Consider the following 55,978-nt stretch of genomic DNA (forward strand, 5'->3'; position numbering starts at 1 on the left):
TTTCCATCGGTATTTCAGGCCCGATATAGGCAAGGACGCGGCACATAATTTTCCTAACTCTGGATGTCGTTACAGATGAAGACCGTCGATATGATAACGGTGTGCACCCGTAACGCTTAATGGACGTCAACGCCCGTCCGGCAAACGGGTTCCATCGGTTGCATGCTGGTCAGAGCACAAGGCAAAATCATGCGCAGCCGCGGCGCGACACGGAACCAATGCCGCCATTGCAGGTTAGTTCGCCAGAGATATCGAATTGACAGATACGATCATGGCACAGAACCACCCCATCGTTAAACCGGCAGAGCGTGAAGACGTCTCTGACCACGCAGATGCCGCTATTCCGGTCATTCATCTGATTGAAGACGACCCGGCCATACGCGAAGACGAACGGCTTCTGTTTGAAAACGCCGGCTGGATTGTCTGCGAACATTATTCGGCAGAGGCGTTTCTGGAATCCCCACGCCCCGCAGGCCCGGCCTGCCTCGTGGTTGACATCATGTTGCCGGGGATCACCGGTCTTGCCATGGTTGAACATCTTGCGCGCGAAAACTCACCAATCCCTGTGGTCATGCTGACCGGCCAGGACGATTCCGCCACTGCGGTCATGGCGATGAAAGCAGGGGCGATCGACTATATCGAAAAGCCGCCGGAGCGGTCAAAACTATTGGCAGCTGTCGAAAACGCGCTGCAACGGCACAGTGAAACACGCGCACAGCAGCAAAGCTTGAACGCAGCTAAAGCCGTGCTGGGAACTCTGACGCCGCGAGAGCATGAGGTGATGATGCTGATCATCGAAGGCTTGCCGAACAAGCAGATCGCCTATGAACTCGCGATTAATCAGCGCACAGTCGAATATCACCGCGCCAGCGTAATGCGCAAAACAGGGTCATCATCTTTGCCCGCATTGGTAAAATTGTTCCTTGATGCCAGCCAAAAAACAGATGTTCGCCCGAACACCGCCGCAGACCTGATGCTTATTCCGCATCTTGCGGAAAGCCGTTCAAACGCTCAGAAGTGCCTTATCCATGCGCAGCGTGACGATTAACCCGTCTTCGGTCCAATCGCGGCTGATCGACCCATTTACCTGTCTGATCACACGGTCCATCATTTCGCTGCCAAACCCTTGCTGTTTTGTAACATCGGCAGGCGGCGGGGCGCCGGTTTCATGCCACTCAACCTGAACCTCATCCGCCTCGTCGCGGCTGGTCAGGGTGAGCTGTCCGCTATTCTGTGACAACGCGCCGTATTTAACCGAATTTGTGGCCAATTCGTGAATCAGCATCGCAATCGATTTGATCGAGCTTTCACCCACGGTCACATCGTCGCCCGTGATATGGACAGTCTGGCCGTCGGCTGTGTCGAGCATATAGGCCTTCAACAGCGTGGTCAGAAGATCCCGGATCGTCACCGAATGTTTCTTGTCGTTGAAGGTCGGCAGGATAAGTTCATGCGCAGCGGCAAGGCCACGCAGGCGTAGGGTCAGGTCCTGCAGCATTGATTCTTTTGAATCAGAGCTTCTAGCGGCAATCGAGGCCAGCGACGATGACACGCTGAACAGGTTCTTGATGCGATGATTCATCTCTTTTGTAATCAACTCACGCTCTTCTTCAGCCAGCTTGCGATAAGTCACATCCAGAAATACGCCATGCATGATCCGCTGCCTGATGCCTTCATCATCGCCACGGCCCCGGGCCGATACCCATCGCACGTCTTCCCCATGCAGAATACGGAAATCAATTTCATAGGGACCGGTGACTTCGCGTGTCGCGTTGAATGAATCACGCACTTTATCCACATCAGCGGGGAAAACGCGGGTTGATAATTCTTCGAATGTAATCGTGCTTTTGGGTGGAATACCCCAGATTTCAAAGGCCCGCGCATCCATCCGCAATTCGTCTGTGTCGACATGCCAGGACCATAGCGCTACGCCAGCCGCCTCTGACGCGATGCGCAAGCGTTGTTCGTCCCAAATATCGTCGCTGGCTGCGGCATTAGATTTACTTGGCACGGCTAAATCTCCATTCATTTCTCAATGATCATACTCAAAAACGGCGTTACTCAAATACACGTCGGGGTGGAGCATAGTATGGCGGTTCCTCGCCATCAAGTATCTGGCATCGGATCACGCCCGGGCGGGTGTGACGCCTTGCGCCGCTACGCGCCACTGGCTTTGGCAGGGTGGTCCATTCCGCGCAGCAAACAACGCAAAACATCGGACCCGGTGATCACGCGTTTCTCTTCCGCGGTCCAGACCAGCAGAACGGTTTCATCATGCGCGGGGTCGTCTTTGCGCTGTTTGGCCAGCAATTGCAGCGCGAAATCAAGCGTGGCACCGGTGTCGGTCAGCACGACAGGGGCATGGCAGAAATCCACGGCTGCGACCGCAGTTTCAGATCCCGCGCGCGCCCGCAGAAGGTTGAGCGTATTCAGCAGCAGCCGTGGCTGATCATGCAGATCAGTCAGCACGATCCATTTTTGGCCCGAGGCCAGCAATCTGTCGCAAAACGCATCGGGCATCGATCCATCCTGTGCCGGAAAAACCGGCTGATCTGCATCAAACTCGATCTTGATGATACTGGCGGGGTCGATCCGGCTGCCTTGATCACTGACCACAAGATCATCCAGCGCGAGAAAGTTGATCGCCCCGATAGCCTCAATCGGCCCAACTTCGCTCGCGTCGTTTTCAGCATGAAAACGCAAGATACTGCGCAATTCACGCTCGCGAAACCACGGGATCGTCTCGGCCCCGACCCAAAGATCCAGCAAATGCGCCGTCGGCTTGGCGATCGGCCAGAACAGGATGCGATAGAATTTCAGCACAGGCGCAAAGATCGACACCGCCTGCAAGGCATTGCGCGAGAAATAGGCCTGCGGGACAATTTCACCGATGGCGGTGATCACCACCGTCGAGAAAAGAAAGGCAAAGACGCCCACCATCACGGAATCCGCCAGCATCGTCAGCAGGACATTGATGGCCACATTTCCCATCAGAATGGTGACAAGCGTGAAATTCGCATCACGCCGCAATTCCAGCGCGCTGGCAGCACTTTTGTCACCCGCCGCTGCAGCAGCTTCCAACCGCAGGCGGCTCAGGCTGAAAACCGCGATATTCGACCCCGAAAAAAGCGCGGATTGCGAGATACAAAAGATGATCCCGACCCAGATCAATGTGTCATTCATAATGGGGCCTGCCTGTTCAAGTTCAAATTCTGGCGCATTATGGCGCGCCCTGCGCAGCCTGACCTTCGCGGTCAAGATAGCGGCGCAGATAAGTCTCCTTCACCAGCGTCAGACCGACAGCGGCCAGGGGCGTGGCAAGGGCAAGCCCCAATATGCCGAACAACGTGCCCATCAACAGCTGTGCCGCGATGATCAGCGCCGGCGGCAGCGAGACCTGATCCTGCTGGATGAGCGGGGTGATGATATAGCTTTCCAGCGCCTGCACCGCGACATAGACGCCGATGACCAACAGGGCGGTGGTCTGTCCTTCGGAAAACCCCAGCAGAACGGCTGGCACAGCAGCAATGATCGGGCCGATATTGGGAATGAAGGCCAGAAGTGCTGCGATCAACCCCAGAACCGGCGCCAGCGGCACGCCGATCATCCACAGACCCAGCCATGTCAGAACACCAACAATCGACATGGCGAAAAGCTGTGCCACCAGCCAGCGTTTCAAGGTGTTGACGGATTTGGTCAGCACCTCTTTGCCATCGGACCGCAGCGACGGGGCAAGCATGTAGATCAGCCCCTCGCGATAGGTCGCGGGGGCCAGGGCGACATAAAGCCCGATGAAAAGCATGATGACGAAATTGCCCAAAGCCCCGAAGGTTGACGTCACCGCACCTGCGGCAGAGGCACCGCCACCTTCTGACATGAAGGCACTGGGTGTTGCGCGCTGCAACAATTGCTCACCCCAGGAATATTGCGAGACGCGTTCGTGCAGATCGTCAATCGCTTCGGGAACGCGCTCGGATAATTGTTCAAACTGATCAATCGCGACGGGTGCAAAAGCGATCCCGAAGATCGCAAGGGCCAAAATGATCCCGACAATGATGACCACAATCCCCCATATCCTGTGGAACCCCAGATGCCGTGCCAACCAATCGCCGCCGCCGCCAAAGAACACGCCGAAAAGCAGCCCGGTGAAGACCACGAGCAAGACATCGGGCACGAGGATCAGGATCAGGATCAAAAGCCCCGCCAGAACCAAAAGTGACACAGGCCGGGGCCGCAAATGCAGTGATCTGCTTTCTTGGCGATTGGGAACGACGGTCAAAGTGACACCTCATCTGATATGATTGTGGCATAGCCACGATTTTGCGGCGCGCACCCGGCGCGTGGTGGCCGGGACGCGAAACATTCTGCGCCGGTCTGAAAGATTGCAAACATGATGCATTCCTGTCGGGTTGATCTTGCCCTACGGCACCTCACATGATCATGACACGCGCTAGCGCACTGCGCCTGCATGATGTCGCAGCGCAGCGTCCTTCGCGTAAATGCATCATTGTCCATCTTGGCGATGTCGTTTCACTTGTCCCACGGCGATCAACGCCCATGCTGACAAAACGTTCCCACGTCTTTGCGCTTTGGCGGGGTTTCGCAGGGAAGTGGAGGGGAGGTTGGTAGGCCCGGCAGGACTTGAACCCGCAACCAAAGCGTTATGAGCGCTCTGCTCTGACCAATTGAGCTACAGGCCCCCCTGCGGAATTGCGTAATTGGCGCGGTGGGAATGGTCAAGGGTCTGCCATGGCGGCAGGTTACAAAACAGCGTTTCCGTCTCTGGACGATATTAGCAACCTCAAAAAGCGCGCGGTTGGCGCTGTTTTGCGGATCACTGGATCGTCAGGAACGATACAGTGACGGTTTAGTCCTGCGACAAGAAGAGGAGGCCACCTTTCGGTAGCCCCCAATTTCGAACAGATCGATACGAAGACGCTCAGTTATTGGTTGGTGCGTCGCCAGTATCATCCGGTGCCGGTTCCATCGGATCCATTGCAGGATCATCTGTTGCCGGTGCGTCCATCGCAGGATCGTCAATTCCGGGCGCGTCCGTCGCTGCCGGAGCATCTGTCGCGGCTGGCATATCTGTGCCCGCAGGCTCCATCACCATCGTCGACAATGGCGTCTCTGATGGCAGCGTTTCGACCTCTGCATCAACAAATTCCGGCAGTGCTTCCAGTTCTTCGCGTGTCAGCGTGACCGAAATGCTGCGGTCTTCCGGGTTGTAGTCCAGATCGCTAAGCGGCAGCGTGACGTCATAGCGCCCAATCCCAAGGAAACCACCGATACCGATCACGGCTTCGGCCTCACCGGCACCTTGCACCACGTCGCGGATGCTACCGATGGAATCACCATTGGAGTCTGTGACGTCAGTCCCGGTCAGATCGCCGACGGTCATTTCCTCCAGCGTCTGTGGTTCCATCACCTCGGCGTCGGTCATCCCGTCACCTGTCATGGGGGCTGTGCCGTCCATTGGCGCTGTATCTTCCGCAGGTGGCGGTGGTGCATTGGTCTGCGCGACAGTAGTGGTTGCCAGCAGCAGGCCCAGAGCGGTTGTCGTCAGAAAATTCTTCGTCATCATTTTGATCACCTCTTGTTGTGAGTTGTGGTCTACCAACGGTCCACAACGGGTCAGGTTCCGGTTGCGGTTGTGGGGACAGGGTTGTTCGTCCTTCCGGAAAATGCAGAAGACGGGCGGTATGATCTGCCTATGCAAATTTAGTTAATATATTGATAAATATAGGTAATGTAAATTTCATTGCTGCTGCTCACCCCAAGAATACCGGTTCGCTGTCGCCATCCGGAACCTCAGTAAAAGCTCTGGACCCACGCAAAAGCGGCAGCAAACTGCCGATGGCTTTGCGCTGTTTGGGCTGGTTTGTGCGCATCCCAAGGGAGGGCATCACCCTTCTCGCATGGTCGGCGCGGGTTTGTGGCCCGACAACGGCACTGCCGCGCGGCGGGATATTTAGGCACGCATCGTGCGAAAGACCGCTGTGAACGTTGCGCGGCGCGGGTTCATCGGGTAACGGCAGACGCAACCAGACAAACAAGGTGCCCCAGATGATCAAGAATGGCCTGACTTATGCCGATGCCGGTGTGGATATCGATGCTGGCAATACGCTGGTGGAACGGATCAAGCCTGCGGCCAAACGCACCGCGCGCCCCGGCGTGATGGCGGGGCTGGGTGGCTTTGGCGCTTTGTTCGATATGAAAGCGGCGGGTTATGTCGATCCGATTTTGGTCGCCGCAACGGATGGCGTCGGCACCAAGCTGCGGATCGCGATTGATACCGGCCATGTTGACACGATCGGAATCGATCTGGTCGCAATGTGCGTCAATGATCTGGTCTGTCAGGGCGCGGAGCCTTTGTTCTTTCTGGATTATTTCGCCACCGGCAAGCTGGAACTGGATCAGGCGACACGGATCATCAACGGCATCGCCGCGGGCTGTGAAGCCTCTGGCTGTGCCCTGATCGGCGGCGAGACGGCGGAAATGCCGGGCATGTATCACGACGGCGATTTCGATCTGGCGGGTTTTGCCGTGGGCGCGATGGAACGCGGTGCCGATCTGCCTGCCGGTGTCATGGCGGGCGATGTGCTGCTGGGGCTGGCGTCCGATGGTGTGCATTCCAACGGCTATTCGCTGGTGCGCCGGATTGTGGAACTGTCGGGCTTGGGCTGGGCCGATGCGGCACCTTTTGCGGATGGCACTTTGGGCGAGGCGCTTTTGACGCCAACCCGGCTTTATGTGCAGCCCGCCTTGGCGGCGGTGCGGGCAGGCGGCGTGCATGCTTTGGCGCATATCACCGGCGGCGGGCTGACCGAAAACCTGCCGCGTGTGCTGCCGGATGATCTGGGCGCGGATATTGATCTGGGGTCATGGGTCTTGCCACCGGTCTTTGGCTGGCTGGTGCAGACCGGCGGCATGGCGCAGGCGGAATTGCTGAAAACCTTCAATGCCGGGATCGGGATGGTTCTGGTGGTTGATGCCGGGCAGGCCGAGGCGCTGACAGCGTTGCTGAGCGAGGCGGGCGAAACAATACATCAGATCGGCACGGTCACGGCAGGCGCGGGCATCCGTTACACAGGCACGCTTGTGTGACCAAGCGCGTTGCGATCCTGATTTCTGGGGGCGGGTCCAATATGGTGGCCCTCGCCCAGTCGATGACTGGCGATCATCCTGCGCGCCCGGTGCTGGTTTTGTCCAATGATCCGCAGGCAGGCGGTTTAGCCAAAGCGCGCGACATGGGCATCTCGGTGCAGGCGATTGACCACAAGGCATTCGGCAAGGACCGCGCCGCGTTTGAGGCCGCTTTGCATGACGCGCTGGTCGCCGCCGAACCCGATATCATCTGCCTTGCGGGCTTCATGCGCATTCTGGGCGCGGATTTCATCCGCCCTTGGGAAGGGCGCATTCTGAACATCCACCCGTCGCTTTTGCCTAAATATCGCGGGCTGCACACCCATGCCCGTGCGTTGGAGGCAGGCGACAGCCACCATGGCTGCACCGTGCATCAGGTGACCGCCGCCTTGGACGATGGGCCCGTGCTGGGGCAGGCGCGGATGGCAGTCCTGCCGGGGGATACGCCGGAAAGTCTCGCGCAGCGTCTGTTGCCTTTGGAACATGCGCTTTACCCTGCGGTCTTGCGTCGCTTTGCGGCGGGGGACCTGCGGCCTGTCATGCTGGATAGGTGATCTTTTCATCCTGCGGGCGATGCCCTATCAAGCGGGGATACAAATGTTGGAATTGGCATGAAGATCATCACGACGACAGACGACCTTGCTGCATTTTGCGCACAAGCGGCACAGCGTCCCTATGTGACCGTTGACACTGAATTTCTGCGCGAACGCACCTATTATTCCAAGCTTTGCCTTGTGCAGATGGCCTACCGCGACGGCGCGGGCGAGGATGCCGTGCTGGTCGATCCTTTGGCCGATGGCCTGTCACTCGAACCGATGTATGAATTGTTCCGCGATCCCGGCGTCGTCAAAGTCTTTCATGCCGCGCGGCAAGATCTTGAGATTTTTCAGGTCAATGCCAGCGTGATCCCCGCGCCCTTGTTCGACACGCAGGTCGCCGCGATGGTCTGCGGCTTTGGCGAACAGGCGGGCTATGAAACTTTGGTGCGCAAGATCGCCAAGGCGGAGGTCGATAAATCCTCCCGCTTCACCGATTGGTCGCGCCGCCCCTTGACCGATGCGCAGGCGGAATATGCTTTGGCAGATGTCACCCATCTGCGCGATGTCTATGAATATCTGTCAGACCGGCTGAAGAAATCCGGCCGCGCGAAATGGGTGGATGAGGAAATGGCCGTCCTCAAAGACCCCGCCACCTATCATTCTGACCCTGATGAGGCCTGGATGCGGGTGAAGACACGCACATCATCGGGCCGGTTTCTGGCCATCGTGCGGGAGCTGGCAAAGTTCCGTGAGGCCTACGCGCAAGTGCGCGATATCCCCCGCAGCCGGGTCTACAAAGATGATGCTTTGGTTGAACTTGCCTCTACCAAGCCCTTGAATGAACAGGATTTAGGCCGGTCGCGTCTGTTGCTGCGCGAAGCCCGCAAGGGCGATATCGCCGATGGCATTCTGGCCAGTATTAAGGCCGGTCTGGCCGCCAAACCCGGCGATCTGCCGCAGCCCGACCTCAGCCGCGCGAAACTGCAGGTCAATCCCGCTATCGCCGATATGCTGCGGGTCCTGCTGAAATCGGTCACCGATGATGCCGGTGTCGCGTCGAAACTGATCGCATCATCCGCTGATCTGGATGCTTTGGCCGCCGGTGAACGCGACGTGCCCGCGCTGAAAGGCTGGCGGCGCGAGGTGTTCGGCGATGCGGCCCTGCAATTGTGCGAAGGCAAGGTCGGCCTTGCGGTCAAGGGGCAAAGGGTGGTCACTGTCCCGCTTTAGGCTAGATCACGCAGCACCAATGGAAAGCAGATCATGACCAATCCCGCCTTTGAAGAACTCGTCGAAACCTTTGAATTCCTTGACGATTGGGAAGATCGCTATCGCCATGTCATCGACATGGGCAAGGCGATGGACCCGCTGGAAGAGGAGCTGCGCGTCCCCGCCACCAAGGTCGATGGCTGCGCCAGTCAGGTCTGGCTGGTCCCACAGATCAATGACGGTGTCTTTACCTTTCGCGGCGCAAGCGATGCGATGATCGTACAGGGCCTGATCGCGGTGCTGCGCGCGCTTTATGACGAACAGCCGGTGGATGAGGTCGTCAAGATCGATGCGCCTGCCGCTTTGGGCCGTTTGGGGCTGAATGACCATCTGTCGGCCCAACGCTCCAACGGGTTGCGCGCCATGGTGGAACGGATCAGATCGACGGCTGCGGCGGCGGTTTGACCGCAGCCAGACTTGCCACCAGATCGCCATAGCCGGTGAAACGACGCTCAAACGCCAGACCCAGACGCGTGGCGCAATCCTGCGCCTTGGCGGTCAGGGCAGGGTCATCGGTCTGCGCCTGATAGACCAGTTTGGTGTAATTCCCGAAATACATATCCCGCAGGGCAGGATGTTTGTGCAGGCCAAGCGGTTCCCAGACAAAGGCATCAAACTGCCGGACCAGAAAATCGGTCAGGTAGAAGGCGCTGATTTCCCCATGCGCGGCAAAGGCATCCACCCCTTCAAAAAACGCATAGCAATGCGGGCCGGGGACCATGCGCAGGCCCATCTCATCGCAGGCCGCATGCAACAGACCGCCTGTGCCACAATCGGCATAGACGACGAAGATATCATGATAATCCGCGCGATGTTGCGCAACAGCCGCGCGCAGGGCGGGAATGATCCGGTCGGGGTGGTTATGCAGGATCGCGGGCAGACAATGCAGGTCCAGGTGGTGCCAGCCATTCGCGGCCTTCAGCACAAGGATTTCCCGCGCCAGCGCACCGCAGGCGATCAGCAGGATCTGGCCCTGACCGCTGGGCGGGACGCCGTTCTGCGTCAGCGCAGTATCCGCAATCACGACAGGCGGCGCACCAGCACTGCGGCAAGCAGGGCCGCGATGCTCAGTAGCGACAGGCCGACAAAGGGCGACAAGGATGTGCCGCTGACCAGCGACAGCGCAATCCACACAGTCACTCCGGCTGCAGCGATCACAACCAACAGGATCACGGTAAGTTTTTCAAATGGCATAAGGGCCTCCTCTGTATCAAAGATAGGCCTGCTGCCCGCCTGAAAAAAGGGGTCAGGCGAGGGTCTGCCCCTGATTATGCTTGCGCGCGATCAATGTCTTGGCAGTTTCCACCGCGACAGCGGCATCGCGGCAATAGGCATCGGCCCCGATGGCGCGGCTGAATTCCTCGTTCAACGGCGCGCCGCCGACCAGCACGATGTAATCGTCGCGCATGCCTTTTTCGACCAAAGTATCAATCACCACCTTCATATAAGGCATCGTCGTGGTCAGTAGGGCCGACATGCCGAGGATATCGGGCTTTTCCGATTCCAGCGCCGCCAGATAGCCCTCGACCGCGTTGTTGATGCCCAGATCGACCACCTCGAAACCCGCACCTTCCATCATCATGCCGACAAGGTTCTTGCCGATGTCGTGGATGTCACCTTTGACGGTGCCGATCACCATCTTGCCGACACGCGGCGCGCCGGTGGCGATCAGCAGCGGCTTCAGGATCGTCATCCCGCCTTTCATCGCATTGGCAGCCAGCAGCACCTCTGGCACAAACAAAATGCCATCGCGGAAATCATGGCCGACGATGGTCATGCCGCCGACCAAAGCCTCGGTCAGCACGCGGTAGGGGGTCCAGCCGCGGGCGATCAGGATGTTCACACCTTCCTCGATCTCTTCCTTCATGCCGTCGTAAAGGTCATCATACATCTGCGCGACAAGGTCTTCGTCGCTGAGTTCGGAAAGGATGATCTCGTCGTCGTCGGACATGGGATGCCTCATCGGATGCGGTTGGTTCTGTGTGCGCCTATTTCCGCGCGCCCATTGGCAGAATTGCGACATTCATCGCGGTAGGACCGACGCGGGCTTGCGTGTGTTCTGCATTTGTTCCAGTGTGAGCCATGGATCACGATCTGACTCGCACCTACCACCGCACACCGGGCCGCGCTGCAGCGGGCAATCCGGCAGTGCGGTTTGATAGGCTGGCGTCCGAGGCGGTGGATGATGGCTGGTATCACGATGATGATCTGCCGGTCTTGCGCACGCAGGTCAGCGACGAACAGATCGGCAAGGTGATCAGCCGCAACACATCGCCCGATCTGTCGTTCGACCGGTCGATCAACCCCTATCGCGGTTGCGAACATGGCTGCATCTATTGCTATGCGCGGCCCAGCCATGCGTTTCTGGGCCTGTCACCGGGGCTGGATTTTGAAACCCAGCTGATCGCCCGGCCCAATGCGGCGGAACAATTGCGCAAGGAATTGTCCAACCCGCGCTACAAACCCGCGACGATTGCCATTGGCACCAATACAGATGCCTATCAGCCGATTGAAAAAGATCGCAGGATCATGCGCGCGGTGTTGGAGGTGTTGCGCGATTTCAACCATCCTGTCGCCATCGTGACCAAAGGCACGCTGATCACCCGCGACGTGGATATCTTGGGCGAGATGGCGGCCAAGGGGTTGGTCCGCGTGGGCATTTCGATCACGACGCTCGACCCAAAGACGTCGCGCGCAATGGAACCCCGGGTGCCTTTGCCTGCGGCGCGGTTGCGGGTGATCAGGGCGTTGAGCGATGCCGGCGTGCCGGTCCGGGTGATGGTATCGCCCGTGGTGCCCGCGCTGACCGATCATGAGCTTGAGGCGATACTGGAAGCCGCCCATGCCGCAGGTGCAGTCGCCGCATCCTGCATCATGCTGCGCCTGCCGCTGGAGGTGGCGGGACTGTTCAAGGACTGGCTGGAGGCGCAATATCCTGACCGCGCGGCAAGGATCATGGGGCGGGTGCGGGCGCTGCATGGCGGGCGCGATTACGATCCTGAATTCGGCAAACGGATGCAGGGGCAGGGTGTCTGGGCCAAGATCACGCAGCAAAGGTTCAAACTGGCGGCCACGCGGTTGGGGCTGGATCGGTCGTTGGCGCCGTTGCGGACGGATCTGTTCGCCAGACCGCCGCAGAAAGGTGATCAGCTGTCGCTGTTCTGAGGGCGGGATTTCACTTTTATGCGCTCCGCGCGGGAGTACTTGGAACAAAGCGAGGGAATCTTCCCCGCGGGGAAGGTTTTGCGACCCGGCTGACCGCCTCGGATGGGGTCGGCTGATATCTTCCCCGCGGGGAAGGTTTTGGTGATTGCCTGCCGCAAAAACCTATGGCGCGGGCCTTGCGCGGCGGCCACGGCGGGGTGATGCCTCTGGCCCGGCACCATCTGTGCCGTCGGAGGCAGAGGAGAAGCCGCCCATCGCGGCGGTGATCGCATCCAGCGTCGGGGCGGGGCCTTTCGGCCTTGTTTCCAGCGCGTGCCGCATCGCGCGCAGATGGTCGGGCGTGGTGCCGCAGCAGCCGCCGATGATCGTGGCACCGGCATCGCGGGCCAGCACGGCGTAATCGGCCATCAATTCGGGCGTGCCATCGTAATGGATATGGCCGTCGTGATATTTCGGGATACCGGCATTGCCTTTGGCGATCACCGGCAGGGTCGGGCCTGCGGCGGCGAAGCCCAGCATTGTGCGCAGCAGGTCTGACGCACCAACACCGCAATTGGCCCCGAAAGCCAAAGGTTGATGCGCCAGCTTGCCGACCTTCTTGACCATATCGGCAGAGGTCAGGCCCATCATCGTGCGCCCGGCGGTGTCAAAGCTCATCGTGCCGCACCAGGGCATATCGGCGCGCGCAAAAGCCTCGGCGGCGGCGGCGAATTCTTCGGCGGCAGAGATTGTTTCGACCCAAAGGACATCTGCGCCACCGGCTTTGAGCCCTTCGGCCTGTTCATGAAACATTTCTACGGCAATCTCATGGGTCAGGCTGCCCATAGGCGCCATGATTTCACCCGTGGGTCCCACGGAACCGGCCACGACGATCACGCGGCCGGATGCATCGGCGATTTCGCGGCCCAAAGCAGCGGCGACTTTGTTCAGTTCATGCACCTGACTTTCTGCGCCATGCAGTTTCAGCCGGGACGCATTGCCACCGAAAGAATTGGTCAGGAAGATATCGCTGCCCGCATCGGCAGCGCCTTTGTAAAGGCTGCGGATCTTGTCTGGCTGGTCAAGGTTCCACATTTCGGGAGCGTCGCCCGACATCAGCCCCATGTTGAACAAAGTTGTACCCGTCGCCCCGTCGGCCATCAGCCAGTCGCGGGTTTCCAGCAATTTGGACAGGGCGTTGGTCATATCAGCGCTTTCAGAGTTCGGTCATGACCTGGGCTTTCGCCTCGACCAGAAGAGTGGCCATCTTGCTGCGGATCGTCGCCTCATCCGCGCGACCGGCCAGGTCCTTGGCGAGTTTGCGGAACACGTCTTCGTCGCCGGCTTCTTCGAAATCGGATTTGATGACCTCGGTCACATAGGCGGCGGCTTCGTCGTCAGATTTGCCAAGCAGTCCTGCGGCCCAGAGGCCCAACAGCTTGTTGCGGCGGGCTTCGGCCTTGAACTGCATTTCGGCGTCATGGGCGAATTTGTTTTCAAAAGACTTGGCGCGGTCATCGAAACTGGACATATGTGATCCCCGTTGATTGGTGTCGCACCAGATATGGCCTTGCAGGTGCTTGCCCGCAAGGGGGGCATGCACTAAGACGCGGGGATGACGCTGCCCGCAAGGGCATCACAAAGGTAAGGGGTGAAGATGGCGCGCCGCAAAAAGATTTACGAAGGCAAAGCAAAAATCCTGTATGAAGGCCCCGAGCCAGGCACTTTGGTGCAATATTTCAAGGATGATGCGACAGCCTTCAACGCGGAAAAGCGTGCGGTCATCGAAGGCAAAGGCGTGCTGAACAACCGGTTGAGTGAATTTTTCATGACCGGCCTTGGCACGATTGGCATTCCGACACATTTCATCCGCCGTCTGAACATGCGCGAACAATTGATCCGTCAGGTGGAAATCATCCCGCTGGAAATCATCGTGCGCAATGTTGCCGCCGGATCGATGGCGAAACGCATGGGGATCGAGGAAGGCACGCAATTGCCACGGCCGATCGTGGAATTTTCCTATAAGGACGACGCCCTGGGCGATCCTTTGGTGCCTGAGGAATATATCATCGCCTTTGGTTGGGCCAGTCAGCAGGATATGGATGATATCGTCAGTCTGGCCCTGCGGGTCAATGACTGGATGTCGGGTGTCATGTATGGCGTCGGCATCAAGCTGGTGGATTTCAAGATCGAGGTCGGTCGGGTCTGGGACAATGAATTCCCACGACTGTTGCTGGCCGATGAGATCAGCCCCGATAGTTGCCGGTTGTGGGATATCGAGACGGGTCAGAAGCTGGACAAGGATGTGTTCCGCCGCGATCTGGGCAATCTGACTGACGCCTATACCGAGGTCGCCCGCCGTCTGGGCGTGATGCCATCCAATGTCACGCATCGGCCCAAGCCGACGCTGATCAACTGAGAATCCAAAGCGAGGCAAGGCCATGAAGGCACGTGTATATGTGATGTTGAAAACCGGCGTGCTGGATCCGCAGGGCGAGGCGGTGCGCCATGCGCTTGGCAATCTGGGCTTTGACGGGGTGCAGGGCGTGCGGCAGGGCAAGGTGATCGAACTGGATCTGGCGGATGGCACCTCAGAAGAGGTGATTGTGCAGATGTGTGACAAGCTGCTCGCCAATACTGTCATCGAGAGCTACCGGATCGAGGTGCTTTAAGATGCGCGCCGCTGTCGTCGTTTTCCCCGGTTCGAATTGTGACCGTGACATGGCCGTCGCTTTGCGTGCCGCCGGTGCCAATGTGACCATGGTCTGGCATAAGGATGCCAGCCTGCCTGACGCCGTCGATCTGGTCGCGATCCCCGGTGGGTTTTCGTTTGGCGACTACCTGCGCTGTGGCGCGATTGCCGCGCAATCGCCGATCTGTCGCGCGGTTGTTGCCCATGCGGAGCGCGGTGGCTATGTGCTGGGTGTCTGCAACGGGTTTCAGGTGCTGACCGAAACCGGTCTGCTGCCGGGTGCTTTGATGCGCAATGCGGAGTTGAAGTTTATCTGCAAAACCGTTGATTTGACTGTAGAAACCGCTGATTCTGCATTCACTGCCGGATATCAGGCGGGGCAGGCTCTGCGCCTGCCGGTCGCGCATCATGATGGCAATTACACGGTTGATCCCGCTATTCTGGCACAGATGCAGGGCGACGACCGGATCGCCTTCCGCTATGCCAGCCCGCTGAACGGGTCGGTCGCGGATATCGCCGGTGTGTTGTCGGAAAACCGCCGTGTGCTGGGGATGATGCCGCATCCAGAACGTGCGGTTGATCAGGGGCATGGCGGCACCGATGGTCAGGCGCTGTTCCGGGAATTGGTCGGGCAGGTGGTGCAGGCGTGAGCTTGGTCATTGCTGAACCTCTGCGGGCGATCTAAACTGCTCCGATGGGTGAATTAGTCGCGCAAAACTCCAGACGTTCCGCAGGCCGCTGGTATCTGCGGGTATCGCTTGCGCTGTTCACGATCTTTGCGGCGACGGTGATCTATTTCACCAATCAGCTGATGACCCAGCGCTATACCGAAACCATCAGCAACCGCGCGGAATTGCGGCTGGCGCTCTATAGCGCCAATCTGATGAGCGAGTTGCAGCGCAATTCGGTGGTGCCGCAGCTTTTGGCGCGTGATCCGGAACTGATCGCGGCGCTGACCAGCCGGGATTATTCCTTATCCACCGCGCGGCTTTTGACCTTTGTCGAGGAAATCGGCGCTGCGTCTTTGACCCTGCTGGACAGTAACGGGCGCGCGGTGGCGGCGACCAACCGCGAAGAGCTGGGTATTGATCACAGCGAGAATGCATATTTTATCAATGCATTGCGGAGCAATCGCACGGTTTATTCCACGCATCACCGGCCGGATGGCGGCTATGCTTTCATCTATTCGCGCAAGATCGAGACCACGGGTGAGCCTTTGGGCACGATCATGGTTGAGGTCGATGTGGGCCGGATGGAACGCGGTTGGGCCGGGGTGACCGATGCGGTTTTCGTCACCGATGCCGATGGCACGATCATCATGTCTACTGAGCCTTTGTGGCGTGGTTTTTCGGAACAGGCGGCCCTTGCACGCCAGCCCGCGTCATCGGCGATTGAGCGGGCTTTGCGCGCGACGCAATCCTGGGCGAGCAGCCCGGCAGAGGCCTATCTGCGGGGCGAGGCCGTGCTGCGCCGCGAATCCCGTGTGCCGCATCAGGGCTGGCGGATCGTCAATTTCACCACCTATGATTCGGTGCGTGAAAAGGTGAATGGCATCCTGGCGCTGCAAGTCATGGGTTTTGCGATCATTCTGGCGATCGCTTTCTGGTTCATGTCGCGCCAGACCGCGTCGCGCATGGTGTTGTTCCAGCGCGAGTCAGCCGAATTGCGCGCATTGAACCGCCGTTTGCAGCGGGAAATCGCCGAAAGAGAGAAGGTCGAAAAAACCCTTCAAGTGGCCGAACAGACCATCGCGCAATCGTCGAAACTGGCGGCATTGGGTGAGATGTCGGCGGCGGTCAGCCATGAGCTGAACCAGCCTTTGGCGGCGATGAAAACCTATCTGGCGGGTGCGCGGTTGTTGCTGCAACGCCAGCGCCCGGAAGAGGCGTTGTCTTCGTTCCAGCGCATCGATGATCTGCTGGAACGGATGGGCGCGATCACCCGGCAGCTCAAATCCTATGCGCGCAAGGGATCGGATGCCTTTGAACCTGTGGATACACGGGCCGCAGTGTCATCGGCGCTGGCGATGATGGAGCCGCAACTGAAGACGCGGACGGTCAATATCATCCGCACCTTGCCCAATGAGCCGGTGATGATTCTGGGGGATCGGCTGCGGCTGGAACAGGTGATCATCAACCTGCTGCGCAATGCGTTGGACGCGACCAAGACGTCGCATGATCCGACGATCGAGATTTTGCTGGCGGCGGGGGATACCGTCAGTCTGCAGATCCACGACAACGGCGAAGGCATCGCCGATCTGGATGAGCTGTTCACGCCATTTTACACAACCAAACAACCCGGTGATGGGATGGGGCTGGGGCTTGCCATCTCTTCCGGGATCGTCAACGACTTGGGCGGACGCCTGACCGCGCGCAATGCTGCGCGTGGCGGTGCGATATTTGAAGTCCAGCTTCCCGCGCTGAAACAAAGCCGGGCGGCGGCAGAATAGGATTGAGACCATGAGCAAAGCCATGAAGATCGCGATTGTCGATGACGAAAAAGACATGCGCCAGTCGATCAGCCAATGGCTGGCCCTGTCGGGATTTGACACCGAAACCTTTGCCAGTGCCGAGGATGCCTTGAAAGGATTGGGCAGCGATTACCCTGGGATCGTTGTCAGTGACATCAAGATGCCCGGCATGGACGGGATGCAGTTTCTGAAAAAACTCAAAGGTGTCGACAGCACCTTGCCGGTGATCATGATCACCGGCCACGGCGATGTGCCGATGGCGGTCGAGGCGATGCGGATCGGCGCTTTTGATTTTCTGGAAAAGCCGTTCAACCCCGACCGGATGACCGAACTTGCCAAGAAAGCCACCCATGCCCGCCGTCTGACGCTGGATAACCGGGCTTTGCGCCGGGAACTCTCGGACGGATCGTCGCTCATGAAGAAACTGATCGGCGGATCGCCTGCGATGGAACGGTTGAAGGAAGATATTCTTGATCTGGGTCAGGCCGATGGTCATGTGCTGATCGAGGGTGAGACGGGGACCGGCAAGACGCTGGTCGCCCATGCGCTGCATGCCGTGGGCGCGCGGGCCAACCGCAAATTCGTGCTGATCAGCTGTTCTGCCTATGACGAAGACACGCTGACGCGGATGATCTTTGGCCCGACCAACCATGACGAGCCGATCCCCGCCGTGGAAGAGGCGCGCGGTGGCACCTTGGTGCTGGAAGATATCGAGGCGCTGAGCCACGCGCTGCAAGCGCGCCTTTTGACCGCGATTAATGACCAAGGCACGCCTGCCGAAACCCGCATTGTCGCGATCTGCAATCTGCAGGAACAGGACAAGACCTGCGAAAGCGTGCTGCGCCCTGATCTGTTCTATCGACTTGCCGCTTTGCGGATCACGGTGCCGCCGTTGCGCCAGCGCGGCGAGGATATTCTGACGCTCTTCACCCGTCTGAGCGAGGAATTCGCCGATGAATATGGCTGCGAAGCGCCACAGGTCAGCGCGCAGGAAGCCGCGCAATTGTTGCAGGCCCCTTGGCCGGGCAATGTCCGGCAATTGATCAATGTGGCTGAACGCGCGGTGCTGCAAAACCGGCGCGGCAGCGGATCGATTGCATCGCTTTTGATGAATGAGACCGAAGATACCCAATCGGCGATGACCACCGAAGGCAAGCCGCTGAAGGAATTCGTCGAAGCGTTTGAACGCATGCTGATCGACAACACCATGCGCCGGCATCGCGGGTCGATTGTTGCCGTGATGGATGAACTTTGCCTGCCGCGCCGCACGCTGAACGAAAAGATGGCGAAATATTCGCTGCAACGGTCAGATTATATCTGATCTACGGCCATTTCAGGCCCTTTGCACAGACCCACTTGTGCAGGGGGCCAAATGTCCCTTATGTATTGTTTACGGGTGCTCGTGCTTTGGTTGCGCGGTGATGCCTGATCGGAATTCTCTGCTACAGTTTGATCGATGATCACCGCTGTGGTGGCTGATTTGATCCTTCGGGGTCAGAAAAACGCCCTTGGTCGCGCGCCATTTGACGCAGACCGGGCCTTGAACGGGCACAGGACCAGATCCGGTGTCGGAGAAGAAACGCGATGCAACGCGCGCAACATTCAGGCAAGACATTGGCAGCCCCGAGGGGCGCCATTTCTGCCCGCGCCACGCACGCCTTAATCAGACATATCGTGCGGATTGCTGCACCCCCCGGGGGGCCGGACGCGCCATATGCGAATGGACAAAATGCCAAAGAAAATGTTGATAGACGCCACACATGCGGAAGAAACCCGCGTTGTGGTGGTAGACGGAAACAAAGTCGAAGAATTTGATTTTGAAAGCCAATTCAAACGCCAGCTGGCGGGCAACATCTACCTTGCCAAGGTAACCCGGGTCGAACCATCGCTGCAGGCCGCCTTTGTGGATTATGGCGGCAATCGCCATGGTTTCCTGGCCTTTGCGGAAATCCACCCGGATTATTACCAGATCCCCGTCGCCGACCGCGAGGCGCTGATGGCGGAAGAACGCGCCTATGCCGAAAGCCTGCGGGTCGAGGAAGAGGCAGAGGATGCCCCCAAACCACGCCGCCGCACACGCACCAATAAGGCGCGCGCCGCCTCTGTCGATGGTACTGATCCGGTTGCCACATCGGATGATCCTGCCGGGCTGGAAACCATTGATCTGGATGATGATCTGGAAGGCAGCTCGCCCATGGAACTGGTCGGCGAAACGCCGGTCGAAACGCCCGCGGCGGATGATGATATCGAGGATGACCAATCCGAAGATGGTATCGAAAGCGTGGCCGAGGCTGACGATATCGAAGAAATGCGCCCCGCGCGCAAACCGCGCCCGCGCCGGTATAAAATTCAGGAAGTCATCAAGGTCCGCCAGATCCTGCTGATCCAGGTCGTGAAAGAAGAACGCGGCAACAAGGGCGCGGCGCTGACCACCTATCTGTCGCTGGCCGGTCGCTATTGCGTGCTGATGCCCAATACCGCGCGTGGTGGTGGCATTTCCCGCAAGATCACCAATGCCGTGGACCGCAAAAAGCTGAAGGAAATCGCCGGTGAAATGACCGTGCCCGATGGCGCCGGTCTGATCATCCGCACCGCCGGGTCGCAACGCACCAAGGCGGAAATCAAGCGCGATTACGAATATCTGCAACGGATGTGGGAACAGATTCGCGAACTCACGCTGAAATCCATCGCACCGGCGAAAATCTATGAAGAAGGCGATCTGATCAAACGTTCGATCCGCGATCTTTATTCCAAGGATATCGACGAGGTCATCGTCGCGGGCGAGGCGGGCTATCGCTCGGCCAAGGATTTCATGCGGATGATCATGCCGTCGCATGCCAAGAATGTGAAATTCTACGCCGAACAGATGCCGCTTTACGCGCGCTATCAGGTCGAAACCTATCTTGGCGGCATGTTCAACCCGACCGTACAACTGCCTTCGGGCGGCTATATCGTGATCGGCATCACAGAGGCTTTGGTCGCGATTGACGTCAACTCTGGTCGTGCCACCAAGGAAGGGTCGATCGAACAGACTGCGCTGAAAACCAATCTTGAAGCTGCGGACGAAGTCGCGCGCCAATTGCGTCTGCGCGACCTTGCGGGCCTGATCGTGATCGATTTCATTGATATGGACGAACGCAAGAACAATGCATCTGTCGAAAAACGCTTCAAAGAGGCGCTGAAAACCGACCGGGCGCGGATTCAGGTGGGCCGGATTTCCGGTTTCGGCCTGATGGAAATGTCGCGCCAGCGCCTGCGCCCCGGCATGCTGGAAGCCACGACACAGATGTGCCCGCATTGCCATGGCACGGGTCTGTTGCGGTCCGACGATAACGTCGCCCTGTCGATCCTGCGTCAGCTGGAAGAAGAAGGCGTGCGCGCCCGCAGCAAAGAGGTGTTGGTCCGCGCGCCCATCGCCATCGCCAATTTCCTGATGAACGGCAAACGCGAAAACATCGCCGACGTCGAGGCACGCTATGGCATGTCGGTGCGGATCGAATGTGATCCGACGCTGATCTCGCCCGATTTTGTGGTCGAAAAGTTCAAAACCGCCACCCGCGTCGTGCCCGAAGCCGCACCGATCATCGCGAGCACCGTGATGATGGAGGAAGAAGAGGCCGATGATCTGATCATCGAAACCCCCGATGAGGATGAAGAACCCGTCACCCCGGCAGAAGTCGTCGAAGCGGCTGTGGCGCATGCCAACGACACCGGCAATGGCGAAACCCGGCCCAAGCGCAAGCGCAGCCGTCGTCGGCGGCGCCGGTCCGGTGGTCCGCGTCAGGATGAGGGCAATGGCGAGGCTAACCACCAGACCGAAAACGGTGATCAGGTCGCAGCACCCGTGACGGAAGGGTCCGAGCCAGAGACTGCACCGGCTGAAAAGCCCAAGCGCAGCCGCACCTATACCCGCAAGACGCCAAAGCCAGAAGTTGAAGCACAGCCAGAGGCAGCGCAAGCTGAGGCCGCGCCAGACCCCGTGGCAGAGGCGGAACCCGCCGCAGAGGTGAAAACCCGCGCCCCGCGCAAGCGCACGCCGCGCAAAACTGCAGCGCAAAAGGCGGCAGAAGCGGCTGAGGCTGCTGGTGAGACGCCCGCGCCAGAGGCGGAAAAGCCAAAGCCGCGCAGCCGCGCCAAGCCCAAAGCCAAGGTCGTGGCGGAAAAGGCAGAAGCGACCGAAGCTGACACGGTCACAGCAGAACCTGTTGTGACACCGCCAGTCGCGGAACCTGCGCCACAAGCAGAGCCCGCGCCACAAGCAGCCCAAGAGCAGACACCCGCCGCAGAGCCGGAGGCCGAAGACTCCGCGTCAGACAAACCCCGCCGTAAAGGCTGGTGGTCACTGACCCGCTGAACCACCAACGCCGCCCCTGTCACCGGGGGCGGCGTTTTGCGTTGCCATTGCGGCATTCGTGTCTTCTTTTTTCCAAAAATACTTCGGGGTGAGGCGCGGCACGCGCCGAGGGGCAGCGCCCCTGACAACGCCCGCAATCAGCCTTTACGGATCAGATAGATCTGCCCATCCTCACCATCGCGGCAGTCCAGCAAGACATGCCCGGCTTCCGCGCAGAAATGCGGCACATCGACAATCGCCGCCGGATCATCGGCCAGCATGCGCAGCACCTGACCCGCGGCCAGCGGCACAAGCCGTTTGCGGGCCTTCAGCACCGGCAAAGGGCAGAGCAATCCACGGGCATCAAGATCGGCATCATGTATCATGACCCGGAATTAGGATGCATGTTTCACTTTGTCCACCAAGATGTGACGCATCCCCCCGTGACGATGCCGGATCACTGCGATAGGAACCACAGGATGTTGGATACAAGCCTGATCTTCGATGCCGGACTGATCCCGGCACTTCTGGTCGCTTTGGCGGCGGGCGTGCTGTCGTTTCTCAGCCCCTGCGTGCTGCCGGTGGTGCCGCCCTATCTGGCCTATATGGGCGGCGTCTCAGTCAGCGAGATGGAAACCACGCGCAACGCCCGGCGGCGGGTCTTTGTCGCGGCGCTGTTCTTTGTGCTGGGCCTGTCGACGGTGTTCCTGCTGCTCGGCATCGCCTTTTCCACCATGGGGCGGATGCTGCTTGGCGTGCAGGAATATTTCGTCCTTGTCGCGGGTCTGGTTGTGATGATCCTCGGCGCGCATTTCGTGGGCGTCTACCGGATCGGTTTTCTGGACCGCGAGGCGCGGATCGATGCGGGCGACAAGGGCGGATCGGCCTTTGGTGCCTATCTGCTGGGCCTCGCCTTTGCCTTTGGCTGGACGCCCTGTCTGGGGCCAGTGCTGGGCGCGATCCTCAGCCTTGCCGCGTCAGAGGCCGATGTCAGCCGGGGCACATTTCTGCTCGGCGCCTATGCGATTGGCCTTGGCATTCCCTTCCTGTTGGTTGCAGCATTCTTCCCAAGGCTGAAGGGTGTCATGGGCTGGATGAAACGCCACATGCGCCAGATCGAGGCGACATCCGGTCTGCTACTCTGGACTGTTGGGCTGATGATGATCACCGGGCAATTTGCGGCATTCAGCTATTGGTTGTTGGAACGCTTTCCATTACTCGCCACCGTGGGTTAAACTCGGTGTCGTGGTAAACGGGAACAGGTGGCGATGACCAAGGACAAGACGCGCGTCAGCCGCCGCCGGGTGTTCCATATTCCGGGCTATGACCCGATCCATCCGCGCCGTTACCGCGAACTTTATCGCAGTGAAGGCGCCGCACAGGCGCAGATCAGCGGTTATGGTATCGCGGTGCAGGCCGGATCTGTGGGCGACGGGTTTCATTGGATAGTGCAAAGCGACACCGCAGGCCAGAAGGTCGAAGCCCGGATCGATGTGCTGGTCTGGTCCGACATCGTGCGCGACAGCATGGCGCAATCCATATGGGCAACCTATCGCCAGCTTTTCCTGACCGCATGGATCTATATCAGCACCGGCACATTGCGGCGCTTGATGTGGATGCGCAAAGGGCCGGTGATTGCGGCACTTTATCCGGTTGGCGTGCTTTTGGCGCAATTGGTGATGGCTGTGCTGATAGGCTGGCTGCTGGGGCGGCTTGCAGAGGCGGGGTTGAACGGCGCTGTCACTGCTCTGGGCCTCGGCGGCGGTATCGTCGCTGCGGGTATCGGCTGGCTGGCCTTTGCCGTCAAACTGGGCATTCTTGGTGGCGCCGCCGTGGTCCTGTTGCGTTGGTTCAAGGCGCAGGACAATCGGATTTTCGCGCATTATCTGATGCATGATTATGCATTCAGTTCACAATATTGGGGCGCGACCCCGCCCGCGCTGAAAGCCCGTCTTGCGGTATTCACCGATCAGATCGCCACGGCCTTGCAAGGTGACAGCGATGAAGTCCTGATCGTCGGCCATTCCTCGGGCGCACATTTGGCGGTGCATGTGATTGCCGATCTGATCCGCGCGGGCCATGTCCCTGCGGATGGGCCGAAACTGGGGTTCCTGTCGCTGGGGCAGGTGGTGCCGATGGTGTCTTTCCTGCCCAAAGCGCGGCAGTTGCGCGCCGATCTGGCCTATCTGGCCACCCAGGACGCCCTGACCTGGGTCGATGTCACAGCTCCCGGCGATGGCTGCTGTTTCGCGCTATGTGATCCGGTGGCGGTCAGTGGCGTCACACCGCCGGGCAAACAATGGCCGCTGGTGATCTCGGCGGCCTTTACCCAGACGCTATCCGCCGCGCGTTGGAAAACCTTGCGCTGGCGGTTTTTCCGGCTGCATTTTCAATATCTTTGCGCCTTTGATCAGCCGAAGGATTATGATTATTTCCAGATCACTGCCGGGCCAGTGACCCTATCGGATCGTTTCCGGGATCGTGCGCCATCGAAATCGCGTATCGATGTGCCGGTGTCGAAATATACCTCGCTTGCGCCATGAATGATCTGCCGCCAAAACCGGTGCCGCGCGCAGATAAAGTGTCGCTCTGGCGGTATCTGCGTTTGTTCCGGCAGGATATTCTGTCGGCGCAGCCGGCGCGGCTCTATCGGGCATGGATGGCGGAGTTCCGCACGCCGTTCTTTCGCAGTTTCATGATCAACGATCCCAAATTGCTGCGCGAGGTGTTGAAGGACAACCCCGATGACTATCCCAAATCTGACCGGATCGGTGCGGGGTTGCGGCCTTTGCTGGGGGACAGCGTGTTCCTGACCAATGGCGCGCAATGGAAAGCGCAACGCCGGATCATTGACCCCGCATTTGAGGGCGGGCGGCTGCGTGATACTTTTCCCGGCATCGTCGCGGCGGGGCAGGCGGGCTGCGCACGTCTGAACGCGCTGGCAGATGGCAGGCCGCAGCTGATCGATGCAGAGGCAAGCCATATCGCGGCTGATGTGATTTTCCGCACATTATTCTCGATCCCGATCGAGGATGCCACTGCGCAAGAGGTTTACCAAAGGTTTCAGGCCTATCAACAGGCGCAGCCGATCCTGAACCTGGCCGCCTTTCTGCCCGGTCCGCGCTGGATGCCCCGGTTTTTCCGGCGCGGTGTGCGGCGGCAGGCAAGCGCGATCCGCCGGTTGATCGCCGATCTGACACAGGCCCGGCTGGACCTGATTGCCGCTGGCACAGCACCCGATGATCTGGCAACCAAGATCATGACAACGCCGGACCCGCAGACGGGCAAGGTTTTCAGCAAAGGCGAAATGGTCGATCAGGTCGCGATTTTCTTTCTGGCGGGGCATGAAACCAGCGCCTCGGCTTTGGCATGGGCGCTCTATCTGCTGGCGACGCATCCTGACTGGCAAGACAGGGTCGCGGCAGAGGCTGCGGGTTTCACCGGCCAATTCAGCGATCTGTCGAAACTGGCGGTGACGCGCGATGTCTTTCGTGAGGCATTGCGCCTTTATCCGCCCGTGCCGATGATGGTGCGCGAAGCGAGCACCGCCGCGCGGTTTCGTGACCGTGCTGTGCCAAAAGGCGCGCAGATCGTGTTGTCGCCTTGGCATCTGCACCGGCATGAGCGGATCTGGGACAATCCTGATGGGTTTGACCCCGCGCGCTGGCAGGACCCGACCAGCAAAACGGCGCAGCGCGATGGTTATATGCCGTTTTCTGCCGGGCCGCGCGTCTGCACCGGGGCAGGCTTTGCTATGATCGAAGGTGTTGTCTTGCTGGCGCAATTGGTGGAGCAATTCCGGTTTGATCCGGTGGCAGGGCAGGTGCCGGTGCCAGCGGCACATCTGACGGTGCGGGCCAAACACGGGATCAGCCTGTCGATCCGCCAGCGTGCCAAAGTGTGACGAAAAAAACGCGGCGGGCGGCCTGAAATCAGTCAGAAATGTGGCGTTGACTGCGCGGCGCGGTGCCGCCAAACAAGCGGTTGTTGGCCTGCGCAACCCGGCCCTATTGTTGACAGGTAAAAGCTAGTCATACATATAGAAGGAAATCGTTTACGGAGGATACGATGACTATTGCAGTGCCAGGATCTTCTTTACAGGCTTGGCGGCGTCTGTTTGGGCGTAAACCGCAAAAAGATCATATTTCTAACGTGAAAAAGACGTTATCTGCGCGGGATGTCGCCAGATTATTCGACAAATCAGTGCCGAAAGCAGCGAATAAGTCTGCCGAACCGGCCAAGCTGAATGATGCGGAAAAGCGTGAACGCGCGACATTGTCGTCTTTGCGCGGTGCGCTTTATTCGAAAGACTGAATGCGGGCCAGACAGCGTTCCAACACATGAATGCGGATCGCAGAGGCGAGGCCGATATCCCCGCGGTTTGCATCAATTTCTGCCGCCAAGCCATTGATTGTCTTGTGATCTTCTGCGGCGATATTGCAGAACGTTTTCCAGAATATATCTTCCAGCGTGACGCTGGTGCGATGGCCCCGCAGGGTCAGTGACCTTTTTGCGGGGCGTTGATGGGTCAATTACTCATCCTCGAATTTAAGCTGCGACAATCTGTCGCTGGCTTGCTGGACGCGGGCCGCATCCAGCACCCGCTCGGCCTTGGTCCGGCCAAAGCGGATGGCATTTTCATCTGCCTTGGCCTTGTCCGCCGCGCGATCACGGGTCTTGCGCGCTTTGTTCAGATTGATCAGCTTCACTTCGGTCCGATCATGTCTTCGGGGCGCACGACCTTGTCGAATGTCGCTTCATCCACAAAGCCCAGCTTGATCGCTTCTTCCTTCAGCGTCGTGCCGTTCTTATGCGCCGTCTTTGCTACCGTGGTCGCGTTATCATAGCCGATGGTGGGGGCAAGTGCTGTGACCAGCATCAGGGATTCCCGCATCAGTTTTTCGATCCGTGTGCGGTCTGCCTGAATACCCGCGACGCAATTATCGGTGAAAGCCCCGGCAGAATCGCCCAGCAATTGCATGGATTGCAGCACGTTATAGGCCATCATCGGTTTCATCACGTTCAGCTCAAAATGCCCTTGGCTCCCGGCGAACCCGACTGCCGCGTCATTGCCCATGACATGGGCGCAGACCTGGGTGATCGCCTCCACCTGGGTCGGGTTGACCTTGCCGGGCATGATGGATGATCCGGGTTCGTTTTCCGGCAGCATCAATTCGCCAAGGCCGCAGCGCGGGCCAGAGCCGAGCATGCGGATATCGCAGGCGATCTTGTAAAGGCTGGCAGCGACGGTTTTCAAAGCACCCGACATTTCGACAAGTGCGTCATGCGCGGCCAATGCCTCAAATTTATTGGGTGCGGTGACAAAGGGCAGGCCGGTGATCTCGGCCATATGGGCGGCCACAGTCTCACCCCAGCCGACAGGGCTGTTCAGCCCGGTGCCGACCGCCGTGCCGCCTTGGGCGAGTTCATAGATCGCGGGCAGGGCGGATTTGATCCGGCGGATGCCCATGGCGACCTGATGGGTATAGCCGGAAAATTCCTGCCCCAAGGTCAGCGGTGTCGCATCCATCGTATGGGTGCGGCCGATCTTGATGATGTCGCTGAATTCATCCTGCTTGGCGGCCAAGGCGGCATGCAGTTTTTCCAACCCCGGCAGCAGCACATCGCGCGCGGTCATCGCGATGGCGATATGCATGGCGGTGGGGAAAGTGTCGTTGGAGGATTGCCCCATATTCACATGGTCATTAGGGTGAATCGGGTCCTTCGATCCGATCACGCCGCCCAGCATTTCAATGGCGCGGTTGCTGATCACCTCATTGGCGTTCATATTCGATTGCGTGCCAGAGCCTGTCTGCCAGACCACCAGCGGGAAATGATCGTCGAGCTTGCCTGCCACGACCTCTGCAGCCGCCGCAATGATCGCATCGGCCAGTTTTGCATCCAGCTTGCCACGGTCCTTGTTGGCAATTGCGCAGGCCTGTTTGATCACGCCCAAACCGCGCACGATGGCGACAGGCTGCTTTTCCCAGCCGATCGGGAAATTCAGAATCGAGCGTTGTGTCTGCGCGCCCCAATAGCGGTCCGCCTGGACCTCCAACGGGCCAAAGCTGTCGGTTTCTGTGCGGGTGGCGGTCATGACATGATCCTTCGGTTTTCGGGTTCCAAAGGGTTTTAGCAGCCGGTCAGGGGATCGCAAGCCGTGCTATTTGCGGAATTTGTCGAGGCTGACAACCTCTGCCTCTTTCCTTTCACCCGGTTTGGCGTCTTCGGGTTCGGCCATTTCATGCATCGGCGCTTCTGGTGCGGGCTTTTCATCCTGCGTCTCGAACCGCAGGCCGAATTCGACGGAAGGGTCCACGAAAGTCTTGATCGCGTCGTAAGGGATATAGAGCGTTTCGGGATTATCGCCGAAATTCAGCGTGATGGTGAAACCTTCATCCGTGACGTCCAGATTGGCAAACCAATGCTGGATCACGACGGTCATTTCCCCCGGATAACGGTCTGACAGCCAATCGGCGATTTCAACGTCAGGATGCATCGTATCGAAGGTGACAAAGAAATGGTGGCTGCCGGGCAAGCCATTCTGCGCAACGCCAGTCAGAACCTGCTGGATCAATCCGCGCATGGCGCGATGCATCAGGTTTCCATAATCGATGGTATCAGGCACGGCGCTACTCCTTCGGAACTGCGCTTAGCATAGGGGATTCGGGCGGCATGAAAAGAGGTGACCTTAACTGCCGCCGATCACCGTGATCAGACCGAGCCCGAGCAGGGCGACCAGCGGCAAAACCCGCAGCAGCGACCATTTCAGCAGCAGCAAAAGCACCCCGGCGACAGCGATCAACAGCAGCGCCACAGGTTGCAGGCTGGCAGGGTCGGGGATGACCATGTTGATCACGCCCGCTTGCGTCCGCGTGACGCTGTCAAAGATTACATGCAGCGCGAACCACAGCGACAGATTGGCGATGACACCGACAACCGCCGCCGTGATCCCGGCCAAGGCCGCGCGCAACCGGGGCCTGCCGTCAAGCCAGTCGATCAAGGGCGCACCGGCGAAAATCCAGATGAAACAAGGCACGAAAGTGACCCAGAGCGTCAGCGCGCCTGCGGCGATGGAAAGCCCGACGCCGCCCTGCGCCAGACCTGCGATCATGGCCACGAATTGCGTGACAAGGATCAGCGGGCCGGGCGTGGTTTCTGCCAGCCCCAGCGCATCCATCATTTGGGGCGTCGTCAACCAGCCGTAGGAAAACACGACCTCTTGCGTCATATAGGCCAAAACCGCATAGGCCCCGCCAAAGGTGACGACGGCGAGCAGCGAAAAGAACGCCGCGACATCCAGCAAGAATGCGCTGCCGGTCAGCGCGACGATGATCACCGGTGCTGCCCAGATGGCCCCACCGATCACCACGACGCGGGCGGCAGAGCGCAGGCTGCCGGATGGCAATGCCTGCGCCGCGGTCGCGGGGCCGGGCATCAGCGCACCGGCAATCCCAGCGACCAGCACGACGATGGGGAAGGGTACGGCGAAGAAGAACAGGGCGATAAAGGCCAGTATCGCGATGGCGAGATAAGCCTGCCCGACCAGCGCGCGTTTGGCGATTTTGATCAGCGCGGCGATCACGATGATAATCACCGTCGCCTGCACGCCGACGAACAAAGCCTGCACGGCAGACAGGTTGCCGTAAGCCCCGTACAGCAACGCAAGTGCTGAGATCACGATGGCCCCCGGCAGCACGAAAAGCCCGCCGCCGATCAGCCCGCCCAGGATGCCGGCGCGTTTCCAGCCGGCATAGGTGGCAAGCTGCATCGCCTCTGGCCCCGGTAGCAGCATGCAGAACGACAGGGCGCGCAGAAACTGATCCTCGCTCAGCCAGTCGCGTTTATCGACCAGTTCCTGATGCATCAGTGCGATCTGTGCGGCAGGGCCGCCAAAGGACAACAGCCCGATCCGGCCAAAGACCGTGAATAATTCTTTCATTGCAATAGCCCTAGCTGATCACTCTGGTAATTTCGCGCAGGATCTTGGCCCTGATCGCTGCGGGATAATCGCGGTGCATCCGCGCTGTCATCACGAACCCGTCGCGGGTGATGACAGAACTGCGTAAATAATTCGTGATGGTCAAGCCCATGGATTCAATCCCGATTCCGTTGATCGTGACGCCCGCACGCTCGGCCCTTGTGCGGATCATACGCACGTCATCGCCCGCATTGGCCGTGCCGTCGGTCGATATGTCGATCACCTTGCGTTTGCAATCGGGCACCTGATCGAACAGGGGCAGGGCGGCGCTGATCACATCGCCAGTGGCGGTGCCGGAGAGGATGAAAGCACGTTCCATGCTGCGTGCCTGCGCGGATACTTGCGCCGCCAGTCCGGGGCCGGTGATCCTTGTCCAGGGAATCGACAAGGCCTGCTGATCCACGCCGGACCATTGCACGACGGCGACAGCGACCTGATCGCGGACCATGGTTTCGACGATCTGGGAATCCTGCAAGGCATCGGCCAGACCGTCGGCCTGCAGCCGGTATTCCGCGCCATCCACAGAATTGGAGACATCAATCGCCAACAACAATGCTGTTTCGCAGGCCATTGCCATAGCCGGTACCATGGCCAACCAGCCAGCAATGATCGTTTTACGCAACATCATGACAGTCTGCGCAGCGGGCGATTACGATGCAAGCCTGCCGTTTGACACACACGATAATGTAGGGGATTAGGTGCAGGTTTCTGTTGCCAGGTACCTGCGGACCCCGCCTATGGTCGCAAAACCATAGGGCTTAAGGTTTCAATAGTTCCGACTGCTTACGCAGCCATCGCCATTGGTGCTTTGTTGTCATTTGCAACTAGCTTTTTTGTACCGATAACGGTGGTAACTCACCGAGATAAAGCAAACCCCTTTAGACGTTCGTCGATCCTGTTTCGTCCCCATGGCTGCCAAATGAGCAGTGTTTGGTGGAGACGCCGGGTACCGCCCCCGGGTCCGATCCGCGTATTACGAGCGCGTTTATATCCATAGTCCTTGCGGACACTTTTGATTTAGGCGCTCGCCCGTCACATTGCAAGGGGCAGGTTCAGCGCCAGCGCCCCCAGACCCACCACAGCCTCGACCCCGAAAAACGTCCATTTCTTGCGCGATTGCCCGTCTAGCACCAAAGATGTCGCCCGGCCCACCGATGCGCCCAACCAGCAAAAGCCCAGCATCGCATAGGCCGCAGGGCTGCCAAGGATCAGCGCGCCCAGCCCCATGCCGATAAACAAGGCCCCGGCCGAGGCGCGGATTTCGGATGGCCCCATATTTGTCGGCCCCGCCTGCAAATCCAGCGTTTCCAGCGTATAGCGCGGTGCCAGCCAGCCGAAAACGCCCAGCCCGATGCTGGCCAGCACGAAAATGTAGTTGATGATATCCATGACCTGATCCCCTGTTCACCGCCATAAGCTGGCGCATCAGGGGCGAAGATCAAGAGGCTTGCGAATACCGTGCCGCCATCGCGTTAAATCCGTCATAGGCATTGGCGATGATCCGGGTCAAAACCTTCCCCGCGGGGAAGATTCTGATTTTCTCGCCATCGCGTTCCACGAAACCGGCAAAGTTATCCAGAATGGCCTGATGCACGGGGGTCAGGATATCTGCATGAGGATGTCGCGATAAGAGATTGAGATCAATTTCAAAATCACACATCAGCATATTGATCGCCTGTGCGCGTAAGCGGTCTTCTGGCGTCATGGTATAGCCGCGATGCCCCGCGAGATCCCCCGCCTCGATCCTGGCGATATAGGCGGCGGTGGCAGAGGCGTTCTGTACATAGCCCGCGTCGTATTGGGAGATGGACGATGCGCCGATGCCGATCAGCGTGGGGCAGGTGTCATCGGTATAGCCTTGGAAATTGCGCCGGAGCCGACCGCTGTTGGCGGCAATGGTCAGGCTGTCATCGGGCTTGCCGAAATGGTCGATCCCGATAGGCTGATAGCCCGCAGCGACAAAGGCATGGGCGGCCTGTTGGGCGAGGTGATAGCGATCCTCCTCACTCGGCAGGGCTGTTTCATTAATCAGCTTTTGCCGTTTGGAAAAATTCGGCACATGCGCATAGCCGAACAGCGCGATCCTGTCAGGGTCCAGCGCGCGGACTTTTGCCAGCGTGTCGGCCAGTTTGGCAGGTGTCTGATGCGGCAAGCCATAAACAAGATCGGCGTTCAGCGATTTGATACCCGCCGCGCGCAGGCTGTCGACGCAGGCTTTGGTCGTGGCGAAGCTCTGGTCGCGGCCAATCGCGGCTTGCACATCGGGGGCGAAATCCTGAATGCCGATACTTGCGCGGGTCATCCCCATATCGGCCAGCATGGCGATCTTGGCATCATCGACAAGGGTCGGGTCAATTTCGACCGAGAAATGGAAATCCGGGGCAGGCGGGATTACATCCATCACCGCCTGTGCCAGATCGCGGATCATGTCGGGCGGCAAGATCGTCGGCGTGCCGCCGCCCCAATGCATCTGGCCCATGCTCACGCCAGCAGGCAGGGTGCGGGCCAGCATGGCCAGTTCCATTTTGACCACGCGCAGATAATTCTCGACGGGTTTCAGCGTGGTCGTGCCTTGCGTCGCGCAAGCGCAGAACCAGCACAGCCTTTCGCAAAACGGGATGTGGATATAGACCGAGATTGGCACGGCGGGGTCTAGCTTGGTCAGGCAATCGCGTTGAAAATCCGCGCCCACCTCCGGGTTGAACGCAGTGGCGGGCGGATAGCTGGTGTAGCGGGGCACGCGCGCATCGAACAGGCCCATGCGGCGCAGATTTGCAATATGATCCATGAGGCCATGTTGCAGATGATCCGGCGCAGTTTATTGCGCCAGATCAAATTGTATTGAAAATCAGGCCAGTTGATCCACGAAACAGGCGGTGATTTCCGCCACCTGTTCCGAAGGCGTGTCGCGCCGGAAGAAGGTGGCAAAGCCGGTCTCGGGGAACATCAGATAGGTCTGGGTCGAATGATCGACGAGATAATAGTCCGGGTCACCTTCGACCGCGCGGTAATAGGTCTTATAGGCTTGGCTGGCCGCGCGAATCTGTTCAGGGCTGCCGGTCAGGCCGATCATCTCTGGGTGGAAATTATCGGTGTAGTCGCGCACCACATCGACCGTGTCGCGCTGCGGATCGACCGAGATGAAGATGGTGCCGATATCGACCCCTTCATCGGCCAGAATCTCTGCGGCAATCGCATTGCGCATCGAATCGATGGGGCAGACATCGGGGCAGAAGGTGTAGCCGAAATAGACCAGCGTCGGTTTGGTGATGACGTCGGTGTCAGTGACTGTCTCGCCGGTTTCAGAGACCAGTTCGAACGGGCCTCCAATCGATGCCCCGGCGACGCTTGTATTGCCACAAGGGTCGGGGGTCTGCGTGGTTTGCCAGGTGTAGACACCGATGGCGGCGGCGGCGGCCAGCGTGGCGCTGCCAAAAATCACAGCTTTCATAATGTTTCCTTTCGGGTCGGAGCCTCACCCGGATCGTCGGGGTGAGGCCGTGACAGGATCAATGGTTTTCGTGGCCAGTCGGCGCGGGCATGTCGCGGGCGACCACATCGAAAGTGACCGGCACTTCGCCCGCTTGTTCAAAGACCAGTGTCGCGCTGATCTCATCGCCTGCGGTCAGCGGCTTGCCTTGCAGGCCCATGAACATGACATGCATGCCGCCGGGTGCCAGCGTGACGGTGTCACCGGCGGGCACTGGAATCGCATCCAGATGCACCATCCGGGCGACGTCATTTTCAAATTCGGTCGTGTGCAATTGCACGCGGGGGAAGTCGGCGGTGACGGCGACCAGCTTGTCATCTTCGGTGCCGGTATTCGTGATGGTCAGGTAACCGCCGCCGGACATGGCACCGGGCGCGGTTTCAAAAGCGCGGGTTTCGGTGATGGTCAAGGCGCTGTCAGCAAGGGCCGCAGTGGCGCCACAAGCGATAATCATGGCCAGAGCGGCCAGTTTTGGGAATGTCATAGAAGGGTCTTTCTGGATGCGCGGGTCAGGACCCGCGTGACGGGGAAAAGTTCAGACGTGGTATGAACGATCCCGCGCAGGCGGTGCGCGCGCCGGATGGGGAGGTATGGCCTGCGCACGGGTGAACGCATGCGCAGACATGGACCAATCGGCAAGGGTGACGCTGATCAGCGTTGCGGCGTCACTTGCCGGGCAGGGCAGGTCGGCCCCGGCCGCGATCAGACAGGCCATGCAGATATCGACGCCGTGCAACGGCCGCCCGGTATCCGCACAGATCGCCGCCCAATCGCCGCCCGAGAGCAGATAGGCCTGCGCGCGGGCATCATCCTGCGGCGGATTATGCCCGAAACTGACCGCCGTCAGCGCCAGCGCGAGCAAGGCCGCGACAAAGCCGCGTGCGATCATCGGGGCGAGGGAGGTGATCCGCGAAAACATATCCCCTCATCTACCTGTATCGGCGCAAAGGTCCAGCCGGTTTTTTGTCACGGTGTGGGGTGGGATGGCCGCTTGGAGCCAATACTGCCTATAAACCGGTGCTTGCCCATTGAGTGATAACGGCATCTCGATCTTGCTGGCTACGACATCGCCATTTCTGGACATCATCTGTACTTTCGAAGACTTCGGTGATGTAACTGCGAAATCGTGATTTATTTTTAAGGCTACGAAGCGCAAAACGGTATTGTTGAACTGGCCAGTCGACATTTCCGGTGGGAAGTTCGGGACGTGTTTGGCCAAAAAACTTCCATGGTCGCGACAGAAGTTGACATGCCCTGATATGTTCTGGCGGGTCTAGCCAGATTAAAGCATCCGCCTGTTCGACGGCTTGGAACAAGAGGCTTGGACCGCCTTCAAGTATCCATGCGGGTTTTGCGATTTCGATCGAAAGCGCAGCATCAATTTCTGTACGCGGCCGTTGTTCCCAATTAGTTGTCAGCTTAATGGCATCAAATGAGACCACCGGAACATCTGGACGCACCAAAGCAAGCTTTGCGGCGAAGTAGCTCTTTCCAACCCCATTTGCGCCCGTAATAATGATCTTGTCCAAATCGCCCACGCCATCTTGCCTCATTCAAGGGTAAACTGCCTGAAATTAAGTCTGGTGCCAATGACCGCTTCGTCCCGCAAAGCACACATAGGCCCTGTCTCACAAGAAAACGCGGTTCTTCATCATCCAAAGGCTTTTTCGGGCGATTCGTCCACAGCAAAGGGCGGCGCCATTGGCACCGCCCTTTGCAACCTTGTCAGTCTGATCAGAACCCGGCTTTGATCATCTCGAATGTTTCGGACATCCGTTCCTTGTCTTCATTGCTCATCGGCAATTGCGCAAGGATCGGCACGTCGATGGCTTCCAGACCGGAGGCAACGAGGTCTTCTTCGGTCACTTGCGCTTCCAGAGCTGCGGCATTGGCGGAACCGTAGCCCGCTTCCAGCAAGGGCACGACCGAGGTTTCGGACAGGAAGGCGTTGAGGTAATCGTAAGCCTTGTCATCATTGCCTTCGCCGCTGGCCAGTTTCACGTAACCGCACAGCCAGAGCGAGGACCCTTCTTCTGCCTCACGCTGGAACGCGATGGGCCGGCCTTCATCGACCATGGCGGGATAGGTTTCGTTCCAGGCCCAGCTGACCAGAATTTCACCCGAGGACAAAAGCTGCGCGAGTTCCGCAGGATCGGTCCAATAGGTGCGCAGGTTCGGATGCACTTCGCGCAGCCAGTTGGAGGCAGCCTCGAATTCCTCATCTGTGACGTCTTGCCAATTGGTCACGCCGGTGGCGAGATAGGCCAAAGCATAGGCGTCATCGACGTTGTCGGGCAGGGTCATCCGCCCGGCATAGGCGGGGTTGGTAAAGACCTGCAGGCTCGCCACATCCTCTGCCGGGACTTCATCGGGGTTATAGGCAATCGCCGTGGACCCGAAATCGGTCGGGATGAAATAGGTCTCGCCCGCGCCGATTTCCTCGCCCACGAGGCTGGCATTCAGATCGTTATAAGCGGTGATCTTTGTGGTATCCCATGGTTCCAGAATGCCGCTTTCGGTCCAGCGGGTCACGGAAGGTGCGCAAAGATGCGACACATCGGCCTGAAAGCCCGAGCGGATTTTCTGAAACGCCTCATCCTCGTCACCAAAGAAGGTAAAGGTCGGGCTGGCGCCATGCGTGTCGATGTAATCCTGATGATATTCGGGCATCTCAAACCCGGAATAATCGAACACCAGCAATTCGCTGTCCTGTGCCGCGACCGCGCTGGCCATTGCGACCAAAGACGCCGCACCCATCAATCCTGTCAGTTTCATATTATTCTCCCAGTTGTTTTCTGTGGATAAACCTAAGTGCGCAAATCCAGCGCGGCAAGGGGGATCGCGCCGCGCTATCCCTGTTTTGCCGGGCGCTGCCTTTCTGGGCATCGGAGCCGGGTTTTGCACGTCGAACAGACCAAACATGATCGCAATTCAGCATTGCCGGGGCGGGGAATGTCTGACAGGTTTCCCCACAAGAAACAGTGACTTCACGACAGGATCGCGGCGATGATCAACCCCGGATATTGCCAGATGATGGCCCGCTATAACGCCTGGCAGAATGCCGGGCTGCGCGATTTGCTCAAGGATATCCCGACGGCGGAACTGACCAAGGATCGGGGGGCCTTCTTTGGTTCAATTCTTGGGACGCTGAACCATCTGCTCTGGGCCGATACGATCTGGATCAGCAGGCTGGATGGTGGCCCCGGCACCGATGTCGCGATGAAGGACGGCCCTTTCATGACCCCCACGGCTGCCGTCTGGTCCGCGGATCGGTTCCGCATGGATGGCCGGATCAGCCTTTGGGCGAAACAGGTCAAGGCGATTGATCTGCTCGGTGACCTGACATGGCATTCCGCCGTGATGCAGCGGCAGATGTCCAAGCCAAAGGCGATATGCGTCATGCAGCTATTCAACCATCAGACCCATCATCGCGGGCAGGTCCATGCTTTGCTGACCCAGATCGGGTTAAAGCCGCAGGATACGGATATCCCGTTCATGCCTGATGCGTTCTGATACATTTAAAGGAGGAAACAATGTTCAAAGCCCTGATCGTGGACAAGGATGCGGATGGTAAAACCCATGCCGCCGTGCAGGACCTGACGCTGGATCAATTGCCTGCGGGTGATGTGACCGTGGCGGTCGATTATTCGACAGTGAATTATAAAGACGGGCTGTGCATCGGGTCGGGTGGCGGGTTGGTGCGTAACTATCCCCATATACCGGGTATTGATTTCGCGGGCACGGTCGAGGCATCGGATGATCCCCGCTATGCCCCCGGCGATAAGGTCGTCCTGACCGGATGGCGCGTGGGTGAGGCGCATTGGGGCGGCTATGCGCAGAAAGCCCGCATCAAGGCGGATTGGCTGGTGCCTTTGCCGGATGGGCTGACCACGCGGCAGGCGATGGCTGTGGGCACCGCCGGTTTCACCGCGATGCTGGCGGTCATGGCGCTGGAGGATCAGGGGATCACCTCCGGCCCGGTGCTGGTGACGGGGGCTGCCGGTGGTGTGGGGTCGGTGGCGACAGCTATTCTGGCGAAACTGGGCTATCAGGTCGCGGCGGTGACCGGGCGGCCAGAGACGGCGGATTACCTGACCTCGCTCGGCGCGACCCAGATCGTGGCGCGTGAAGAACTGGCCGAAACCGTCAAACGCCCGTTGGAGGCTGAGACATGGGGCGGCTGTATCGATGCCGTGGGTGGCGCGATGCTGGCGCGTGTGCTGGGGCAGATGCAATATGGCGCCTCTGTCGCGGCTGTCGGCCTTGCCGGGGGTGCGAACCTGCCTGCCACGGTGATCCCGTTCCTTTTGCGCGGGGCGAACTTGCTGGGCATCGATTCCGTGATGCAGCCCTATGACAATCGCGTCCGGGCCTGGGCGCGGATCGCCAAGGATCTGCCTATGGACAGGCTGGAGGCGATGATCCAGCCTGCGGTGCTGTCCGATCTGCCGCAGCTTGGTGCGGATATTCTGGCTGGGCAGGTAAAAGGCCGTGTGGTGGTGGACGTCAATGCTTGATCTGGATTGGGTACGCGCGCAATTCCCCGCGTTTGATGAACCAAGCCTGCAGGGGCAGGCGTTTTTTGGCAATGCGGGCGGGTCTTATACCTGTCGTCAAGTGATCGACCGGCTGCATCGGTTCTATACCCAGCGCAAAGTGCAGCCCTATTCCGCCTACGAAGCGTCCCGGCTGGGGGGCGAGGAGATGGACGAGGCGCGATCAAGGCTCGCCGCGATGATGGGCGTTGCGACGCATGAACTGTCCTTCGGCCCGTCCACGACGCAGAATACTTATGTGCTCGCGCAGGCCGTGCGGCGCTGGATCAAGCCGGGGCAGAAGATCATCGTCACCAATCAGGATCACGAGGCGAATTCTGGGCCTTGGCGCAGGCTGGCGGAGGAAGGGATCAGGATTGTCGAATGGCAGCTTGATCCAGAAACGGGATTGCTGGAGCTTGATGATCTGGCAGAACTTTTAGGTGACGATACAGCTTTGCTGTGTTTCCCACATTGTTCCAATGTCATAGGGGCCGTAAATGATGTGGCCGCGATTACCCGGATCGCGCAGGCGGCGGGTGCGCGCGTCTGTGTTGATGGCGTCAGCTATGCGCCGCATGGGCTGGCGGATGTGGGCGCGCTTGGTTGCGATGTCTATCTGTTCAGCGCCTATAAAACCTTTGGTCCGCATCAGGGCATCATGGTGATCCGCGAGGATTTCGGATTTGAACTGCCCAATCAGGGGCATCATTTCAACGGCGACAGCCTCTATAAACGCTTCACCCCCGCAGGTCCCGACCACGCGCAGGTCGCGGCGAGCGCCGGGATAGCGGATTATTTCGACGCAATGTCCCAGCATCATGGCGGCGGCACCGGGGTGGCTGCCGCGCGGATGTCACATGATCTGATGCGCGATCACGAAATCGCCTTGCTGACGCCGCTGCTGGACTACGTCAGCGCCAAGAATTCTGTGCGCCTGATTGGCCCTGCGGATGCGCAGATGCGCGCGCCGACTGTGGCGATGGCCTTGCAGGGCAATGCGGTGGATGTCGCGGCGCGTTTGGCACCGATGGGGATCATGGCCGAGGGGGGTGATTTTTACGCGCAGCGTCCGTTGTCCGCGATGGGTGTCGATCTGGGCAAAGGCGTGCTGCGGGTCAGTTTCACCCATTACACCAGCAAGGCAGAGGTTGACCAGCTGCTGGCGGCGCTAGATCAGGTGTTATGAGCAAAACCCCTGTTATCGTCTGGTTCCGCCGCGACCTGCGGCTGTCCGATCATCCCGCCCTGACTGCCGCCTGCGATGCCGGGCGGCCGGTGATCCCGGTCTATATCCATGACGATCAGGTCGCATCGCTGGGTGCGGCGCAGAAACTGCGGCTGGAGATGGCGCTGGACGTGTTCAGCAAGGCGCTGGCGGAGAAAGGCAGCCAGCTGATCCTGCGCAAAGGGCCTGCGCTGGAGGTGTTGCGCGATCTGATCAAGGATACCGGGGCAGGGGCGGTCTATTGGTCCCGGCTTTACGACACACCCGCGAAGGAGCGGGATACCAAGGTCAAGGCGGCGTTGAAAGACGACGGCCTTGAGGCCAAGAGTTTCGCCGGGCATCTGCTGTTCGAGCCTTGGACGGTCGAGACCAAGACGGGTGGTTTCTACAAGGTCTACACCCCGATGTGGAAAGCAGTGCGCGGCAATGATGTGCCGGATGCCTTGCCGCGTCCGGGGAAAGTTCCGGCACCTGACAGATGGCCCGCCAGCGATGATCTGGCGGATTGGGGCCTGAAGCGCGCGATGAACCGTGGTGCGGATATCCTTGCCACCCATTGCACCGTTGGCGAGGATGCCGCCAACAGCCGTCTGGGTCAATTCATTGCCCATAAGGTCAGCGATTACGTCACCAATCGCGATCTGCCGGGGGTCAGGGGGACCTCGGGTCTGTCGGAAAACCTTACCTTTGGCGAAATCAGCCCGCGCATTTGCTGGCACGCGGGCAAACACGCGCTGGAGCAGGGCAAGGGCGATGCCGAAGTATTCCTGAAAGAACTCGTCTGGCGCGAATTTGCCTATCATCTCGCGCATCACACGCCGCAGATATTGACGGATAACTGGAAAGAAGACTGGGACGCCTTTCCCTGGAACACCGAAGTGACGCCCGAAGTTCAGGCCTGGCAACAAGGCCGCACCGGCATCCGCTTCGTCGATGCGGCGATGCGCGAGATGTATGTGACAGGCACGATGCATAACCGGGGGCGGATGATTGTCGCTTCTTACCTGACCAAACATCTGATGACGCATTGGAAAGTGGGCCTCGATTGGTTCGCCGATTGCCTGATCGACTGGGACCCCGCAAGCAATGCAATGGGCTGGCAATGGTCGGCAGGGTCGGGGCCGGATGCCACGCCTTATTTCCGGGTGTTCAACCCGGTCACGCAGTTGGATAAATTCGACAAGGACCGCGTTTATGTCAAACGCTGGCTGGCAGAAGATGACGCCAAGCCATCCCAGACAGCGCTGGCCTATTTCGACATGATCCCACGATCATGGGGTCTGTCGCCGGATGCAGCTTATCCTGATCCGGTCGTCGCGCCAGACCAAGGGCGGACCCGCGCGCTCGACGCTTACAGCAACCGTGGGTTTTAAAGCGGCGGGGCGCGCATGGGTCAGAAACTTTTTGTCTCTGTTTGCCGTGACTTCGCTGATAGACAAGTTAATTAAGTCTCAAAGACAGCAATCAGAAACGGGCCATCAATGATCCTGACGACCACCGAGGGGCAGACCAATCTGCCGCGTTACTTTACCCATGTGTTTGACGCCGTCAAAACCATGAAACGCGGACGGATCGACATCATCCTGCCCGATGGCCGCCATTTCCGTGCCGAAGGGGCAGAGCCCGGCTATGTCGCCGAAGTACATGTGCATAACGCCGATATTTTTGCCCGCACCGTGCGCGAGGGCGATCTGGGTTTTTGCGAGGCTTACATGGATGGCTGGTGGTCCACGCCTGACCTGATGGCCTTCATGGACCTGATGCATGACGACATGGAACATATCTATGACGGCTTTCCGGGCCAGTCTTTGGTGCGGTTCTATGAGCGGATGCGGTTCTGGCTGCAGAACAATTCCAAAAAGCAAGCGCGCAAGAACATCAGCTATCATTACGATCTTGGCAATGATTTCTACCGGCTGTGGCTGGACGACACGATGACTTATTCCTCGGCCAAGTTTGTGACCGGTCAGGAAAGCATGGAAGCCGGCCAGATCGAGAAATACAAAAGCATGGTCGATCAGATGGGTGTCGTGCCCGGCGATCACGTGCTGGAAATCGGCTGCGGCTGGGGCGGTTTCGCCGAATATGCCGCAAAGGAACGCGGGCTGCGGGTCACCGGGCTGACGATCAGCAGAGAACAGCATGATTATGCGGTCAAGCGGATGGCGGACGCGGGCCTGTCCGATAGGGTCACGATCAAGATGCAGGATTACCGCGACGAAAAAGGCATCTATGACGGCATCGCCAGTATCGAAATGTTCGAGGCTGTGGGCGAAAAATACTGGCCGGTGTATTTTGAGACGCTCCGCGAACGTCTCAAGCCCGGCAAAAATGCGACCTTGCAGATCATCACGGTGGAACATCGTCGCTGGCATGTTTACAAACGCGGCGTTGACTTCATTCAGAAATATATCTTTCCGGGCGGCATGCTGCCCAGCCCTGTGGTGCTGCGCGAACAGATTGAAAAGGCGGGCTTGCAGGTCGCCGGATCAATCGAATTCGGCGAAAGCTACAGCCAGACCCTGCGCCGCTGGCATGATACGTTCAACGCGAAATGGGATCAGGTGGCCGCCCTTGGCTTTGACGACCGGTTCCGGCGGATGTGGAACTTTTATCTGACCTCTTGCGCGGGGACATTTCATAGCGGAAACTGCGATGTGACTCAGATTACGGTAACCCGCGCGTCCTGACCCGCGGGCCATGTTGTGAAAAGGTGCTATGGTATGGCGACGCGCAGGCAACTGGCGATGCCGACGGCTGCAAGGCTGATCGGTGCTTTGTGTTTCGGGCTTTTGGGATGGTGTCTTGCGGTGATCGCGACCCCATTTCTTGTCGATAGCGTGGCACCGCCTGCATTCGTCCCAGCGGCGATCATTGTCGGGCTTTATGTCGGCTGGGTCTATATTGGCAGCCGCGTGACGCATGGTTATCTGGCCGCCATCGGCCATGGTCTGACAGCGGCTTTTCTTCTTGGGGTGATGATTCTTTATGTTCATGCCTTTTCAATCATGGTCGGCAAAGCGATGCGGCGGCAATATGGGGGCGTGATGGAGGCTGTTCTGGACACGTTCGATCTGACCTTGCGCGAGGCAGCACGTTTCACCGATGCGACTTTGCTCGGGACTTTGGTGATCGGTGCGCTGATCTTCGCCCTGACTGCCGAATATGTCGGGCGGAGATACCCCTAGATTATGGATGTATTTGTCTGCGACCCGCTGATGTCGCCTGTGCTGATGGCGGCGGTGATAGGGCAGGAGGTGACAGATCCTTTGCCAGCGGTGCTGCCCGATCACGCTGTACATCAGAAAGCGGAGGATGGCGCGCCGTTCATCGCTACCAATTCGGGGGGCCACGCGCCGGGACTGATCTGGTGTGATCTGCCGGTCGCCGCGATTGACCGGCTGAACCTTTATCATTCCGTGTTCGGCGCTGTGCCGGTGCCAGCACAGGCGGTGGTCGCCGGGGAATTCCGTGACGTGCAGATTTATCTGTCACGCGCACCTGCTGATCCCGGTATTGGCGACTGGTCTTTGCCAGCATGGGAGGCTGTGCATTTGCGTCCCGCAGTGCTTGCCGTGGAAGAGCTGTTTTCGCTTGACCCGATGCCTGCGCCTGCATTGCTGCGCCAGCAATGGCCGCAGATCATGGCGCGTGCCTGGGCGCGCGACCGGGTTGTTGCGGCGCCCGCCACGTTGCGGCGCGAGGCTGTGGTGGGTGACATCACGGTCCAGCCCAATGCCCCGCCAATGGGTGAATTCTTCCGGTTTCAGGGCTTTGATATCAGCCATATCCGTTTTGACGGCACCCGCTCTCCAGTGATGCAGCGCGAAGGCTTCATCGGTTTCGATGCCGCCATCGTGCTGCCCTATGATCCAATCCGCGACAAGGTGTTGCTGCTGGAACAGCTTCGCGTTGGCCCGATCCTGCGTCATGATTCCAATCCGTGGATGCTGGAACCTGTCGCCGGGATCGTGGATGCGCGCGAAACGCCGGAGCAAGCAGCCATGCGCGAAACAGGCGAAGAGGCCGGTCTGATCCCGCGTCAGTTGATCCCCGCAGGGTCCTATTATCCATCGCCGGGCTCCACGACGGAGTATTTTTACACCTTCATCGCGCTTTGCGATCTGGTTTCGGATGCGCCCTATGCTGGCGGGCTGGATGCCGAAGGTGAGGATCTGCGGCTGCATCCGCTGTCATTTGACGCGGCCATGGCGCTGGCGGATTCTGGCGAGATCGCGGCCGGCCCCTTGCTCACATTGCTTTACTGGCTGGCACGGCATCGTGACCGGCTGCGCGGGATGGGTTGATGTCGGGCAGGGGCGGTTCTACACAGAAGGGGCGCAATGAAAGGCCCCTCAGATGACTATCCGCAATGATTTCGCCGAAACGATTGGCAACACCCCCCTGATCAAGCTGCGTGCGATATCAGAGGCGACAGGCTGCACCATTCTGGGCAAGGCCGAGTTTCTGAACCCTGGGCAATCGGTCAAGGACCGGGCGGCGCTTTTCATGATCAAGGATGCCATCGCGCGCGGCGATCTGCGCCCCGGTGGCACAATTGTCGAAGGCACCGCAGGCAATACCGGCATCGGGCTGGCGCTTTTGGGGGCCTCGATGGGGTTCAAGACGGTGATTGTCATTCCTGAGACGCAAAGTCAGGAAAAGAAGGATATGCTGCGCCTTGCCGGTGCGAAACTGGTCGAAGTGCCTGCCGCCCCTTACCGCAACCCCAATAATTACGTGCGCTATTCCGAACGGTTGGCCGATGAATTGCGCAAGACGGAACCGAATGGCGTGATCTGGGCCAATCAGTTTGACAATGTGGCGAACCGGCAGGCGCATGTCGAGACAACGGCCCCCGAAATCTGGGACCAGACCGATGGTAAGGTCGATGGCTTTATCTGCGCTGTGGGCTCGGGTGGCACTTTGGCAGGTGTGGCGCAGGTTTTGCAGCCCAAGGGCGTCAAGATTGGCCTGGCTGATCCCGAAGGGTCGGCGCTCTACAATTTCTATGCGTACGGCGAGTTGAAATCTGAAGGTGGATCGGTCTCCGAAGGCATCGGGCAGGGGCGGATCACCGCCAACCTGGAAGGGCTGAAGCCGGATTTCGCCTATTCGATCAGCGATGCTGAGGCTTTGCCGCTGATCTATGACCTGATGCAGCATGAAGGTTTGTGCATGGGCGGGTCCACCGCGATCAATATGGCCGGTGCTGCGCGGATGGCGCGGGATCTGGGGCCGGGGCATACCATCGTCACCATCCTGTGCGACGTCGGCAGTCGCTATCAGTCGAAAATCTACAACCCGGCTTTCATGCGGGAAAAAGGGTTGCCGGTGCCTGCATGGCTGGAAGAAACTGTCAGCGTGCCGTCGGTGTTGATCACGGAATGACACTTCGCGCGGTCCTGTTCCGGCTGCTGATCTGTTGCAGCCTGCTCTGGCCTGCGATGGCTGTGGCGCAGGATCAACCTGTCCTGTCCGACTCCGCCTATCAGGACCCCGACGGTTGGGAAGTGCTGGCCCAACGCGCCGAAGATCTGGTGCAGCGCGAGGTGTCGTCAGGCTTTGCCATCGCGCGCGTGCGCGCTGAATTGGTTGGCTGGCGAGATTATTTTCTGACCCAGACCAATCAGAATGCGGCCCGTTTGGCCACCGTCGATGCGCAGATCGCAGCGCTTGGTGCCGCGCCCGAAAGCGGGGAAGAAGCCATCGCTATCGCCGCGCGGCGGGCCGAGTTGGACAGCCAGCGCGGTGAACTGGTGGCCCCGCGTGTGCTGGCGCAAGAGGCTTTTGCCCGCGCCAATGGGTTGATCGGCGAACTGGACAATAAGGTTCTTCAACAACAGACTGCGGCCTTGTTTGAACGCGGACCGTCGCCGTTAAACCCGACGGTCCTGCCAAGTGCTGTGGGCACAACATGGGGTGTGGTGCGCAGCATCGTCGAAGAAACGATTGCCGGGTTGCAGGTGCAGACTGCCAGTGGCCAGTTGATCCGCAATCTGCCGCGTGCGTTGATGTTCTTTGTGGCAGCCGTGCTGCTGGTTGGCTATGCGCGGCACTGGCTGGTGCGGCTGCGTCAACGTTTGTCGGATAAAACCACGTTTTTGCTGCCGGTCTGGCTGTTTTTACTGTCACTGTTACAGCTTCTGGTGTCCTTCGCAGGTCTTGTGGCTTTGTCGACCGGGTTGGATACGCTGGCGATCTTCGGTCTGCGCGGCACGGCGGTGGTCGCGGCCATCCCGGCTGCTGGTATGACCGTGGTACTGGGCTGGTGGTTGGGGCGGCAGGTGTTCATCGACGGCACTTTGCCCGGTTATCTGGGCTATGGCGAAGACACCCGGACCAATGCGCGCTGGTATACGCAGGCGATTGCCTGGGTGATGGGCTTTGGGGCCTTGTTCACTGCCGCAGCTGGATCGATGGATATGGGCCTTGGCGTGGCGGCGGCGGTGGAATGGCCCGCACTGGCCCTTTTGGGGCTGCTGTTGTGGCGGTTGGGCCGGCTCATCCAGACCAAACCAGAACCGCGCGAAGATCAGAGTGAATCGCTTGGCCGGATCAGAAATCTGATCGGCCAGATCTGCACGATTGTCGCGGTGTTTGGCCCGGTAATGTCGGCGCTTGGCTATGCGGCGGCTGGGCGGGCTGTGCTGACATCGTCGATCCTGTCGCTGGCGCTGATCGGCGCAATTCTTGTGTTGCAACGCATCGTGCAGGACGTCAGTACGACGCGCGCGCAGGAAGCCGACGGCAAGGGGATGTCGGCGCTGATGCCGGTGCTGGTCAGCTTTATTGTCTATATGCTGAGCCTGCCGGTCTTTGCGCTGATCTGGGGTGCGCGCACCGACGATATCTTTGAAATCTGGAGCAGGTTCCGTGAAGGGTTCGCCTTGGGCGAAACACGTATTTCGCCGACTGATTTTCTGACATTCGCGATTGTTTTCGCTCTGGGCTTTGTCCTGACCCGTTTTGTGCAAGGCACGTTGCGGCGTACGGTGCTGCCGCGCACGCGGCTGGACCTTGGCGGGCAGAATGCTGTTGTGGCTGGTTTTGGCTATATCGGCATCATGCTGGCAGCGCTGATCGCGATCACTTCTGCCGGGATCGACCTTTCGAGCCTTGCAATTGTCGCTGGCGCCTTGTCGGTGGGCATCGGTTTTGGCTTGCAGAATATCGTGTCGAATTTCGTGTCGGGCATCATCCTGCTGATCGAACGCCCGATCAGCGAAGGTGACTGGATCGAAGTGGGTGGTCAGATGGGCTATGTCCGGGCGATATCGGTTCGGTCCACCCGGATCGAAACCTTTGACCGGACCGATGTCATCGTGCCCAATGCCGATCTGGTCAGCGGGCAGGTCACCAACTGGACGCGGGGCAATCTGGTTGGCCGGGTCATTGTGCCGGTCGGTGTCGCCTATGGGACGGATACCGAACAGGTCACAACAATCCTGCGCGATATCGCCGAAGCGCATCCGATGGTCGTGATGACGCCACCGCCGGCGGTGCTGTTCATTGCTTTTGGTGCGGATTCGCTGGAATTCGAAATCCGCGCCATCCTGCGTGACGTCAATTATGTGCTGTCCACCAAATCCGAAATGAACCACCAGATCGCCAAGGAATTCGCGGCTGCGGGGATCGAGATTCCCTTTGCCCAGCGTGACATCTGGCTGCGTAACCCTGAAGTGCTGAAAGGATCTTCCGATGACAAAACCCCTGTTTCGTGACGATGCCTATCTGCGCGAGGCCGAGGCGCGGGTGCTGGAGATCACGGATGAAGGCGGCATCGTGCTTGATGCATCATTGTTTTACCCCACATCGGGCGGGCAGCCGGGGGACAGCGGTGTGATCAGCTGGAACAGCACCCGTCTGGAGATTGCGACAAGTGTCAAAGGTCCGGGCGATACCATTGTTCTTCTGCCTGCCGAACCGCTGCCCTTGCCGCGCATCGGGCAGCTGGTCCGGCAAAAGCTGAACTGGGACCGCCGCCACCGGCATATGCGGGTGCATACGGCGCTGCATCTGCTGTCGGTGGTGATCCCCTTGCCGGTGACCGGCGGATCTATCGCCACGGACAAAGGCAGGCTCGATTTCGACATGGCTGACGCACCCGAGGATAAAGACGCCCTGCAGGATGCGCTGAACCGCCTGATCGCGTGCAATATGGATGTGACGACCGAATGGATCACGGATGCGGAACTTGATGCGCAGCCTGATCTGGTGAAGACCATGTCGGTGCAGCCACCGCGTGGATCGGGGCAGATCAGGCTGGTCCGGATCGGGCTGGGAGAGGAGACCGCCGATCTGCAACCCTGTGGCGGCACCCATGTTGCGAATACGTCAGAGATCGGTCGCGTCCGGCTGGGCAAGATCGAAAAGAAAGGCCGGCAAAACCGGCGTGTCTATCTGCATCTGGAGTAAGCGATGCGTTTGTTCTTTGTTCTGATAGGTTTGTTCCTGGGGCAGGCGGCATTTGCGCAGACCACCCAGGGCTGCGATGCCATGCAATCGGTGCAATTGCGGGACACGCTCGATCAGGCGAAATCGCTGACAATCAAAGCGGCGGCGACTGTGGGCGACACGCCGGACTATGCGCGCTGGTTCGGGGATTACAGCGTCCGCAATGCGGAAATCGTGCGTGCCAATCTCAAGGCCATCGCAACGGCGATCCGCAGTGGTGCCGTGGTCATGCAATGCGATACCGCGCGCGATGACGGATGCAGCAGCGGCGAATATGCCTGGGTGTATCCGCATGAATATTACAAAATCTATCTTTGCCCATCGTTTTTCAATCTGCCACCCCTGACGGAACTCAAGCCCGGCACGACGGCGAGTGACAATGGCACCAATGTCGGCACGATCGTGCACGAACTGTCGCATTTCAATCCGGTCGCGCGCACAGAGGATTATTGCTACACCCGTCGCGCCTGTGCTGCGATGGCCAGCGGCGATGCTATGCGCGCGATAGATAACGCCGACAGCTATCAATATTTCACCGAAGATGTGACCTATTACGCGCGTCAGCCTGTGGCGGGCAAACCCGCGCCCTGAAGGGGATCAGATGTTCCGCGCCGTTGCCGTTCTGACCGCTGTGATCTGTCTGGCGTTGTTTGGCGTCTTGTTGACCAATGGTGGCCAATATGTCGCGACATTCGCTATCGCCCCGGATCAGGGGGCGGATTTTGTAGCGCGGCGAGCCGCACCGGTCTTTGTCGGGCTGGCGGTGATCCTCTGGATGTTGCGCGACCTGCCAGTAGGCACTGCGCGCGACGGGATCTGCATCGGGATGATCGTCCTGTGGCTGGGCATCGCGGTCACAGGTGTCTTTGAATTTGCGAGCGGGCAGGCGGGGGCTGCGATCCTGATCGCCTCTGCGGCAGAGGTTCTGGGTGCGCTCGCCTTCTGGGTCGCCCGCCGCCGTTAGGTCTTGGGCGGTTTGTGAAATATTTCACGGCTGGCGGTTTCATTCAGCATCTGTTCCGTGTCGGGCAATCCTTCGCGGGATAGCAGGATCGCGAATGGGCGCAGATCCGGCACATGGCTGCAGACGACCAGCAACATCACCATGATCGGCACCGACAAGAACATCCCTGGTATGCCCCAGACCGCCCCCCAGAACGCCAGCGACAAGATGATGCCGAATGAGGACAACCGTAAAGCGCGGCCCATCAACATCGGGTCGATGACGTTGCCGTTCAGAAACTGAATGCTTGCCGCGATCAGGAATACCAAAAGCGTGGTATTGGCATCGCCAAACTGTACTTGGGTCACAAGCGCGATCAGCCCGGTCGCCAGAATCGAGCCGATATTGGGGATGTAATTCAGCACAAAGGTGATGATCCCGAGCGATGTTGCCAGTTCCAGTTGAAACGCCCGCGCCAGCACATAGACCATCCCGCCGGTGATCAGGCTGATGACCGTTTTGACCAGCAGGTAATAGTTTACCCGGTGAATGATCGACTGGATGATCTTGCGCACGCGCAGGGCCTGTTTTTTGTCCCCGATAAAGTTTTCCAGCTTGATATCGAACCAGATCCGTTCGGCAAACAGGAACCCGACGAACAGGATCACCAGTACTGTCGCCTGCGTGATACCGCTGGCCTGACTGGCAGCCGAGCGGAGATAGCTTGATGCATCAATCGACCGGACTGCATTCAGAATCGCGGCCTCGCTGTCTTCGCCCAGCCAGCTGAACATGGATGCAATCACCGAGGGCGCGCGTTCCGTATAGGACAGCGTCGTCACCAGAACGGTGTTAATCTGCGCCAACAGCACCGACGTCAGCATCAAAAGCGCTGTCGCGATCAACAGCAAAGCGGCGATGCTTGCGGCCGCATTCGGAATGCGCAACGGCCCGATCCGCTGGCGCGCGATGAAATTGATCACGTCGCTGGTCAGGCTGAACAAGATAATCGCGGTTGCAAGAGAGATCAGGATGAACCGCGCCTGCACCAGCAAAAACAGGACCACCGCAAAGGCAATAATGATCAGCGCCCCGGTTTGCAGCCGGGTTGCATCACTGCGCTTTTCGGACGGGGCCGATTTAGGCGGATCGTGCAGCATCAGATCATCACTCGTCATGGCGTTAGGCTGCAATATAGCGGTGCAAAGGCAACAGGGTAAACAGCTACAACAAATAGTTTTCAGGGTCTTGCAAAGGCAGGCGCGTTGCGGCTAAACCCTGCGTCACGGACAGGTGGCCGAGTGGTCGAAGGCGCACGCCTGGAAAGTGTGTAGGCGGGAGACCGTCTCCAGGGTTCGAATCCCTGTCTGTCCGCCAAGAAAACTCCTTAAGTAATTTTAATTTCTCAGTAATTTCAGTGTGTTAACTGGTATATAGTATGCATTGCGTTGTGCGCATGGTTGTTTTGCTGCTCTTTTTGCTACACGTAGCAGAATAGAGGGCCCAGCATGTCGAGACCAGTGTTGCGCGGAAAGACGTTGTATTTGAAACGTCGAGTTCCCAGAAGATATATTTCGGTCGAGCCGCGTCAGGTTATTTGGGATAGCCTCAAAACTGACTCTTATACTTTCGCAATGCACAAGTCTGTTAGTGTGTGGTCAGCTTATATTGAGGGGTGGGGAGGCGCGATTGGCCGGACGCCATGGCGATGCGGCGGAAAAGTTTCGTGCAGCTCAGCACTTCGCTGGCATTCGGGGATTTCAGTTTCTGTCGGTCGATAAGTTGCAACATGCCCCATTAGAAGAGATATTGCAGCGGGTTGAGGCTTCGCGTGGCCCTAATGGTTTGCCTGACGAGCAAGCAGCATCCGCCCTTCTTGGCACTGCTGAAGCGCCGAAACTGAAGATTTCTGATCTTGTGACCCATATCGAAGGGCTTGCAGCGAACGACAACCGTTTTAAGAATAGCGAGCAAATGCGTCTTTGGCGGTCACCACGCGCACGTGCCGTAGCAAATTTAACTGCAGCACTGGGCAAGGATGTTACTGTCACCGACATTGGTTCCGCAGAAGCACTGACACATAAGAAGTGGTGGAGGGCTCGTATCGCTCGGGAAGGCCAATCCGCAGAAACGGCGAACAAAGACTTCAACTATCTGGCGGGCATGCTGGCCCGGTTTTATGAGGATCTTCAACATGAGGATCCACCACGGCCCTATGCCGGGGTTAATATCCGTGATCGTCATGCAAAACCTACCCGTAAGTTGGAAGTGCCCATCAAATATATTACAGACAAATGGTTTGCGCCGGGTGCGCTTGATGGCCTTAACGATGAGGCGCGTGATGTGTTGCTTATCTCTATTGAAACTGGATGCCGACAGAGCGAGATTTTCAATCTTCCGGCAGCGGCGATCCGTCTTGATGATCCGATCCCACATATTCTGGTTGCGAATGAAGAATCTGATGAACCCGATGAACGTCGTGAAATCAAAAACCTATCTTCAGATAGAACAATTCCCTTGATCGGGGTTGCTTTGGCGGCGGCAAAAAGACATCCAACAGGTTTGCCGAGGTATCGCAACAAAAGCGACTACAGTAATCTGGTGAACAAGTATCTGCGCAATAATAATCTGCTCCCAGAAGGCGTGACGATCGGGGGTATCCGGCATACGTGGGAAAGTAGGATGAAGCAGGCTGGATATGACACCGATGACCGTGGTGAGTTGATGGGGCATTCGCTGAAACGACGGCGGGGTCGTGAAGTCTACGGCGATAGCATGTCGCTGGCAGACCGTTTGCTGATTGCGAAGAAGGTCATGCTGCCTGTCCCAGCACACCTGTCTTAACCCCTCTGGACGACACGAAACGCCTATGTGTGTTTCGGCGTGCAAAACTGGCTCTGACTCGGATTTGGTGCAGCTGCGGCATGCCTGCGCTACATTTCGGCAGTCTTTGAAGGAGGTTGCCGATGGCGTCATGGTTTTCGCGAAATGATTTTCTGCCCGCAGGTCTCAAGGCCGAACAGGTCGAACTGGCTGGAACACAATCCGGGTCCACTCCCGGTCCGCCAAAGCCGCTGCGGCCTGTCCGCGCTGTAGCACAGTTTCAAACCATGTCCACAGCAGATATAGGCGCCGCCCAGCCGATCTACCCGCGCATGGCCGGAAGGTGGAACTGATCTTGTTGGTCAGGCGATTTCGGTGCCGGGCCATGCATTGCCCAACCGGAGTTTTCGCTGAGCGGTTTCCACCTGCTGTGACCCGGCCACATGCGCGGCGCACATCACGCCTGCAAGGGCTGGTTCGCCATCTAGGTCTCGCTCTCGGCGGACGTCCTGCACAAGCGCTTGCCGGACGGCTCGGATTGCCCGTGAGTAAAGATACCTTCCTGCGCAGCGTTCGCGAGGCACCCGGGGCCAGAACCAGTGAGCCCCGCATCATCGGCATTGACGACTGGGTATGGCGCAAAGGACAGAGATACGGCACATTGATTTGCGATCTTGAGCGGCGCCGGGTTATCGATCTGCTGCCGGATCGGGAACCCGCCACTGTCGAAGCATGGCTGCGCGCCCGCCCTGAGATCGAAATCGTCGCTCGTGACAGAAACGGCGGCTACGGTGGCGCTGTCTCTCGCGCGTTACCTGGGGCTGTTCAAGTTGCTGATCGCTGGCACCTTTTAGAGAATGCGAGCGCGGCGTTCCTGGCAGCAGTGCAGCGAAGCATGCCCGCCATCCGCAAGACAATCGGGGTGGAGTGAGCTACTCCCCATCGGCTGGACAGTATCTGGCGTTGATTAAGCTACTTTTTGCACCTGCTGATCGGGTTGGGTTTCGTTTTTTCTCAGCCAATAGACCACGGCTGGTGGCTTGCCGCCAAGAGCTGAGTGTGGGCGTTGGTGGTTATAGAAGGTCATCCATTTCGTGATGCCTGCCTTTGCTTGCGACCCGGTCTCCCAAGCGTGCAGATAGGCTGATGCCGATCGTATCGAGTTCGTCCTTCATGACCTGGCCTGAATGGGTGCTGAGCCTCCCTGCTCTGTTGCGGCGATTACAGGCCCAACGTCTCCGCATCGCGATGCAAGCTTTCACCAAAAGCTCGCATGAGGGCAGAATGGACAGTTTGATCGGCGCAGGCCAAGGTCGTTGCTGCGGGATATAGCTGCTTTTAGATCGACGATTACTGCTGGCAGCTTTGGATAGGATCGAATTCCGAATTGTCCTAAATAGGCTAAGTAAATGTTGAACGCTAGAAACGCGAGGGGGATGGATTGGCACGGCGTGACGAACTCGGAGCTGCACTTCTCGACCCACATGAGGACTTGTCCTTCGAGTACAAGGCTTGGATCGACCTCGGTTCGACGCATGGTAAGGCGACGCTCGCGAAAGCTATAATTGCAATGGCCAATGCCGACGGTGGTTACGTAGTGATCGGCTATAACGAGGAGGGAGACACACTTCGGTCTGTACCGCGCCCTGGACACGTTCGCGAGATTACCCAAGATCTTGTTAACGGAGCCGTTCAGCGGTTCGTGGCACCGGCTCTACACGTCCGTATGGAGGTCATTGAGAACGCCCGCACCGGCGTAAGTCATCCAGTTGTTATCGTACCATCGACCACAACGACGCCTGTCATGGCCTCGAGGGACTATGAAAACATCTTGTACAAAGCACGTGTCTACGTCCGGCAATCAGGCCCGCGTAGCGCAGAACCACAGACCGTAGAGGAGTGGCGTGCTCTGCTTGATCGCTGTGTACAGCGCAGCCGCGCATCAATGCTCGACGCCATTCGCGCGATCGTGGAAGGAAGAGTTGAAGAAGGTAATGTCGCTCCCGCGCTTCAAGATCGTCTCTCGAATTTTGTCACGGCATCCCGAAGCCGACACGATGCGCTTCTCGATGCGACAGACATTCCCATGAATGCTGTGTCACGTATGCCGCGAGGGCACTATGAGGTCGGCTTCGCCTTCGAAAGCGCCGAACCGACACCTAATCTTGCGAGACTAAGGGATCGTATCGACGAGGCACATCGGATCAAGCTGACGGGCTGGCCTACATTCCTCACTATGACACGTCGGGAGTTGGCCCCCTACCCAGCCGATGGTGGCATCGAGGCTTGGCTCGGGCGTCCCGGCGTGGAGCATTTTCTGGAAGAGGACGCCGCTCACTCCGATTTTTGGCGGATCGCCCCAGATGGCATACTTTACACGAGGACGGGCTACGATGAGGATGGCGCGCCCGAGCGTGCCGAGCCCGGAACGGCGTTTGATATCGTATTGCCGATTTGGCGGGTAGGCGAAGCGCTCCTGTTCGCTCGACGTATTGCCGCGACTTACGAGGGAGTGGAGGAGATCGCGGCGCATGTGAAATGGTCAGGACTAGATGGCCGTGCATTAAGGGCGATGAGTAGGAACCGTATGCCTATGTCTTATGACCGGGTCTCACGTACAAACGAGGTCGAGCAAAATTTGGCGATCACGCTAAGGCAGATCGACGATAACCTACCCGAAGTGCTTCGCGCTCTTATTGCGCCGGTATATGAAGCCTTCGATTTCTATGAATTGCCCCTCCAGATTGTAGAAGAAGAGTTGGAGGTACTGATGCGGCGAAATTGATCCGACTCCTTATAGGCCAACGTTCGGTTTTTGTGCTCACAGGTCATGAACGATGCAGGTGTCTAGAAAACTAGCGGCAATTCACTTCGATGTTGACTCGATCCCGATCAGAAAAGGAACGTTCGATGCAGTATCATTCAGACTTAGACCAATATCGACCGTTTCAGCATCTTATTGCAGAGATGCTGCGAGCCGAAATCCCAGCCGATGCCACCGCCGGTCACATCGATATTGTCCTGCCTATGTCGCTGACCGTGCTCTATAGCGCTTTCCGCTGCTCCCTCCCCAAAGAAACACCTGCGGCGACGTTCGCATTATTTCTCGAACGTCTAGAAATGCTAGATTGCGCATCACTAAATGCAGATGATCATCCGGCTCCAACGCTGCATGGGTGGTCGTTAGTGCGACGCCCGACATCGCTTTGCTCAGCCATCGGATATACTACAGATCATCCGCAGCTGCGATATGGCTCACCGATTGTGACTTCGGTTGTTTGCAGAATTGACTACGATCAACAATGGTTGCGCACGTGGAACAGATTTTATCGTTTAGAAGAATATGATGCATCGACGCTGGACGCTTTGAAAACGGCCGGGCTGCTGAAAAGCGACGTCACGCTCAGCACGATCAGTGGACATAGATCAGCGAGATAGACGCCACAACGTAGCGCGGCGGGTGAGGAACTGCGTCAGGACATCCGATACATCCATGCCGCAACACTTATTTCGGGTCTGGATCAATGCAGGAGTGCAGCTCTGCTGGTGAGGTCACTTCTGGGGAGCGTAGCGCTCTTCCAGAAGTGCAACTGCCTTCTCCAAGGTTTCACCAAGCCCCCAGCCCATTTGATCCGCCAATGCGCAATAGGCAGAGATTGTCTCTGGACGAGCCTTGAGGTTGAACTGTGCGTTCCGACCTGTTCTACGCCTGCGCTGCGGGACCACTTCCACTACCTCACTAGCCGAACTTTCGGCCGCTTTCGGCTCACGGCTCCGGAAGCCGGCAGCCTCGGCGGCCCGATTTGTCTCTCCAGAAGGCGGCCGTGGCACCGGCGCCTGACGCGGCTGGAATTCACTTAGATCAAGGTCGTCAAGAGGGTCCCCAAACCCCAGATCTACGCGCTCACGGCTCATGTTACTTCACCTCCACTATCACTCGGGCGGCCTTGAGCCGCGCCACTACCTCGCCGGCGAAGACCCGGGCGTTCTCGATTGCTTTATCGACATTGCTGACTTGGGTCCGGTCCAGATCCGACAATAGTCCCCCGTAGTCGAGGATGTCCCGATAGGCGGCCCGTTCGACGATAGATGTCTCAAAAACCGGGATCCCAGCCTGATCAAGCTGGTCCCTCACGTTCCGGATCGCCCGAGAAGCCACTGCCGCACTGGTCCGAGTCAAAAGAACAGCATGGGCAATCTCCCTACGCGTCATCCGTGCCTGATTTCGGATAAGCCGGATCGTCTTGGCGGCACCCTTAGCGTCCATGGAAGACCCTTGCGTAGGAATGATCACAAGGTCGGACATGCCGATCGCATTCGCCACCATCAGGCTGGCGGTCCCTTCTAGATCAATCACGACAAACTGCGCCTCTGCAGCTGCCACTTCGATCTGATCGACAATCGAGTCCTCAGTGACACTGCTAACAATCGTCACGTTCGCTGGCCGTCCCGGAAGCGCACCCCATTGCGAAATCCACTTCTCAGGGTCAGCATCAATAATCGCCACGCTGGCACCACGGCTCGCCAGTTCCGAAGCAAGCAAGAGCGCCGAGGTGGTTTTGCCAGCTCCACCTTTGGGGTTTGCGAAAGCAATGACTGGCATGAGCATCTCCCTGTCATAAGAGTGAATAGAACCATCTATACAGTATCTGGTAGCTACCTGCTAGCTTTATATATCTAGTAGCTACTTAGTAGCTACTAGATATCTATTAAGAAGTGTGGATTACTATCCATGTCACGGAGCACGATTGTCAGCTTGCGAGGCCCTCAACGTCGATTGAAGGCCTAAAAGTGAGGAATTCGGGGCGCGGTTTTGTATTGCCAATACTAAATTACAACATACTGTTTTATAATGACTTTATTCATTTATCCATGACTCGTTCTTCCAGTTAATGTGAGGAGTTCGGGGAACTGTGAATGAAATTGCT

At 58.6% G+C, this 55,978-nt stretch carries 58 protein-coding genes, 2 tRNA genes, 1 other RNA gene and 1 pseudogene (1 of these 62 cut by a window edge); 33 read left to right on the forward strand and 29 right to left on the reverse strand.

Going from position 1 to position 55,978, the window contains the following annotated elements; genetic code table 11:
• Positions 1 to 46, reverse strand: partial view of a class II glutamine amidotransferase gene (locus VOY09_RS07080; RefSeq protein WP_322893699.1) — the start only. 905 nt of this gene lie to the left of the window's left edge; 46 of the gene's 951 nt are visible here — the first part of the coding sequence; it begins with the start codon at positions 44 to 46; the stop codon falls past the left edge of the window.
• A gap of 225 nt (positions 47 to 271) precedes the next feature.
• Here VOY09_RS07080 and VOY09_RS07085 point away from each other — a divergent pair, with 225 nt between their 5' ends.
• A complete protein-coding gene (locus tag VOY09_RS07085; protein ID WP_322893700.1) occupies positions 272 to 1,048 on the forward strand; it encodes a response regulator transcription factor in 777 nt (258 codons plus the stop codon).
• Here the strand turns inward: VOY09_RS07085 and VOY09_RS07090 are convergent.
• From VOY09_RS07090 to VOY09_RS07110, 5 genes are all read right to left on the reverse strand, one after another.
• Complete coding sequence (locus VOY09_RS07090; protein ID WP_322893701.1) at positions 1,004 to 2,011, reverse strand: sensor histidine kinase; 1,008 nt, start codon at positions 2,009 to 2,011, stop codon at positions 1,004 to 1,006. The two genes, VOY09_RS07085 and VOY09_RS07090, sit on opposite strands and share 45 nt — an antisense overlap.
• A gap of 146 nt (positions 2,012 to 2,157) precedes the next feature.
• Entirely contained in the window at positions 2,158 to 3,183 is a 1,026-nt protein-coding gene (locus VOY09_RS07095) for a DUF21 domain-containing protein (RefSeq protein WP_322893702.1), read from the reverse strand.
• A gap of 37 nt (positions 3,184 to 3,220) precedes the next feature.
• Positions 3,221 to 4,222, reverse strand: coding sequence for an AI-2E family transporter (locus VOY09_RS07100; protein WP_322893703.1), 1,002 nt, complete (start codon positions 4,220 to 4,222; stop codon positions 3,221 to 3,223).
• 401 nt (positions 4,223 to 4,623) lie between these two features.
• Positions 4,624 to 4,700, reverse strand: a tRNA-Ile gene (locus tag VOY09_RS07105).
• A gap of 239 nt (positions 4,701 to 4,939) precedes the next feature.
• On the reverse strand, positions 4,940 to 5,584 hold the full coding sequence (locus VOY09_RS07110) for a PRC-barrel domain-containing protein (RefSeq protein WP_322893704.1): 645 nt from the start codon (positions 5,582 to 5,584) through the stop codon (positions 4,940 to 4,942).
• A 482-nt stretch (positions 5,585 to 6,066) separates the two neighbouring features.
• Between VOY09_RS07110 and purM the strand changes: the two genes are divergently transcribed.
• The 4 genes from purM to VOY09_RS07130 are packed head-to-tail and all read left to right on the forward strand — an operon-like array spanning position 6,067 to position 9,359.
• A complete protein-coding gene (purM, locus tag VOY09_RS07115) occupies positions 6,067 to 7,107 on the forward strand; it encodes a phosphoribosylformylglycinamidine cyclo-ligase (protein WP_322893705.1) in 1,041 nt (346 codons plus the stop codon).
• Complete coding sequence (gene purN, locus VOY09_RS07120; protein ID WP_322893706.1) at positions 7,104 to 7,700, forward strand: phosphoribosylglycinamide formyltransferase; 597 nt, start codon at positions 7,104 to 7,106, stop codon at positions 7,698 to 7,700. Before purM ends, purN begins: the two co-directional genes overlap by 4 nt.
• Positions 7,701 to 7,757: 57 nt before the next feature.
• A complete protein-coding gene (rnd, locus tag VOY09_RS07125; RefSeq protein ID WP_322893707.1) occupies positions 7,758 to 8,915 on the forward strand; it encodes a ribonuclease D in 1,158 nt (385 codons plus the stop codon).
• A 33-nt stretch (positions 8,916 to 8,948) separates the two neighbouring features.
• Entirely contained in the window at positions 8,949 to 9,359 is a 411-nt protein-coding gene (locus VOY09_RS07130; RefSeq protein ID WP_322893708.1) for a SufE family protein, read from the forward strand.
• Here VOY09_RS07130 and VOY09_RS07135 read toward each other — a convergent pair.
• Genes VOY09_RS07135 through VOY09_RS07145 form a run of 3 tightly spaced genes read right to left on the reverse strand, consistent with a single transcriptional unit; the run spans position 9,331 to position 10,905 of the window.
• Complete coding sequence (locus tag VOY09_RS07135; RefSeq protein ID WP_322893710.1) at positions 9,331 to 9,978, reverse strand: DUF1638 domain-containing protein; 648 nt, start codon at positions 9,976 to 9,978, stop codon at positions 9,331 to 9,333. The genes VOY09_RS07130 and VOY09_RS07135 overlap by 29 nt on opposite strands.
• On the reverse strand, positions 9,975 to 10,148 hold the full coding sequence (locus VOY09_RS07140; RefSeq protein WP_322893712.1) for a hypothetical protein: 174 nt from the start codon (positions 10,146 to 10,148) through the stop codon (positions 9,975 to 9,977). The genes VOY09_RS07135 and VOY09_RS07140 overlap by 4 nt, the downstream gene beginning before the upstream one ends.
• A 52-nt stretch (positions 10,149 to 10,200) precedes the next feature.
• Positions 10,201 to 10,905, reverse strand: coding sequence for a B12-binding domain-containing protein (locus VOY09_RS07145; protein WP_322893713.1), 705 nt, complete (start codon positions 10,903 to 10,905; stop codon positions 10,201 to 10,203).
• 131 nt (positions 10,906 to 11,036) lie between these two features.
• Between VOY09_RS07145 and VOY09_RS07150 the strand changes: the two genes are divergently transcribed.
• Positions 11,037 to 12,119, forward strand: a complete 1,083-nt coding sequence (locus tag VOY09_RS07150; RefSeq protein ID WP_322893714.1) for a PA0069 family radical SAM protein — start codon at positions 11,037 to 11,039, stop codon at positions 12,117 to 12,119.
• Positions 12,120 to 12,281: 162 nt separating this feature from the next.
• On the opposite strand, the gene bmt is transcribed toward VOY09_RS07150, so the two are convergent.
• Complete coding sequence (bmt, locus tag VOY09_RS07155; protein ID WP_322893715.1) at positions 12,282 to 13,304, reverse strand: betaine--homocysteine S-methyltransferase; 1,023 nt, start codon at positions 13,302 to 13,304, stop codon at positions 12,282 to 12,284.
• Positions 13,305 to 13,314: 10 nt separating this feature from the next.
• The gene (locus VOY09_RS07160) at positions 13,315 to 13,629 is read right to left on the reverse strand and encodes a DUF1476 domain-containing protein (RefSeq protein ID WP_322893716.1); all 315 of its coding nucleotides are present in this window, start codon (positions 13,627 to 13,629) and stop codon (positions 13,315 to 13,317) included.
• A gap of 126 nt (positions 13,630 to 13,755) precedes the next feature.
• Here VOY09_RS07160 and purC point away from each other — a divergent pair, with 126 nt between their 5' ends.
• The 6 genes from purC (at position 13,756) to VOY09_RS07190 (ending at position 21,614) form a co-directional block, all read left to right on the forward strand.
• A complete protein-coding gene (gene purC, locus VOY09_RS07165; protein WP_322893717.1) occupies positions 13,756 to 14,517 on the forward strand; it encodes a phosphoribosylaminoimidazolesuccinocarboxamide synthase in 762 nt (253 codons plus the stop codon).
• A 22-nt stretch (positions 14,518 to 14,539) separates the two neighbouring features.
• Positions 14,540 to 14,770 carry a phosphoribosylformylglycinamidine synthase subunit PurS gene (purS, locus tag VOY09_RS07170; protein ID WP_322893718.1) on the forward strand — a complete coding sequence of 77 codons (231 nt, stop codon included), beginning with the start codon at positions 14,540 to 14,542 and terminating at the stop codon, positions 14,768 to 14,770.
• A 1-nt stretch (position 14,771) separates the two neighbouring features.
• Positions 14,772 to 15,440, forward strand: coding sequence for a phosphoribosylformylglycinamidine synthase subunit PurQ (gene purQ, locus VOY09_RS07175; protein ID WP_322893719.1), 669 nt, complete (start codon positions 14,772 to 14,774; stop codon positions 15,438 to 15,440).
• A gap of 44 nt (positions 15,441 to 15,484) precedes the next feature.
• Positions 15,485 to 17,239, forward strand: a complete 1,755-nt coding sequence (locus VOY09_RS07180; protein WP_322893720.1) for a sensor histidine kinase — start codon at positions 15,485 to 15,487, stop codon at positions 17,237 to 17,239.
• 10 nt (positions 17,240 to 17,249) lie between these two features.
• Positions 17,250 to 18,581 (forward strand): sigma-54 dependent transcriptional regulator, encoded by a 1,332-nt coding sequence (locus tag VOY09_RS07185; protein WP_322893721.1) that lies wholly within the window; start codon positions 17,250 to 17,252, stop codon positions 18,579 to 18,581.
• Positions 18,582 to 18,989: 408 nt separating this feature from the next.
• Positions 18,990 to 21,614, forward strand: coding sequence for an Rne/Rng family ribonuclease (locus tag VOY09_RS07190; RefSeq protein WP_323811271.1), 2,625 nt, complete (start codon positions 18,990 to 18,992; stop codon positions 21,612 to 21,614).
• Positions 21,615 to 21,751: 137 nt separating this feature from the next.
• Here VOY09_RS07190 and VOY09_RS07195 read toward each other — a convergent pair whose 3' ends face one another.
• Positions 21,752 to 21,979 carry a sulfurtransferase TusA family protein gene (locus VOY09_RS07195; RefSeq protein WP_322893723.1) on the reverse strand — a complete coding sequence of 76 codons (228 nt, stop codon included), beginning with the start codon at positions 21,977 to 21,979 and terminating at the stop codon, positions 21,752 to 21,754.
• A gap of 93 nt (positions 21,980 to 22,072) precedes the next feature.
• Between VOY09_RS07195 and VOY09_RS07200 the strand changes: the two genes are divergently transcribed.
• The 4 genes from VOY09_RS07200 to VOY09_RS07215 all read left to right on the forward strand — a co-directional run bounded on the left by VOY09_RS07200 (position 22,073) and on the right by VOY09_RS07215 (position 25,907).
• A complete protein-coding gene (locus VOY09_RS07200) occupies positions 22,073 to 22,828 on the forward strand; it encodes a cytochrome c biogenesis CcdA family protein (RefSeq protein WP_322893724.1) in 756 nt (251 codons plus the stop codon).
• A 33-nt stretch (positions 22,829 to 22,861) separates the two neighbouring features.
• Complete coding sequence (locus VOY09_RS07205) at positions 22,862 to 24,136, forward strand: hypothetical protein (RefSeq protein WP_322893725.1); 1,275 nt, start codon at positions 22,862 to 22,864, stop codon at positions 24,134 to 24,136.
• Positions 24,133 to 25,497 carry a cytochrome P450 gene (locus VOY09_RS07210; RefSeq protein ID WP_322893726.1) on the forward strand — a complete coding sequence of 455 codons (1,365 nt, stop codon included), beginning with the start codon at positions 24,133 to 24,135 and terminating at the stop codon, positions 25,495 to 25,497. Before VOY09_RS07205 ends, VOY09_RS07210 begins: the two co-directional genes overlap by 4 nt.
• 164 nt (positions 25,498 to 25,661) lie before the next feature.
• On the forward strand, positions 25,662 to 25,907 hold the full coding sequence (locus VOY09_RS07215) for a hypothetical protein (protein ID WP_322893727.1): 246 nt from the start codon (positions 25,662 to 25,664) through the stop codon (positions 25,905 to 25,907).
• Here the strand turns inward: VOY09_RS07215 and VOY09_RS07220 are convergent.
• From VOY09_RS07220 to VOY09_RS07285, 14 genes are all read right to left on the reverse strand, one after another.
• Entirely contained in the window at positions 25,892 to 26,125 is a 234-nt protein-coding gene (locus VOY09_RS07220) for a ribbon-helix-helix domain-containing protein (RefSeq protein WP_322893728.1), read from the reverse strand. The genes VOY09_RS07215 and VOY09_RS07220 overlap by 16 nt on opposite strands.
• Positions 26,126 to 26,302: a DUF4169 family protein gene (locus VOY09_RS07225; RefSeq protein WP_322893729.1), complete on the reverse strand. Its 177-nt coding sequence runs from the start codon at positions 26,300 to 26,302 to the stop codon at positions 26,126 to 26,128.
• On the reverse strand, positions 26,299 to 27,690 hold the full coding sequence (fumC, locus tag VOY09_RS07230; protein ID WP_322893730.1) for a class II fumarate hydratase: 1,392 nt from the start codon (positions 27,688 to 27,690) through the stop codon (positions 26,299 to 26,301). The genes VOY09_RS07225 and fumC overlap by 4 nt, the downstream gene beginning before the upstream one ends.
• 66 nt (positions 27,691 to 27,756) lie before the next feature.
• A complete protein-coding gene (locus VOY09_RS07235; RefSeq protein WP_322893731.1) occupies positions 27,757 to 28,221 on the reverse strand; it encodes an SspB family protein in 465 nt (154 codons plus the stop codon).
• Between the two features lie 63 nt (positions 28,222 to 28,284).
• Complete coding sequence (gene chrA / locus VOY09_RS07240) at positions 28,285 to 29,535, reverse strand: chromate efflux transporter (RefSeq protein WP_322893732.1); 1,251 nt, start codon at positions 29,533 to 29,535, stop codon at positions 28,285 to 28,287.
• Positions 29,536 to 29,545: 10 nt separating this feature from the next.
• Entirely contained in the window at positions 29,546 to 30,145 is a 600-nt protein-coding gene (locus VOY09_RS07245) for a DUF1194 domain-containing protein (protein WP_323811272.1), read from the reverse strand.
• Between the two features lie 126 nt (positions 30,146 to 30,271).
• Positions 30,272 to 30,621, reverse strand: a transfer-messenger RNA (tmRNA) gene (ssrA, locus tag VOY09_RS07250).
• Complete coding sequence (locus VOY09_RS07255; protein ID WP_322893734.1) at positions 30,607 to 30,963, reverse strand: DUF4345 family protein; 357 nt, start codon at positions 30,961 to 30,963, stop codon at positions 30,607 to 30,609. The genes ssrA and VOY09_RS07255 overlap by 15 nt, the downstream gene beginning before the upstream one ends.
• A 49-nt stretch (positions 30,964 to 31,012) precedes the next feature.
• Entirely contained in the window at positions 31,013 to 32,362 is a 1,350-nt protein-coding gene (gene hemN / locus VOY09_RS07260; protein WP_322893735.1) for an oxygen-independent coproporphyrinogen III oxidase, read from the reverse strand.
• 60 nt (positions 32,363 to 32,422) lie between these two features.
• Positions 32,423 to 33,025: an SCO family protein gene (locus VOY09_RS07265; protein WP_322893736.1), complete on the reverse strand. Its 603-nt coding sequence runs from the start codon at positions 33,023 to 33,025 to the stop codon at positions 32,423 to 32,425.
• A 58-nt stretch (positions 33,026 to 33,083) separates the two neighbouring features.
• Complete coding sequence (locus VOY09_RS07270; RefSeq protein WP_322893737.1) at positions 33,084 to 33,548, reverse strand: copper chaperone PCu(A)C; 465 nt, start codon at positions 33,546 to 33,548, stop codon at positions 33,084 to 33,086.
• A 51-nt stretch (positions 33,549 to 33,599) separates the two neighbouring features.
• On the reverse strand, positions 33,600 to 33,983 hold the full coding sequence (locus VOY09_RS07275; RefSeq protein WP_322893738.1) for a hypothetical protein: 384 nt from the start codon (positions 33,981 to 33,983) through the stop codon (positions 33,600 to 33,602).
• An 88-nt stretch (positions 33,984 to 34,071) separates the two neighbouring features.
• Positions 34,072 to 34,602, reverse strand: coding sequence for a DNA topology modulation protein FlaR (locus VOY09_RS07280; RefSeq protein ID WP_322893739.1), 531 nt, complete (start codon positions 34,600 to 34,602; stop codon positions 34,072 to 34,074).
• A 196-nt stretch (positions 34,603 to 34,798) separates the two neighbouring features.
• Positions 34,799 to 35,839: an ABC transporter substrate-binding protein gene (locus VOY09_RS07285; RefSeq protein ID WP_322893740.1), complete on the reverse strand. Its 1,041-nt coding sequence runs from the start codon at positions 35,837 to 35,839 to the stop codon at positions 34,799 to 34,801.
• Between the two features lie 231 nt (positions 35,840 to 36,070).
• Here VOY09_RS07285 and VOY09_RS07290 point away from each other — a divergent pair, with 231 nt between their 5' ends.
• From VOY09_RS07290 to VOY09_RS07345, 12 genes are all read left to right on the forward strand, one after another.
• Complete coding sequence (locus VOY09_RS07290; protein WP_322893741.1) at positions 36,071 to 36,577, forward strand: DinB family protein; 507 nt, start codon at positions 36,071 to 36,073, stop codon at positions 36,575 to 36,577.
• Between the two features lie 20 nt (positions 36,578 to 36,597).
• The gene (gene acuI / locus VOY09_RS07295) at positions 36,598 to 37,581 is read left to right on the forward strand and encodes an acryloyl-CoA reductase (RefSeq protein WP_322893742.1); all 984 of its coding nucleotides are present in this window, start codon (positions 36,598 to 36,600) and stop codon (positions 37,579 to 37,581) included.
• Entirely contained in the window at positions 37,574 to 38,788 is a 1,215-nt protein-coding gene (locus VOY09_RS07300) for an aminotransferase class V-fold PLP-dependent enzyme (protein ID WP_322893743.1), read from the forward strand. The genes acuI and VOY09_RS07300 overlap by 8 nt, the downstream gene beginning before the upstream one ends.
• Positions 38,785 to 40,200, forward strand: coding sequence for a deoxyribodipyrimidine photo-lyase (locus tag VOY09_RS07305; protein WP_322893744.1), 1,416 nt, complete (start codon positions 38,785 to 38,787; stop codon positions 40,198 to 40,200). The genes VOY09_RS07300 and VOY09_RS07305 overlap by 4 nt, the downstream gene beginning before the upstream one ends.
• Before the next feature lie 108 nt (positions 40,201 to 40,308).
• Positions 40,309 to 41,517: a cyclopropane-fatty-acyl-phospholipid synthase family protein gene (locus VOY09_RS07310; RefSeq protein WP_322893745.1), complete on the forward strand. Its 1,209-nt coding sequence runs from the start codon at positions 40,309 to 40,311 to the stop codon at positions 41,515 to 41,517.
• A gap of 33 nt (positions 41,518 to 41,550) precedes the next feature.
• Positions 41,551 to 42,015, forward strand: coding sequence for a TrgA family protein (locus VOY09_RS07315; RefSeq protein ID WP_322893746.1), 465 nt, complete (start codon positions 41,551 to 41,553; stop codon positions 42,013 to 42,015).
• A 3-nt stretch (positions 42,016 to 42,018) separates the two neighbouring features.
• Positions 42,019 to 43,134 carry an NUDIX domain-containing protein gene (locus VOY09_RS07320; protein ID WP_322893747.1) on the forward strand — a complete coding sequence of 372 codons (1,116 nt, stop codon included), beginning with the start codon at positions 42,019 to 42,021 and terminating at the stop codon, positions 43,132 to 43,134.
• A gap of 52 nt (positions 43,135 to 43,186) precedes the next feature.
• Positions 43,187 to 44,218, forward strand: coding sequence for a cysteine synthase A (locus tag VOY09_RS07325; protein WP_322893748.1), 1,032 nt, complete (start codon positions 43,187 to 43,189; stop codon positions 44,216 to 44,218).
• Entirely contained in the window at positions 44,215 to 46,551 is a 2,337-nt protein-coding gene (locus VOY09_RS07330; protein WP_322893750.1) for a DUF3772 domain-containing protein, read from the forward strand. Before VOY09_RS07325 ends, VOY09_RS07330 begins: the two co-directional genes overlap by 4 nt.
• Positions 46,529 to 47,245: an alanyl-tRNA editing protein gene (locus tag VOY09_RS07335; protein ID WP_322893751.1), complete on the forward strand. Its 717-nt coding sequence runs from the start codon at positions 46,529 to 46,531 to the stop codon at positions 47,243 to 47,245. The genes VOY09_RS07330 and VOY09_RS07335 overlap by 23 nt, the downstream gene beginning before the upstream one ends.
• 3 nt (positions 47,246 to 47,248) lie before the next feature.
• Positions 47,249 to 47,875, forward strand: a complete 627-nt coding sequence (locus VOY09_RS07340) for a M35 family metallo-endopeptidase (protein ID WP_322893752.1) — start codon at positions 47,249 to 47,251, stop codon at positions 47,873 to 47,875.
• A gap of 10 nt (positions 47,876 to 47,885) precedes the next feature.
• Positions 47,886 to 48,248: a hypothetical protein gene (locus VOY09_RS07345; RefSeq protein WP_322893753.1), complete on the forward strand. Its 363-nt coding sequence runs from the start codon at positions 47,886 to 47,888 to the stop codon at positions 48,246 to 48,248.
• Here the strand turns inward: VOY09_RS07345 and VOY09_RS07350 are convergent.
• Positions 48,245 to 49,387 carry an AI-2E family transporter gene (locus tag VOY09_RS07350; protein ID WP_322893767.1) on the reverse strand — a complete coding sequence of 381 codons (1,143 nt, stop codon included), beginning with the start codon at positions 49,385 to 49,387 and terminating at the stop codon, positions 48,245 to 48,247. The genes VOY09_RS07345 and VOY09_RS07350 overlap by 4 nt on opposite strands.
• Before the next feature lie 127 nt (positions 49,388 to 49,514).
• Between VOY09_RS07350 and VOY09_RS07355 the strand changes: the two genes are divergently transcribed.
• The 3 genes from VOY09_RS07355 to VOY09_RS07365 all read left to right on the forward strand — a co-directional run bounded on the left by VOY09_RS07355 (position 49,515) and on the right by VOY09_RS07365 (position 51,981).
• Positions 49,515 to 49,604: transfer RNA gene (locus tag VOY09_RS07355), tRNA-Ser, on the forward strand.
• A 312-nt stretch (positions 49,605 to 49,916) separates the two neighbouring features.
• Positions 49,917 to 51,071 (forward strand): hypothetical protein, encoded by a 1,155-nt coding sequence (locus VOY09_RS07360; RefSeq protein WP_322893754.1) that lies wholly within the window; start codon positions 49,917 to 49,919, stop codon positions 51,069 to 51,071.
• 199 nt (positions 51,072 to 51,270) lie between these two features.
• On the forward strand, positions 51,271 to 51,981 hold the full coding sequence (locus tag VOY09_RS07365; RefSeq protein ID WP_416236738.1) for an ISL3 family transposase: 711 nt from the start codon (positions 51,271 to 51,273) through the stop codon (positions 51,979 to 51,981).
• A gap of 36 nt (positions 51,982 to 52,017) precedes the next feature.
• On the opposite strand, the pseudogene VOY09_RS07370 reads toward VOY09_RS07365, so the two are convergent.
• Positions 52,018 to 52,212: pseudogene (locus tag VOY09_RS07370) on the reverse strand (integrase core domain-containing protein); the annotation flags it as partial.
• A gap of 279 nt (positions 52,213 to 52,491) precedes the next feature.
• Here VOY09_RS07370 and VOY09_RS07375 point away from each other — a divergent pair.
• Both VOY09_RS07375 and VOY09_RS07380 read left to right on the forward strand, forming a co-directional pair.
• Positions 52,492 to 53,835, forward strand: coding sequence for an ATP-binding protein (locus tag VOY09_RS07375; RefSeq protein WP_322896130.1), 1,344 nt, complete (start codon positions 52,492 to 52,494; stop codon positions 53,833 to 53,835).
• 125 nt (positions 53,836 to 53,960) lie between these two features.
• Entirely contained in the window at positions 53,961 to 54,488 is a 528-nt protein-coding gene (locus VOY09_RS07380) for a DUF6634 family protein (RefSeq protein WP_322896132.1), read from the forward strand.
• Positions 54,489 to 54,966: 478 nt separating this feature from the next.
• On the opposite strand, the gene VOY09_RS07385 is transcribed toward VOY09_RS07380, so the two are convergent.
• Positions 54,967 to 55,653 (reverse strand): ParA family protein, encoded by a 687-nt coding sequence (locus tag VOY09_RS07385; protein WP_322896134.1) that lies wholly within the window; start codon positions 55,651 to 55,653, stop codon positions 54,967 to 54,969.
• Positions 55,654 to 55,978 lie beyond the last annotated feature (325 nt).

The sequence above is a fragment of the Yoonia sp. 67-2 genome (genome assembly GCF_035117555.1).
Taxonomy (GTDB): Bacteria; Pseudomonadota; Alphaproteobacteria; order Rhodobacterales; family Rhodobacteraceae; genus Yoonia.

What these genes read in the sequence shown, in the direction of transcription:
- VOY09_RS07085 (WP_322893700.1), top strand. Translation starts at nt 272, where the DNA reads ATGGCACAGAACCACCCCATCGTTAAACCGGCAGAGCGTGAAGACGTC.
- VOY09_RS07095 (WP_322893702.1), bottom strand. Translation starts at nt 3,183, where the DNA reads ATGAATGACACATTGATCTGGGTCGGGATCATCTTTTGTATCTCGCAA.
- VOY09_RS07110 (WP_322893704.1), bottom strand. Translation starts at nt 5,584, where the DNA reads ATGATGACGAAGAATTTTCTGACGACAACCGCTCTGGGCCTGCTGCTG.
- purM (WP_322893705.1), top strand. Translation starts at nt 6,067, where the DNA reads ATGATCAAGAATGGCCTGACTTATGCCGATGCCGGTGTGGATATCGAT.
- rnd (WP_322893707.1), top strand. Translation starts at nt 7,758, where the DNA reads ATGAAGATCATCACGACGACAGACGACCTTGCTGCATTTTGCGCACAA.
- VOY09_RS07130 (WP_322893708.1), top strand. Translation starts at nt 8,949, where the DNA reads ATGACCAATCCCGCCTTTGAAGAACTCGTCGAAACCTTTGAATTCCTT.
- VOY09_RS07140 (WP_322893712.1), bottom strand. Translation starts at nt 10,148, where the DNA reads ATGCCATTTGAAAAACTTACCGTGATCCTGTTGGTTGTGATCGCTGCA.
- VOY09_RS07145 (WP_322893713.1), bottom strand. Translation starts at nt 10,905, where the DNA reads ATGTCCGACGACGACGAGATCATCCTTTCCGAACTCAGCGACGAAGAC.
- VOY09_RS07150 (WP_322893714.1), top strand. Translation starts at nt 11,037, where the DNA reads ATGGATCACGATCTGACTCGCACCTACCACCGCACACCGGGCCGCGCT.
- bmt (WP_322893715.1), bottom strand. Translation starts at nt 13,304, where the DNA reads ATGACCAACGCCCTGTCCAAATTGCTGGAAACCCGCGACTGGCTGATG.
- VOY09_RS07160 (WP_322893716.1), bottom strand. Translation starts at nt 13,629, where the DNA reads ATGTCCAGTTTCGATGACCGCGCCAAGTCTTTTGAAAACAAATTCGCC.
- purC (WP_322893717.1), top strand. Translation starts at nt 13,756, where the DNA reads ATGGCGCGCCGCAAAAAGATTTACGAAGGCAAAGCAAAAATCCTGTAT.
- purS (WP_322893718.1), top strand. Translation starts at nt 14,540, where the DNA reads ATGAAGGCACGTGTATATGTGATGTTGAAAACCGGCGTGCTGGATCCG.
- purQ (WP_322893719.1), top strand. Translation starts at nt 14,772, where the DNA reads ATGCGCGCCGCTGTCGTCGTTTTCCCCGGTTCGAATTGTGACCGTGAC.
- VOY09_RS07180 (WP_322893720.1), top strand. Translation starts at nt 15,485, where the DNA reads ATGGGTGAATTAGTCGCGCAAAACTCCAGACGTTCCGCAGGCCGCTGG.
- VOY09_RS07185 (WP_322893721.1), top strand. Translation starts at nt 17,250, where the DNA reads ATGAGCAAAGCCATGAAGATCGCGATTGTCGATGACGAAAAAGACATG.
- VOY09_RS07190 (WP_323811271.1), top strand. Translation starts at nt 18,990, where the DNA reads ATGCCAAAGAAAATGTTGATAGACGCCACACATGCGGAAGAAACCCGC.
- VOY09_RS07195 (WP_322893723.1), bottom strand. Translation starts at nt 21,979, where the DNA reads ATGATACATGATGCCGATCTTGATGCCCGTGGATTGCTCTGCCCTTTG.
- VOY09_RS07200 (WP_322893724.1), top strand. Translation starts at nt 22,073, where the DNA reads ATGTTGGATACAAGCCTGATCTTCGATGCCGGACTGATCCCGGCACTT.
- VOY09_RS07205 (WP_322893725.1), top strand. Translation starts at nt 22,862, where the DNA reads ATGACCAAGGACAAGACGCGCGTCAGCCGCCGCCGGGTGTTCCATATT.
- VOY09_RS07210 (WP_322893726.1), top strand. Translation starts at nt 24,133, where the DNA reads ATGAATGATCTGCCGCCAAAACCGGTGCCGCGCGCAGATAAAGTGTCG.
- VOY09_RS07215 (WP_322893727.1), top strand. Translation starts at nt 25,662, where the DNA reads ATGACTATTGCAGTGCCAGGATCTTCTTTACAGGCTTGGCGGCGTCTG.
- fumC (WP_322893730.1), bottom strand. Translation starts at nt 27,690, where the DNA reads ATGACCGCCACCCGCACAGAAACCGACAGCTTTGGCCCGTTGGAGGTC.
- chrA (WP_322893732.1), bottom strand. Translation starts at nt 29,535, where the DNA reads ATGAAAGAATTATTCACGGTCTTTGGCCGGATCGGGCTGTTGTCCTTT.
- VOY09_RS07245 (WP_323811272.1), bottom strand. Translation starts at nt 30,145, where the DNA reads ATGGCCTGCGAAACAGCATTGTTGTTGGCGATTGATGTCTCCAATTCT.
- VOY09_RS07255 (WP_322893734.1), bottom strand. Translation starts at nt 30,963, where the DNA reads ATGGATATCATCAACTACATTTTCGTGCTGGCCAGCATCGGGCTGGGC.
- hemN (WP_322893735.1), bottom strand. Translation starts at nt 32,362, where the DNA reads ATGGATCATATTGCAAATCTGCGCCGCATGGGCCTGTTCGATGCGCGC.
- VOY09_RS07265 (WP_322893736.1), bottom strand. Translation starts at nt 33,025, where the DNA reads ATGAAAGCTGTGATTTTTGGCAGCGCCACGCTGGCCGCCGCCGCCGCC.
- VOY09_RS07270 (WP_322893737.1), bottom strand. Translation starts at nt 33,548, where the DNA reads ATGACATTCCCAAAACTGGCCGCTCTGGCCATGATTATCGCTTGTGGC.
- VOY09_RS07275 (WP_322893738.1), bottom strand. Translation starts at nt 33,983, where the DNA reads ATGTTTTCGCGGATCACCTCCCTCGCCCCGATGATCGCACGCGGCTTT.
- VOY09_RS07285 (WP_322893740.1), bottom strand. Translation starts at nt 35,839, where the DNA reads ATGAAACTGACAGGATTGATGGGTGCGGCGTCTTTGGTCGCAATGGCC.
- VOY09_RS07290 (WP_322893741.1), top strand. Translation starts at nt 36,071, where the DNA reads ATGATCAACCCCGGATATTGCCAGATGATGGCCCGCTATAACGCCTGG.
- acuI (WP_322893742.1), top strand. Translation starts at nt 36,598, where the DNA reads ATGTTCAAAGCCCTGATCGTGGACAAGGATGCGGATGGTAAAACCCAT.
- VOY09_RS07300 (WP_322893743.1), top strand. Translation starts at nt 37,574, where the DNA reads ATGCTTGATCTGGATTGGGTACGCGCGCAATTCCCCGCGTTTGATGAA.
- VOY09_RS07305 (WP_322893744.1), top strand. Translation starts at nt 38,785, where the DNA reads ATGAGCAAAACCCCTGTTATCGTCTGGTTCCGCCGCGACCTGCGGCTG.
- VOY09_RS07310 (WP_322893745.1), top strand. Translation starts at nt 40,309, where the DNA reads ATGATCCTGACGACCACCGAGGGGCAGACCAATCTGCCGCGTTACTTT.
- VOY09_RS07315 (WP_322893746.1), top strand. Translation starts at nt 41,551, where the DNA reads ATGGCGACGCGCAGGCAACTGGCGATGCCGACGGCTGCAAGGCTGATC.
- VOY09_RS07320 (WP_322893747.1), top strand. Translation starts at nt 42,019, where the DNA reads ATGGATGTATTTGTCTGCGACCCGCTGATGTCGCCTGTGCTGATGGCG.
- VOY09_RS07325 (WP_322893748.1), top strand. Translation starts at nt 43,187, where the DNA reads ATGACTATCCGCAATGATTTCGCCGAAACGATTGGCAACACCCCCCTG.
- VOY09_RS07330 (WP_322893750.1), top strand. Translation starts at nt 44,215, where the DNA reads ATGACACTTCGCGCGGTCCTGTTCCGGCTGCTGATCTGTTGCAGCCTG.
- VOY09_RS07335 (WP_322893751.1), top strand. Translation starts at nt 46,529, where the DNA reads ATGACAAAACCCCTGTTTCGTGACGATGCCTATCTGCGCGAGGCCGAG.
- VOY09_RS07340 (WP_322893752.1), top strand. Translation starts at nt 47,249, where the DNA reads ATGCGTTTGTTCTTTGTTCTGATAGGTTTGTTCCTGGGGCAGGCGGCA.
- VOY09_RS07345 (WP_322893753.1), top strand. Translation starts at nt 47,886, where the DNA reads ATGTTCCGCGCCGTTGCCGTTCTGACCGCTGTGATCTGTCTGGCGTTG.
- VOY09_RS07350 (WP_322893767.1), bottom strand. Translation starts at nt 49,387, where the DNA reads ATGCTGCACGATCCGCCTAAATCGGCCCCGTCCGAAAAGCGCAGTGAT.
- VOY09_RS07380 (WP_322896132.1), top strand. Translation starts at nt 53,961, where the DNA reads ATGCAGTATCATTCAGACTTAGACCAATATCGACCGTTTCAGCATCTT.
- VOY09_RS07385 (WP_322896134.1), bottom strand. Translation starts at nt 55,653, where the DNA reads ATGCCAGTCATTGCTTTCGCAAACCCCAAAGGTGGAGCTGGCAAAACC.